The 55841-nt window shown below is 66.5% G+C and carries 52 protein-coding genes (2 of these 52 running past the window's edge); 23 read left to right on the top strand and 29 right to left on the bottom strand.

The features are described 5' to 3' along the window. The 5 genes from ACZK29_RS05740 to ACZK29_RS05760 all read right to left on the bottom strand — a co-directional run. Positions 1-1183 carry the 5' portion of a TonB-dependent siderophore receptor gene (locus tag ACZK29_RS05740; RefSeq protein WP_164147133.1) on the bottom strand. It extends 1010 nt beyond the left edge of the window, so the window shows 1183 of its 2193 coding nt (coding positions 1-1183); its start codon is at positions 1181-1183; the stop codon falls past the left edge of the window. A 325-nt stretch (positions 1184-1508) separates the two neighbouring features. Next, on the bottom strand, positions 1509-3209 hold the full coding sequence (gene mqo / locus ACZK29_RS05745) for a malate dehydrogenase (quinone) (RefSeq protein ID WP_478446786.1): 1701 nt from the start codon (positions 3207-3209) through the stop codon (positions 1509-1511). Between the two features lie 193 nt (positions 3210-3402). Next, on the bottom strand, positions 3403-3849 hold the full coding sequence (locus ACZK29_RS05750; RefSeq protein WP_478446787.1) for an N-acetyltransferase family protein: 447 nt from the start codon (positions 3847-3849) through the stop codon (positions 3403-3405). A 200-nt stretch (positions 3850-4049) separates the two neighbouring features. Further along, positions 4050-4484, bottom strand: a complete 435-nt coding sequence (locus ACZK29_RS05755) for a tetratricopeptide repeat protein (protein ID WP_012479434.1) — start codon at positions 4482-4484, stop codon at positions 4050-4052. Positions 4485-4642: 158 nt separating this feature from the next. Further along, positions 4643-5548: a LysR family transcriptional regulator ArgP gene (locus ACZK29_RS05760; protein ID WP_049416399.1), complete on the bottom strand. Its 906-nt coding sequence runs from the start codon at positions 5546-5548 to the stop codon at positions 4643-4645. A 138-nt stretch (positions 5549-5686) separates the two neighbouring features. Between ACZK29_RS05760 and ACZK29_RS05765 the strand changes: the two genes are divergently transcribed. Both ACZK29_RS05765 and ACZK29_RS05770 read left to right on the top strand, forming a co-directional pair. Continuing rightward, entirely contained in the window at positions 5687-6322 is a 636-nt protein-coding gene (locus tag ACZK29_RS05765) for a LysE/ArgO family amino acid transporter (protein ID WP_478446788.1), read from the top strand. Positions 6323-6488: 166 nt separating this feature from the next. Further along, complete coding sequence (locus tag ACZK29_RS05770) at positions 6489-8450, top strand: alpha/beta hydrolase family protein (protein ID WP_111204047.1); 1962 nt, start codon at positions 6489-6491, stop codon at positions 8448-8450. A gap of 55 nt (positions 8451-8505) precedes the next feature. Here ACZK29_RS05770 and ACZK29_RS05775 read toward each other — a convergent pair whose 3' ends face one another. Beyond that, positions 8506-10260 (bottom strand): peptide MFS transporter, encoded by a 1755-nt coding sequence (locus tag ACZK29_RS05775; protein ID WP_478446789.1) that lies wholly within the window; start codon positions 10258-10260, stop codon positions 8506-8508. A gap of 82 nt (positions 10261-10342) precedes the next feature. Continuing rightward, entirely contained in the window at positions 10343-11491 is a 1149-nt protein-coding gene (locus ACZK29_RS05780) for an acetyltransferase domain-containing protein (protein ID WP_478446790.1), read from the bottom strand. 200 nt (positions 11492-11691) lie between these two features. On the opposite strand from ACZK29_RS05780, the gene ACZK29_RS05785 reads away from it, so the two are divergent. The 3 genes from ACZK29_RS05785 (at position 11692) to ACZK29_RS05795 (ending at position 17295) form a co-directional block, all read left to right on the top strand. Beyond that, entirely contained in the window at positions 11692-13656 is a 1965-nt protein-coding gene (locus tag ACZK29_RS05785; protein WP_478446791.1) for an OPT family oligopeptide transporter, read from the top strand. A 187-nt stretch (positions 13657-13843) separates the two neighbouring features. Further along, entirely contained in the window at positions 13844-15922 is a 2079-nt protein-coding gene (locus ACZK29_RS05790) for a S9 family peptidase (RefSeq protein WP_478446792.1), read from the top strand. A 128-nt stretch (positions 15923-16050) separates the two neighbouring features. After that, the gene (locus ACZK29_RS05795) at positions 16051-17295 is read left to right on the top strand and encodes a DUF819 family protein (RefSeq protein ID WP_312570278.1); all 1245 of its coding nucleotides are present in this window, start codon (positions 16051-16053) and stop codon (positions 17293-17295) included. A gap of 139 nt (positions 17296-17434) precedes the next feature. Here ACZK29_RS05795 and ACZK29_RS05800 read toward each other — a convergent pair whose 3' ends face one another. The 5 genes from ACZK29_RS05800 to ACZK29_RS05820 are packed head-to-tail and all read right to left on the bottom strand — an operon-like array spanning position 17435 to position 20459. After that, positions 17435-17917 (bottom strand): hypothetical protein, encoded by a 483-nt coding sequence (locus ACZK29_RS05800; protein ID WP_111204053.1) that lies wholly within the window; start codon positions 17915-17917, stop codon positions 17435-17437. A gap of 46 nt (positions 17918-17963) precedes the next feature. Further along, positions 17964-18224 carry a cell division topological specificity factor MinE gene (gene minE / locus ACZK29_RS05805; RefSeq protein ID WP_005408532.1) on the bottom strand — a complete coding sequence of 87 codons (261 nt, stop codon included), beginning with the start codon at positions 18222-18224 and terminating at the stop codon, positions 17964-17966. Between the two features lie 2 nt (positions 18225-18226). Then, on the bottom strand, positions 18227-19036 hold the full coding sequence (minD, locus tag ACZK29_RS05810) for a septum site-determining protein MinD (protein ID WP_005415682.1): 810 nt from the start codon (positions 19034-19036) through the stop codon (positions 18227-18229). Positions 19037-19071: 35 nt separating this feature from the next. Beyond that, positions 19072-19917 (bottom strand): septum site-determining protein MinC, encoded by an 846-nt coding sequence (gene minC, locus ACZK29_RS05815; RefSeq protein ID WP_111204054.1) that lies wholly within the window; start codon positions 19915-19917, stop codon positions 19072-19074. Next, positions 19863-20459 carry a GNAT family N-acetyltransferase gene (locus tag ACZK29_RS05820; RefSeq protein ID WP_014036357.1) on the bottom strand — a complete coding sequence of 199 codons (597 nt, stop codon included), beginning with the start codon at positions 20457-20459 and terminating at the stop codon, positions 19863-19865. Before ACZK29_RS05820 ends, minC begins: the two co-directional genes overlap by 55 nt. 151 nt (positions 20460-20610) lie before the next feature. Between ACZK29_RS05820 and ACZK29_RS05825 the strand changes: the two genes are divergently transcribed. The 4 genes from ACZK29_RS05825 (at position 20611) to ACZK29_RS05840 (ending at position 24232) form a co-directional block, all read left to right on the top strand. Next, positions 20611-21807 carry a sensor histidine kinase gene (locus ACZK29_RS05825; RefSeq protein WP_111204055.1) on the top strand — a complete coding sequence of 399 codons (1197 nt, stop codon included), beginning with the start codon at positions 20611-20613 and terminating at the stop codon, positions 21805-21807. Beyond that, positions 21807-22448 carry a response regulator gene (locus ACZK29_RS05830; RefSeq protein ID WP_005408537.1) on the top strand — a complete coding sequence of 214 codons (642 nt, stop codon included), beginning with the start codon at positions 21807-21809 and terminating at the stop codon, positions 22446-22448. The genes ACZK29_RS05825 and ACZK29_RS05830 overlap by 1 nt, the downstream gene beginning before the upstream one ends. A 234-nt stretch (positions 22449-22682) precedes the next feature. Beyond that, positions 22683-23756 carry a polyketide cyclase gene (locus tag ACZK29_RS05835; protein WP_164147131.1) on the top strand — a complete coding sequence of 358 codons (1074 nt, stop codon included), beginning with the start codon at positions 22683-22685 and terminating at the stop codon, positions 23754-23756. A gap of 104 nt (positions 23757-23860) precedes the next feature. Next, positions 23861-24232, top strand: coding sequence for a DUF423 domain-containing protein (locus ACZK29_RS05840; protein ID WP_180881002.1), 372 nt, complete (start codon positions 23861-23863; stop codon positions 24230-24232). 511 nt (positions 24233-24743) lie between these two features. Here the strand turns inward: ACZK29_RS05840 and ACZK29_RS05845 are convergent. Genes ACZK29_RS05845 through ACZK29_RS05870 form a run of 6 tightly spaced genes read right to left on the bottom strand, consistent with a single transcriptional unit; the run spans position 24744 to position 28727 of the window. After that, positions 24744-25553: a M15 family metallopeptidase gene (locus tag ACZK29_RS05845; protein WP_111204058.1), complete on the bottom strand. Its 810-nt coding sequence runs from the start codon at positions 25551-25553 to the stop codon at positions 24744-24746. Between the two features lie 9 nt (positions 25554-25562). After that, positions 25563-26156 carry a PH domain-containing protein gene (locus tag ACZK29_RS05850; protein ID WP_111204059.1) on the bottom strand — a complete coding sequence of 198 codons (594 nt, stop codon included), beginning with the start codon at positions 26154-26156 and terminating at the stop codon, positions 25563-25565. Continuing rightward, a complete protein-coding gene (locus ACZK29_RS05855; protein ID WP_239504022.1) occupies positions 26153-27442 on the bottom strand; it encodes an alpha/beta hydrolase in 1290 nt (429 codons plus the stop codon). The genes ACZK29_RS05850 and ACZK29_RS05855 overlap by 4 nt, the downstream gene beginning before the upstream one ends. Before the next feature lie 2 nt (positions 27443-27444). Further along, a complete protein-coding gene (locus ACZK29_RS05860) occupies positions 27445-27624 on the bottom strand; it encodes a DUF4177 domain-containing protein (protein WP_049427821.1) in 180 nt (59 codons plus the stop codon). Continuing rightward, positions 27621-27800, bottom strand: coding sequence for a type II toxin-antitoxin system antitoxin (locus tag ACZK29_RS05865; protein ID WP_005408543.1), 180 nt, complete (start codon positions 27798-27800; stop codon positions 27621-27623). The genes ACZK29_RS05860 and ACZK29_RS05865 overlap by 4 nt, the downstream gene beginning before the upstream one ends. A 45-nt stretch (positions 27801-27845) precedes the next feature. Then, the gene (locus ACZK29_RS05870) at positions 27846-28727 is read right to left on the bottom strand and encodes an SPFH domain-containing protein (protein ID WP_019659308.1); all 882 of its coding nucleotides are present in this window, start codon (positions 28725-28727) and stop codon (positions 27846-27848) included. Between the two features lie 137 nt (positions 28728-28864). Between ACZK29_RS05870 and purT the strand changes: the two genes are divergently transcribed. Beyond that, a complete protein-coding gene (purT, locus tag ACZK29_RS05875) occupies positions 28865-30052 on the top strand; it encodes a formate-dependent phosphoribosylglycinamide formyltransferase (protein WP_111204061.1) in 1188 nt (395 codons plus the stop codon). 157 nt (positions 30053-30209) lie between these two features. On the opposite strand, the gene ACZK29_RS05880 is transcribed toward purT, so the two are convergent. Beyond that, positions 30210-31418, bottom strand: coding sequence for an endonuclease/exonuclease/phosphatase family protein (locus ACZK29_RS05880; RefSeq protein WP_111204062.1), 1209 nt, complete (start codon positions 31416-31418; stop codon positions 30210-30212). A gap of 37 nt (positions 31419-31455) precedes the next feature. Next, the gene (locus ACZK29_RS05885) at positions 31456-32211 is read right to left on the bottom strand and encodes an arginyltransferase (protein ID WP_111204063.1); all 756 of its coding nucleotides are present in this window, start codon (positions 32209-32211) and stop codon (positions 31456-31458) included. A 156-nt stretch (positions 32212-32367) separates the two neighbouring features. On the opposite strand from ACZK29_RS05885, the gene ACZK29_RS05890 reads away from it, so the two are divergent. After that, complete coding sequence (locus tag ACZK29_RS05890; protein WP_111204064.1) at positions 32368-32928, top strand: EF-hand domain-containing protein; 561 nt, start codon at positions 32368-32370, stop codon at positions 32926-32928. A gap of 51 nt (positions 32929-32979) precedes the next feature. On the opposite strand, the gene ACZK29_RS05895 is transcribed toward ACZK29_RS05890, so the two are convergent. The 4 genes from ACZK29_RS05895 to ACZK29_RS05910 all read right to left on the bottom strand — a co-directional run bounded on the left by ACZK29_RS05895 (position 32980) and on the right by ACZK29_RS05910 (position 36695). Next, on the bottom strand, positions 32980-34197 hold the full coding sequence (locus ACZK29_RS05895; protein ID WP_111204065.1) for an RNA polymerase sigma factor: 1218 nt from the start codon (positions 34195-34197) through the stop codon (positions 32980-32982). A gap of 155 nt (positions 34198-34352) precedes the next feature. Continuing rightward, a complete protein-coding gene (locus ACZK29_RS05900; protein WP_111204066.1) occupies positions 34353-34862 on the bottom strand; it encodes a pathogenicity-like protein in 510 nt (169 codons plus the stop codon). Positions 34863-34866: 4 nt separating this feature from the next. Further along, the gene (gene tesB / locus ACZK29_RS05905) at positions 34867-35787 is read right to left on the bottom strand and encodes an acyl-CoA thioesterase II (RefSeq protein ID WP_005408551.1); all 921 of its coding nucleotides are present in this window, start codon (positions 35785-35787) and stop codon (positions 34867-34869) included. A 131-nt stretch (positions 35788-35918) separates the two neighbouring features. Then, on the bottom strand, positions 35919-36695 hold the full coding sequence (locus tag ACZK29_RS05910; protein WP_478446793.1) for an enoyl-CoA hydratase/isomerase family protein: 777 nt from the start codon (positions 36693-36695) through the stop codon (positions 35919-35921). A gap of 34 nt (positions 36696-36729) precedes the next feature. On the opposite strand from ACZK29_RS05910, the gene ACZK29_RS05915 reads away from it, so the two are divergent. Next, positions 36730-37176 carry a copper chaperone PCu(A)C gene (locus ACZK29_RS05915; RefSeq protein ID WP_111204068.1) on the top strand — a complete coding sequence of 149 codons (447 nt, stop codon included), beginning with the start codon at positions 36730-36732 and terminating at the stop codon, positions 37174-37176. 92 nt (positions 37177-37268) lie between these two features. Here ACZK29_RS05915 and ACZK29_RS05920 read toward each other — a convergent pair whose 3' ends face one another. From ACZK29_RS05920 to uvrA, 3 genes are all read right to left on the bottom strand, one after another. Continuing rightward, positions 37269-37994, bottom strand: a complete 726-nt coding sequence (locus tag ACZK29_RS05920; protein ID WP_478446794.1) for an enolase — start codon at positions 37992-37994, stop codon at positions 37269-37271. A gap of 90 nt (positions 37995-38084) precedes the next feature. Beyond that, entirely contained in the window at positions 38085-38492 is a 408-nt protein-coding gene (locus ACZK29_RS05925; protein WP_006424673.1) for an acyl-CoA thioesterase, read from the bottom strand. Continuing rightward, positions 38492-41491: an excinuclease ABC subunit UvrA gene (gene uvrA / locus ACZK29_RS05930; protein WP_111204070.1), complete on the bottom strand. Its 3000-nt coding sequence runs from the start codon at positions 41489-41491 to the stop codon at positions 38492-38494. Before uvrA ends, ACZK29_RS05925 begins: the two co-directional genes overlap by 1 nt. Before the next feature lie 317 nt (positions 41492-41808). Between uvrA and rplU the strand changes: the two genes are divergently transcribed. The 4 genes from rplU (at position 41809) to ACZK29_RS05950 (ending at position 44904) form a co-directional block, all read left to right on the top strand. Continuing rightward, positions 41809-42117, top strand: coding sequence for a 50S ribosomal protein L21 (gene rplU / locus ACZK29_RS05935; RefSeq protein WP_005408557.1), 309 nt, complete (start codon positions 41809-41811; stop codon positions 42115-42117). Between the two features lie 18 nt (positions 42118-42135). Next, entirely contained in the window at positions 42136-42399 is a 264-nt protein-coding gene (gene rpmA / locus ACZK29_RS05940; protein WP_005415704.1) for a 50S ribosomal protein L27, read from the top strand. A gap of 177 nt (positions 42400-42576) precedes the next feature. After that, complete coding sequence (cgtA, locus tag ACZK29_RS05945) at positions 42577-43629, top strand: Obg family GTPase CgtA (protein ID WP_049404715.1); 1053 nt, start codon at positions 42577-42579, stop codon at positions 43627-43629. A 330-nt stretch (positions 43630-43959) separates the two neighbouring features. Continuing rightward, positions 43960-44904 (top strand): IS481-like element ISStma3 family transposase, encoded by a 945-nt coding sequence (locus tag ACZK29_RS05950; protein WP_111202610.1) that lies wholly within the window; start codon positions 43960-43962, stop codon positions 44902-44904. 417 nt (positions 44905-45321) lie between these two features. On the opposite strand, the gene rpsT is transcribed toward ACZK29_RS05950, so the two are convergent. After that, a complete protein-coding gene (gene rpsT, locus ACZK29_RS05955) occupies positions 45322-45591 on the bottom strand; it encodes a 30S ribosomal protein S20 (protein ID WP_005408560.1) in 270 nt (89 codons plus the stop codon). Positions 45592-45708: 117 nt separating this feature from the next. Here rpsT and murJ point away from each other — a divergent pair, with 117 nt between their 5' ends. From murJ to ACZK29_RS05990, 7 genes are all read left to right on the top strand, one after another. Beyond that, positions 45709-47313, top strand: a complete 1605-nt coding sequence (gene murJ / locus ACZK29_RS05960) for a murein biosynthesis integral membrane protein MurJ (RefSeq protein ID WP_111204854.1) — start codon at positions 45709-45711, stop codon at positions 47311-47313. Between the two features lie 75 nt (positions 47314-47388). Then, positions 47389-48336, top strand: a complete 948-nt coding sequence (locus ACZK29_RS05965; protein WP_043034124.1) for a bifunctional riboflavin kinase/FAD synthetase — start codon at positions 47389-47391, stop codon at positions 48334-48336. Continuing rightward, on the top strand, positions 48333-51164 hold the full coding sequence (gene ileS / locus ACZK29_RS05970; RefSeq protein ID WP_478446795.1) for an isoleucine--tRNA ligase: 2832 nt from the start codon (positions 48333-48335) through the stop codon (positions 51162-51164). Before ACZK29_RS05965 ends, ileS begins: the two co-directional genes overlap by 4 nt. After that, complete coding sequence (gene lspA, locus ACZK29_RS05975) at positions 51164-51688, top strand: signal peptidase II (protein WP_005408564.1); 525 nt, start codon at positions 51164-51166, stop codon at positions 51686-51688. The genes ileS and lspA overlap by 1 nt, the downstream gene beginning before the upstream one ends. A 27-nt stretch (positions 51689-51715) precedes the next feature. Next, a complete protein-coding gene (gene ispH, locus ACZK29_RS05980; protein ID WP_111204858.1) occupies positions 51716-52666 on the top strand; it encodes a 4-hydroxy-3-methylbut-2-enyl diphosphate reductase in 951 nt (316 codons plus the stop codon). A gap of 207 nt (positions 52667-52873) precedes the next feature. Beyond that, on the top strand, positions 52874-54757 hold the full coding sequence (locus ACZK29_RS05985) for a M61 family metallopeptidase (RefSeq protein WP_478446796.1): 1884 nt from the start codon (positions 52874-52876) through the stop codon (positions 54755-54757). Next, positions 54754-55419, top strand: coding sequence for a lysoplasmalogenase (locus ACZK29_RS05990; RefSeq protein ID WP_111204862.1), 666 nt, complete (start codon positions 54754-54756; stop codon positions 55417-55419). The genes ACZK29_RS05985 and ACZK29_RS05990 overlap by 4 nt, the downstream gene beginning before the upstream one ends. Positions 55420-55471: 52 nt before the next feature. Here ACZK29_RS05990 and ACZK29_RS05995 read toward each other — a convergent pair whose 3' ends face one another. Next, positions 55472-55841 carry the 3' portion of a hypothetical protein gene (locus ACZK29_RS05995; protein WP_459048436.1) on the bottom strand. Its footprint extends 362 nt past the window's final position, so 370 of the gene's 732 nt are visible here — the last part of the coding sequence; its start codon lies off the right edge, out of view; its stop codon occupies positions 55472-55474.

Raw genomic sequence — 55841 nt, forward strand, 5'->3', positions numbered from 1 at the left:
GGTAGTTCAGCGTGAGTGTATTGGTGGTGCCTTCCAGGTCCGACCACTGGGCACCGACAGTCAGGTCATGGTCGCGGCCGAACAGCGGGAACGTGCCGGTCAGATAGGCGTCGACGTTGCGGCGGGTGTCCTTGGAATCACCGGCGGCGGCGCGCAGGTAGATGCCCGAGCCGCTCACCGGGTCCGGATTGCCGGTGCCATACAGGCGCACGTTCTGCACGTTGCCACGGGTGTAGGCGGTGTTGATCTTCAGCAGCCAGTCGTCGCCGAAGCGCTGTTCCAGATTGGCGAACGCGGTGTTGCTCTCGCGCTTCCAGTAGCTCCACTTCGGCGACAGGTTGGTCGAGCGCGCCAGGTGGGCGAAGTTGCCCTGGTTGTCGAAGAACGCGACGGTGCCCCAGGTGGATCCGGTCGGGTTGTTGTCCTGGCTCTGGTAACCGAGGGTGATGGTGGTGCTGTCGGTGACGTCGCCTTCCAGCACTGCCATGCCGGCCATCTTGTTCTCGTCGTAGCGGTCGTAGTACAGGCCACGATCGGTATAGGCGGCGACCACGCGGCTGCGGAAGCGGCCGTCATCGGTCAGCGGCGCGGTCACGTCCGCCTCCATGCGCCGATAGTCCCAGCTGCCCGCGCTGACCGCGAACGAGGCATCGAACTCCTTGCCCGGGCGCTTGCGCAGCAGGTTGACCGTGGCCGACGGCACACCGGCACCACTGAGCAGGCCGTTGGCACCGCGGATCACTTCGATGCGGTCGTAGAAGGCGGTGTCGTATTCCTGGTTGGTGGAACCGCTGTAGGTCGGGATGCCGTCGACCTGGAAGTCGGTGATGGCGAAGCCGCGTGCGTAGTAGAGCGGGCGCTGGGTGTCGTAGAAGGACACGCTGACGCCGGTCACGGTGCGCATCACGTCGTTGATGCTGAACAGCGATTCGTCCTGCAGGCGCTTCAGGCTGATCGCGGTGGCGGACTGCGGAGTTTCCTGCAGCGTGATCGGCAGGCGCGTGGTGCTCGACGGCGGTGCGGACTGTTCGGCGCGAACGCTGACCCGGTCCAGGGTCTTGGCATCGGCGGCGCCATCGGCCGCAGCGAACGCACTGGGTGCGGCCAGCAGGGACAGCGACGAAAGCAGGGCAGCCGGCAGCAGCGCGCGGCGGGGCAGGCGGTTTCGCAGGGTCAGGGACATGAGGGGCTCGAGGCTTGGAAGCGGGGAAGGGCGGCAACAGTTGTCCAGCACCCGGGGCGGCGGCTTCGGGCACATCAGGTCCATCTGGGAGGGGCGCGGTCACTGCGCAGGACGCAAATGTAAATAATTCTTAACAACATTACAATTCGCGTCATTGTGCATCGACGTTCCGGCACCAGGCATCGCCTTCTATAGAGCCGAGCCCATGCTCGGCTGCTTTTGGCTGGAGCCGAGCATGGGCTCGGCTCTACAGCAGGGAGCCGCCCCAAAAACGAACGGCCACCCGAAGGTGGCCGTCCGTCTGCATCGCAAGGAAACTGCCGGCTTACAGCGCCTGCAGTTCCTCGTTGGCGTTGCGCTTTTCCTTGGCCGGCGCCGGAACATCAGCCGGAACCGCGGCGGGAGCCGGCGCTGCTGCATTGGCGTCCACCGGCACTTCCAGGTACGGCAGGTGCAGGGTCTGGCTGGTCAGCGTACGGATCTCGTTGGTCAGCGCGGCGCTGTCGTTGAGCTTGCGCCCGTACGACGGCACGATTTCGCGCAGGCGCGCTTCCCAACCGGCCTTCATCTGGTCCGGGAAGGCCTTGGCCATCAGGTCCAGCATGATCGGCGGCGAGGTCGACGCACCCGGCGAAGCGCCAAGCAGGGCCGCGAGGGTGTGGTCCTTGTCGGTCACGATCTCGGTACCGAACTGCAGCACCGGGCCTTTCAGCGGATCACGCTTGATGATCTGCACGCGCTGGCCGGCGGTGACCAGCTTCCAGTCGCCCGGCTTGGCGTTGGGGAAGTACTTGACCAGTTCGGCCTGGCGATCGGCATCATTCAGGCGCGCCTGGCCCATCAGGTACTGCACCAGGTCCAGGTTGTCCTTGCCCACTTCCAGCATCGGGCCGACGTTGTTGTGGGTGACCGAGGAATACAGGTCCCACCACGAGCCGTGCTTGAGGAACTTGGTGCTGTACAGCGCGAACGGCCCGAACAGCACCACCGGCTTGCCATCCAGCTTGCGCGCATCCAGGTGCGGCACCGACATCGGCGGCGAACCGGTTTCGGCCATGCCGTAGGCCTTCACACCGTGGCGCGAAGTCACGTCCTGGCCCTGGAAGGCGAGGAACTGGCCACCGACCGGGAAGCCGGCGTAGTCCTTCGATTCCGGAATGCCGGACATCTGCAGCAGCTTCAGTGCAGCGCCACCGGCACCGATGAACACGAAGCGGGCGTGGGTGGTGGACTCGGTGCCGGCCTTGAGGTCCTTCACCGTCACGTTCCAGCTCTTGTCGGCGTTCTGCCGCAGCGCGCTCACTTCGTGGTTGAGGTGCAGGCTGAAGTTCGGGCTGCGCTGCAGGCCGGCGGTCAGCTGGCGGGTGATCACGCCGAAGTTGACGTCGGTGCCCAGCGGCATCCAGGTCGCGGCAACCTTCTGCTTCGGGTCACGGCCTTCCATCAGCAGCGGGGCCCACTGCTTGATCTGGGCCGGATCCTCGGAGTACTGCATGCCATAGAACAGCGGATTCTTCACCAGGGCCTGCTGGCGCTTGTGCAGGTAGGCAATGTTGTCATCGCCCCAGACGAAGCTCATGTGCGGGGTCGGGTTGATGAAGTCGCTGGGCTGGCTCAGCCGGCCTTCCTTCACCTGGTGCGACCAGAACTGGCGCGAGACCTCGAACGATTCGGCGATGCCGACCGCGCGCTTGGTCTCGATGCTGCCGTCGGGCAGTTCCGGTGTGTAGTTCAGTTCGGCGAAGGCCGAGTGGCCGGTGCCGGCGTTGTTCCAGCCGTCGGAGCTTTCACCGGCGACGCCGTCGAGGCGTTCGTAGACCTGGATGTTCCAGTCCGGCTGCAGTTCCTGCAGGTAGGTGGCCAGGGTGATGCTCATGATGCCGGCGCCGACCAGCACCACATCGACGGGCTTGTCGTTGCTGGCGGCGGGCACCGAGCGCTGGGTCAGCGGCCAGTACAGGAACAGCGCGGCGGCCAGCAACAGCAGCACGAGCAGGGCGAGAAGAGCCTTGCCAAATTTCTTCATGGGGGCGGGATCGTTGGCGGAGGGGAAGGGGTCAGGATGCGCGTGGGGCAGGGAAAGGGCGTGAAGAAACAACGCCTTGCAACATCCTGGCGCGATTCTAACTGTTTCCGGTCCTTTTTTGATGCAACGCAGCATCCGGCCTTTCGCGGCACCGTCACCCATAGCGCCAGGTCATGCCTGGCGACGCCTTCAATCAGACCAGCTCCAGAATCTCGTCTCCGGCGTCGTCGATCTCGCCGGTCGGGCGCCAGCCCAGGCGGCGGTAGAAGCCGTGCGAGCGCGATCGCGGGTCGGCCGAGCAGGCCAGGAACAGCCGCCGGTGGCCGGCATCGCGGGTCAGGCTCACCACGTCCTGCAGCAGTTGGCGGCCGATGCCGCGGCCTTCGTAGTCCGGCAGCAGGGCCAGCACCAGTACTTCGCCGCTGTCGCGGTCGGCGAAGCAGTAACCGGTCATGCGCTCGCCGTCCCAGGCGACGCGGCCGATCGAATCGCCCTGGGCGATGCCGGCCGCCCAGCTGTCCTCGGTGATGCCCAGTTCCGCCAGTTGGGCGGCACTGAAGGCGTTCTCGCGGGTGCGCCCGCGCAGGTCGATGCAGGCGGCGGCATCTTCGGGGCGCGCATCGCGGACGAATACAGGCATGCAGGGCATCCTTGCAGTGATCGGCCGACCAGTATCCGCATCACGCATGGACCCGGTGTGGAGGTTTCGTGGAGATTGGATGGAGCAAAAAGGGGACGGAGGGGATTAAGTCGCTTTCGACCCCACTTCTCCATGGCCCGGGCTCGACAACTCCTGACTACCAAGCGATGCATTCCGAACGCTTGGCTGCCCTGGTGGTATCAGGTCGCAGTGAGGCCCTCCTGTCGCAGCAAGGCAAGGTACCTTCCACCTTCATCGTCAGCGTCGAATATGTCCTCGCCATCCAATGCATACGCCCTGAGCAGGTACTCAAGGGCCCGATCCCGCTGCCCCAGAAGTTCGTTGCATTGGCCAACGCGATACAGGATGAAGGGATTGGTATGCCCGTCCGGACCATTCAATGCATCCATGAAGTACTTCAGGGCGGTCACTACGTCACCAGAAAGAAAGCTCGCGTCTCCAAGTGAAGCACAGAGCCACGTGTAGGCCTCCCAATCCTTGGCAGGAGCTGGCAACGCTTCTAAAGCCTGCAGCCAACACCGAGTCGCGCCAGCATGGTCATCGGCATCCATGAGGACGTTTCCCTGCTCTGAGAGGTCAGTGACCCGCTCATAGATTTCGTCAGGAAGTTCCATTCGGTTTGACTCACAATTGGCAAGCTTTCCAGCCTACGTAAAACAAGTACATCTGTCGGCTGGCAATTGAGCTATTCGGTGTCGCAATTGCCTCGAATTTTGGCCGCGTGAGCCGAAAGCGGGTGCCGACCAAGATCTACATCCCCTGGGAGGCCAGCTCAGCGCTTGCGCCGGATCAGCGCGGAGGAAGCATCCAGCACCGCGCGGGTCAGCAGGGCCATGGTCTGCACGTCGCCCTTCCAGTGCTGCCAGTAGAGCGGCACGTCTTCCCACGCGCGCTGGCGCACGTAGACCAGGCGGCCGGCATCCAGGTGCCGCTTGACCAGCGGCAGGGGGTTCATGGTCCAGCCCATGCCGCCCAGGTTCGCCTGCACGAAGGCGCGGGTGGACGGAATCCACCAGGTCGGCGCAGTGCTGGGCAGGTCATCACCGGCCATGCGCCGGGCAAAGCGCGACTGCATTTCATCCTTGCGGTTGAACACCAGCACCGGGGCCTGCGCCAGCGCCTGCGCGGTCACGCCCTTGGCGAAGTGGCGTTCGCGGAACTCCGGCGTACAGGTCGCCGCGTAGCGGATGCTGCCCAGCGCGTGGATCTGGCAACCCTGCACCGGCTCGTCCAGGGTGGTCACCGCGCCCAGCACCGTGCCCTGGCGCAGCAGCTCCACCGTGTGGTCCTGGTCCTCCACGCGCAGGTCCAGCGTGGTGCCGGTGGTCTGTGCGAACTGGTAGGCCGCCTGCGGGAACCAGGTTTCCAGGCTGTCGTGGTTCACCGCCACCGGGATGCTGGCCTGTGGCAGATCCTCGTCGGCCAGGCCCATCCGGTGCAGCGCATCGTGTTCAAGCAGGGCCGTCTGCTCGGCCAGCTGCACCAGCAGCTGCCCCTCGGCGGTGGCGGTGGCCGGGGTGCCGCGCTTGACCAGCAGCCGGCCGATCCGGTCCTCCAGCGCTTTGACCCGCTGCGAGATGGCCGAGGGAGTGACATTCAGCGACTGCGCGGCGCGGTCGAAGCTGCCTTCGCGGATCACCGCGGCCAGGGCGCGCAGCTGGGCATGATCGATGCGCATCGAATTAAGCTCCGCTAATGTTGGTTTAGGAAGTTTAGCTCGTCTTTTCCATGTTGCGGCGCGACAATGGCGCTCGTTCCGGTGCTGTCCGCCTTCGCGAGGCACCGTCCCCCAAAGCAAGTAAAGGCAGTGAATCCCATGTTCTCGGTCATCTCCGCCAGCACCGGCCTCGGTGCCTGGTTCTCTGGTGCAGCTACCGGCATCGGCCTGTTCGCCGTGGTCGGCGCCCAGAGCGCCTTCATCCTGCGCCAGGGCATCCTGCGCAAGCACATCGTGCCGGTGGTCGCCACCTGTGCGGCCATCGATGCGATCTTCATCTTTGCCAGCGTGGCCGGCCTGCGGACGCTCACTTCGGCGCTGCCGTGGGTGACCACCGCCGTGCTGTGGACCGGTGTGGCGTTCCTGGCCTGGTACGCGATGAAGTCGGCACGCCGTGCGATCGCCGGTGGCGGCGGCATGGGCGAGGCCGACAGCGATGACGGCAGCCGCCGCGCGGTGCTGATGGCCGCGGTCGGTTTCTCGCTGATCAACCCGCACTTCTGGCTGGACATGATGGTGATCGGTTCGATCGCCGAGAACTTCGGCAACGCCCGCATGGCCTTCGCTGCCGGCGTGGTCACCGCCAGCTGCCTGTGGCTGACCGCGCAGGGCCTCGGCGCGCGCCTGTTGGCGCCGCTGTTCACCAAGCCCAGCACCTGGCGCGTGCTCGACGGCACCATCGCGGTGATCCTCAGCATCCTGGCCCTCACGTTGGCGGTGCGCGGGGTCCACTGACCCGGCGCTCGCCCCCCGAACCCACGTCCTGACTCTCTCTCCAAGGTAGTGGTAACGACGGCACCGGCAACGGTGCCGTCGTTTTTTGTGGGCCACTGGCGGGCCGGGCACTGGCCTGCCTAGAATCGGCCAGCCGGGACAAGGGGTCCAGGCAGGGGAGAGATGGATGCACAAGCGCTGGCTGGCCGCCCTCATCGTGGCGGGACTATGGGGTGGAACCGCTGCTGCGGTCGATCTGGGCGCCTATGTGCGAGCGGACAAGTTCGGCGATGTCATGCTTTCTCCCGGAGGCGACTATCTCGCCGCGACCGTGCCTGCGGACGGCTTCACCGCTGTGATCATCCTCCGTACGGACGACAACACGCCGGTGGGCAATCTGCGCCCGCCCCTCAATTCGCATGTCTTCAACATGCACTGGGTCAACAACGATCAGGTGATGTTCGGTCTGGCGCAGAAGTTCGGCACCCGCGATGCGCCCTGGGCCACCGGCGAGCTGCTGACACTGGATGCGCGCACCGGGCGACCGGAACTACTGGTGGGCTACCGCGATCTTGGCCTGCGCGTGCGGCCCAAGTACCGGACGTCGGCTGCTGCGTTCCTCAGTGACGCGCTGCCCGGCGATGATGCCCACGTGGTCATCGCGGTAGGCGGATCGCGGCTGGATGCCAACGGCTATGCGGCCCAGCTGGAACTGGCAAGCGGCAAGCAGCGGCTGCTGGCCCGCGCGCCCATGCCGGGTGCCTCCTATGTGGTGGATGCCCGAGGCGACGTGCGTTTTGTACAGGGCGCCGGAACCGACAATGTCCATCGGCTCTACCACCGCAACGGTGGTGATTGGGTGCTGGTCAATGATGAGAAACGCAGTGGCCGCAGCGAGGCGTCGCTGGGCTTTTCCGCCGACGGCCAGCTGGCCTACCTGCTCAGCGAGCAGGCCAGCGGCCCCGATGCCATCGTCAGCTGGAACCCGGCCACGCAGGAGCGCAAGGTCGTGCTGCGCGACGAGGTCGTCGATCCGGCGCGACTGATCCACCGCCCGGGCAGCACTGTGCCGGTCGGCGCGCTGTTCCTGGGAAACACACCGCATACCCGGTTCTTCGACGAGAACTCCGAGGAGGCGCGGTTGTACCGGAGCCTGGAAGCGGCCTTCCCCGGGCGTGCAGTGTTCATCACCTCCAGTACCCGCGACGGTCGCCGCCTGCTGGTGGAAACCGGGTCCGGCTCCAATCCGGGCGAGTTCTACCTGTACGACCGCGACCGCAACCAGGCGCGCTTCCTGATGGCGCGCAGCGAATGGATTGACCCGCAGACCACGGCGTCGGTGCGGCCGGTCCTGCTGAAGGCGCGCGATGGGTTGGAGCTCCATGGATTCCTGACAGTCCCACATGGCAGTACCGGCCGCGACCTGCCGATGGTGGTGGTGCCGCATGGCGGGCCGATCGGGATATTCGACAACGGTGGTTTCAATCACGAGAACCAGCTGCTGGCCGCCGCCGGCTACGCCGTGCTGCAGATCAATTTCCGCGGTTCGGGCAACTATGGCCGTGCCCACAGCCGGGCAGCACAGCAACAGTGGGGGCGCGCGATGCAGGACGACGTGACTGACGCCACGCGCTGGGCGATCAGCGAAGGCATCGCCGATCCCAAGCGCATCTGCATCTACGGCGCCAGCTACGGCGCCTATTCGGCGATGATGGGCGCCGCGCGCGAGCCGGGGCTGTACCAGTGCGCGGCCGGCTATGTGGGCGTCTACGACCTGCCGCTGATGTTTACTGACGGCGACATCCAGGACCGCGATTCCGGAATGAGCTACCTGCGCGAGTGGCTGGGTGATCCGGCCACACTGGCCGCGGTCTCGCCGGTCAACCTGGCCGAGCGGATCAAGGTGCCGGTGTTCCTGGCAGCCGGTGGTCAAGACAAGCGTGCTCCGATCCAGCACACCGAGCGCATGGAAGCGGCGCTCAAGCGTGCCGGTACACCGGTGGAAAGCCTGTACTACAAGACCGAAGGGCACGGCTTCTATACCGAGGCCCATCGCAGCGAGTACTACGGCAAGCTGCTGGCGTTCCTGTCGCGCAGCCTCGGCGGCAAGACCGCCACGGCACCGGACAGCAAGGGCAAGGCGCCGTAACGCAAAGGGCGGCCGATGATTCATCCGCCGCCCCGGTTCCTGCCTGTGCGTGGGGTTACTTCACCCCGTGCATCATCTTCTTCAGCAACGGCGCGGCGATGAAAGCCGCCAGCGCGCAGCCGAGGCCGATCCACATCAGCAGCCAGAACAGGTGCGCGTAGGCACCAGCCGCGGCCACCATGTCCAGCGATTCGCCTTCCGGCACCTCGATTGCCGCCAGCTTGCCGAACAGCGCGGCCAGCGTTTCCGAGAACGCGGTGGCCAGGAACCAGGTGCCCATCATCAGGCTCATCACCCGCGGCACGGCCAGCTGGGTCACTGCGGAAAGGCCGACCGGCGACAGGCACATCTCGCCGCTGGCCAGCAGGAAGTAGGCCAGCACCAGCCACCACACGCTGGCCATCTCGCCAGTGGCGCCAACCTGTTGCGCGGCCAGCGCCAGCGGCACGAACGAGAGCGCGCCGATCACCAGGCCCCAGGCCGACTTCACCGGCTTGCCCGGCTCCCAGCCGCGGCGGTCCATCCACGTCCACAGTGCGGCGAAGGCCGGTGCCAGCAGCACCAGGAACAGGCCGCCGAGATAGGTGAGCGAGCCGGCGGTCTGCGGAATCACCAGGCAGTCGCGCACCAGCAGCACCAGCATCAGCACGACGATGGCGGCGAAGAAGGTGCGCGGCGCCGCCGACCCCGGACGGCGCTCGGACAACCGCGCGCTCACCACGAAGCCGAGCGGTGCCAGCAGCAGCGAGAGGATCGACCACGGCAGCGGCGTGCCGCCGGTGATCACCAGCGAGGGCACGATGTCCTTGGTCAGCAGGCGGTCGGTGAAGGTCACCCACGAGCCGTACGACTGCTCGTACATCGTGAAGAACACCAGGGCCATGAAGATCAGCACCATCAGCGCGATCATCTGCTGGCGCTGTACCGGCGTGCATTTCGCGCCGGTGAACCAGGCGAACCAGACCAGCACGCCGCCCAGCACCACCAGCATCAGCATCAACGCCAGGCTGATTTCACCGCCGAGCGCGAACGCGCCATTGCCAGCCGCCCACATCAGCCATGCCACCGGCAGCACACCGAGCACCGCGCACAGATAGATGAGCCATTCGCGGGGCAGGCCCAGCACCTTCTGCTTCAGCGCGGCCGGCTGTGGCGGTTCGGCGTGGCCCTGCAGGTACTTCTGTCCCCACAGGAACATCGCCAGGCCGGCCAGCATGCCAATACCCGCGGCACCGAAGCCGTATTTCCAGCCGTAGGCTTCGCCGAGGAAACCGCACACCAGGGACGAGAACAGCGCGCCCAGGTTGATGCCGGCGTAGAACAGCGAGAAACCCGAATCGCGGCGCGGATCGTCCTTGGCGTAGAGCTTGCCGACGATGGTGGAGATGTTCGGCTTCAGGAAGCCCACGCCCATGATGATCAGTGCCAGCGACACGTAGGTCACCGCCAGCGCCGAGGTGTCGCGCACCACCTCACCGTTGACCCGGTACGCCGCGTGGCCCTCGAAGGCCATGCCGAGGTGGCCGAGCACCAGCAGGATGCCGCCGAACAGCACCGCCCGGCGCATGCCCAGCCAGCGGTCGGCCAGCATGCCGCCGAATACCGGGATGCAGTACACCAGGCCACCGTAGGCACCGAGCAGGTCCAGGCCGGCCTTGTCGCCGAACAGGTGGTATTTGGTCAGGTACAGCAGCAGCAGCGCCTTCATGCCGTAGAAGGAGAAGCGCTCCCACATTTCAGTGAAGAAGCAGACGTAGACGCCCTTGGGGTGGCCCAGGAAATCGTCGGAAGCGATAGCGGTGGAATTCATCGCGGAATTATAGGCCTGTGGCCCGATCCGCTTTCAGTGGATCCACGCCATGCATGGATGGCGCCCACCCGGCTGCCGCTGCTCACAGGTATCGCAACCACGGCAGATCGCGCCTTCGCGCTTTGAACCGCGCGAAGGCCCGCGTCGGCGGGTACAGCACCACCGCCAGCGCACAGGCCACCAGCAGCAGGCCGGCCACCGAATCCAGTGCGTACAGGTCACCGTGCGTCGGTCCCCAGATCGCCAGCGCGGCCAGGTACAGCCCCTTCAGCACATACAGGTGCAGCAGGTAGAAGAACATCGGCGCGGCGCCGATATCGGCCAGCGGGCGCAGCGCACGCGCCAGGGGTGGCCATTCGTACAGGCGCAACAGCAACAGGCCCACGCCCAGGGTCAGCAGCAGGAACTGCAATGACGGCGGATACTTGGTGATGTTGAGGATGCTCAGCCAGGTGCGCAGCGTCGCGGTCTGGTACTGCCACGGTGCATCCCCGTACTGGTTGGCGAATCGCAGCAGTGCGAACAGGGCCAGCGCGCCGATGCCTGCCCACAGCAGCCAGCGCTGGCGCTGCTCTGGCGCGCGCTCGCGACCGAACCACGGCCCCATGAGGTAGCCCAGTGCGATCACCCCGATCCAGGGCAGCAGCGGATAGGACGTGCGCAGGCGCAGCGCACCGGCCTCGATCCAGTCGCGCTGGTGCAGCACTTTCCACAGCACCGCCAGCAGGCCATTGCCTTGCACCCGTAAGCCGTCGAACAGGTTGTGCCCGGCCACCACCGCGATTGCCAGCACCAGCAGGGCCGGGCGTGGCAGCCAAAGCAGCCCGGCCAGCGCGATCATGCTCAGCCCGATGGCCCAGATCACCTGCAGGTACAGCGTGTCCGGCGGCAGCTGGAAGGTCCAGGCGAAATTCACCAGGGTCAGTTCCAGCACGACCAGGAACAGCCCGCGCTTGAGCAGGAAGGCTGCGGTGGCCCGGCGCGGATCCGCCTGGCGCTGGCCGTACAGCCAGGCCGACAGGCCGGTCAACAGGACGAACACGGGCGCACACAGGTGCGCCAGCAGACGGCAGGTGAACAGCGCAGGGGAGACCGTCGCCGCGTCCATCGGGTCGCTTACCTGGTGCTGCAGGAAGAAGGTCTCGCGCACGTGGTCGAGCAACATCAACAGCGTCACGGTGCCGCGCAGCTGGTCGATGGAGGCCAGGCGAGGGGAGGGGGAAGGGGGCATGCGATGCAGTAACAACAAGGTATCATTAAGATATAACATATCAATTGCTGTGTACCCAACCGGACTTTGCCGGGTCGGTCGATTGCCGGTCCACATACTGGCCCATTGCGCTGCAGCACACGCCCCCATCCTTTGGCACGCTGGACTTGATCTGTCCTGAACGCTAGCGTGGCAGGGATTTTTTGCCAGCAGGGGCTTCCATGAACCACGACGCTGCGCCCAAGCAGCTCACCTTCCGCGCAGTGGCCCTGGCCATCGTGCTGGCGGTGGTGCTGTCGGCCGCAAACGCCTACCTCGGTCTGTTCGCAGGCCTGACCATCGCCACCGCCATTCCCGCCGCGGTGATATCCATGGGCGTGCTGCGCCTGCTGGGTGGTGGCTCCATCCTTGAGAACAACATCGTGCAGACCGGCGCCTCGGCCGGTTCGTCCATCGCCGCCGGTGTGATCTTCACCATTCCGGCGTTGGTGATCATGGGCTACTGGCCGGACTTCAAGTACTGGTGGGTGCTGGGCATCGCCGGCCTGGGTGGCCTGCTGGGCGTGCTGTTCTCGGTGCCGCTGCGCCGTTCGATGATCGTCGAAGACCCGCTTCCGTTCCCGGAAGGCAAGGCTGCGGCCGAAGTGCTCAAGGCCGGTGAGAACCCGGGCCCGGGCCTGAAGATCCTCGGCCTGTCGGCGGTGATCGGTGCCTTCGTCAAGCTGGCCGCGGAAAGCGGGATGCGACTGATCCCGGACGCCTGGGCCACCTCGGCCTACGTCGGCAGCTCCAAGGTCACCGCCTTCATCGGTACCAACCTGTCGCCGGCACTGCTGGGCGTGGGTTACATCGTCGGCCTCAATGTCGGCATCGTGGTGGTGTCCGGCTCGATCCTGACCTGGCACATCGCCATTCCGATCTACCAGGCGTTCTTCATGAACACCGATCCGGCACTGGCCGCGTCGGTTGCCACCGCTTCGTCCACCGAAGCCGCGTTCGCCATCTGGGGCGCGAAGATGCGTTACCTGGGTGTCGGCGCAATGCTGATCGGCGGCATCTGGACCCTGATCTCGCTGCGCAAGTCGCTGCTGAACGGCGTCAAGAGTGGCTTCGCGGCAGCCCGCAAGAGCGGTGGTCTGGTGCTGGCGCACACCGAACGCGACCTGCCGATGAAGTGGATGCTGGTCGCCCTGGTGGCCTTCGTGCTGCCGCTGCTGGCCCTGTACCAGGCCATCGTCGGCCAGTGGCACGTGTCGATCCCGATGACCCTCATCATGATCGTCGCCGGCTTCCTGTTCGTGTCGGTCTCGGCCTACCTGGCCGGCCTGATCGGCTCGTCCAACAACCCGGTCTCGGGCATCACCATCTCCACCATCCTGTTCGCCTCGGCCGTGCTGGTCGTGCTGCTCGGTGCCGACGGCCTGAAGCCGGTCGGTGCCGGCGGTGCGCCGCTGGGTGCGGTGGCCGCGATCATGATCGGCGCGGTGGTGTGCTGCGCCGCCGCGGTCGGCGGTGACAACCTGCAGGACCTCAAGGCCGGCTACATCGTCGGTGCCACTCCGTGGAAGCAGCAGCTGATGCTGGGCATCGGTGCGTTCTCGTGCGCGCTGATCATGGCCCCGGTACTGAACCTGCTGGCCACTGCCTACGGCATCGGCGTGAAGTCCGAGCTGCACCCGAATGCGCTGGCTGCGCCGCAGGCCAACCTGATGGCCTCGGTGGCCAAGGGCCTGTTCGGTGGCGAACTGCCGTGGACCTTCATCGGCATCGGTGCCGTGGTCGGCGCCGCGATCATCGCTTTCGACAGCTGGCTGAAGTCGCGCAACGCTCGTTTCCGCGTGCCGGTGCTGGCCGCCGCCATCGGCATCTACCTGCCGCTGGAACTGATGGTACCGATCTTCCTCGGTGGCCTGATCGCCCACCTGGTGGAGCGCTTCCACAAGGTGCGCGCCGATGACGAAGAAGGTCGCGACCGCGTGCACAAGCCGGGCGTGCTGTTTGCCGCGGGCCTGATCACCGGCGAGGCACTGATGGGCATCGCCATCGCGATTCCGATCGTGGTCAGCAGCCGTGCGGACGTGCTGGCCGTGCCGTTCCACCTGCCGGGCGCGCAGTGGATTGGCCTGGCCGTGCTGTTCCTGGTCGGCTGGCTGATCTACCGCACCGGCAAGTACGCCAAGGCGTAAGCAATGGGGTCGGATCCCTTCCCGCAGGGAAGGGCTCTGCCCCCCCCCCCGGGGCCCACCTGCAAACCCCGCCCCGGCGGGGTTTGCTGTTTCTGGCGGCTGCCCGCCCGCAGCCATGACCGATGGCCTTGGCAGCTCCGGCCGCGCGGGCCTAACATCGGTTTTTTGCCGTCCTGCGGAGACCCCGATGAAACTGCGTCATGCCCTGCTGCCACTGAGCCTGCTGGCCGCCCTTCCCAGCGTTGCCGCTGCCCGTGGCCTGGAAGTCCGTGACATGGTGGCCATGGACCGCGTCTCCGCGCCGGTGCTGACCGCGGACGGTGGCACCGTGGTGTTCGCCAAGCGCAGCGTCGATGCCAACCTGAAGGCCTCCACCGCGCTGTTCGCGCGTAACCTTCGCACCCGCGACGCGGCGCCGCCGAAGCAGATCACCCCGGCTGGCTGGAGCGTCAATTCGGCCTCGCTGTCGGCTGATGGCCAGACGGTGTATTTCCTCAGCGCCAAGAACGGCAGCCAGCAGCTGTACGCGCAGCCGCTCAACGGCGGCACGCCACGCCAGCTGACCGATTTCGCGGTCGACGTGGACAGCTACCACGTGTCGCCGCAGGACGACCGCGTGCTGTTCAGCGCCGGCGTGTTCCAGGCCTGTGCCTCGGACCTGGCCTGCACCGAGAAGAAGCTGAAGGATGTGGCCGGTGCCAAGGCCAGCGGCAAGGTCTTCGATTCGTTGTTCGTACGCCACTGGGACACCTGGAACGACGGCCGCCGCAACACCCTGTTCGTGGCGCCGCTGCCGGCCGCCAAGGCCGGTCCGGTCAAGGGCGCTTCGGCGCTGAGCGCCACCATCGATGGTGATGCGCCGTCCAAGCCGTTCGGTGGCAATGACGATTTCGTGTGGTCGCCGGATGGCGCCAGCGTGGTGGCCAGCATCCGCGTGGCCGGCAAGCAGGAGCCGTGGTCGACCAACTTCGACCTGTACCGCTTCGACGCGGCCGGCAAGCAGGCGCCGGTCAACCTGACCGCGTCCAACCCGGCCTGGGATGCCGGTCCGGTGTTCAGCGCCGACGGCAAGACCCTGTTCTACCGTGCGATGAAGCGCCCGGGCTTCGAGGCCGACCGCTTCGGCCTGATGGCGATGGACCTGGCCAGCGGCAAGACCCGCGAGATCGCCCCGCAGTGGGACCGTTCGGCCGGTGGCATCACCCTGTCCGCCGACGGCGCCAGCATCTATACCACCGCCGATGACCTCGGCGAGCACCCGTTGTTCCAGATCGACGTGGCCAGCGGCAAGGCCACCAAGCTGATCGGCGACGGCAGCGTCACCGCAGTCGACGTGGCCGGCAACAGCGTGGCGATCACCCGCAACAGCCTGAAGAGCAACGACCAGGTGCTGGTCGGCCTGCTCCCGGCCGCGGGCCAGGCGATCGGCGAGCTGCGCGCGCTGACCCCGGCCGCTGGCGACGTGCTGAAGGACGTGTCCTTCGGCGACTACGAGCAGTTCGAGTTCAAGGGCTGGAACAACGACACCGTGCACGGCTACGTGGTCAAGCCGCACAACTACCAGGAAGGCAAGTCCTACCCGGTCGCGTTCCTGATCCACGGTGGTCCGCAAGGCAGCTTCGGCAACGGCTGGAGCTACCGCTGGAATCCGCAGACCTACGCGGGCCAGGGCTACGCCGTGGTGATGATCGACTTCCACGGTTCCACCGGCTATGGCCAGGCCTTCACCGATGCGATCAGCCAGCACTGGGGCGACCGTCCGCTGGAAGACCTGCAGAAGGGCTGGGACGCGGCGCTGAAGAAGTATTCCTTCCTCAACGGTGACAAGGCCTGTGCGCTGGGCGCCAGCTACGGCGGCTTCATGGTCAACTGGATCGCCGGCAACTGGAACGGCCCGTTCAAGTGCCTGGTCAACCACGATGGCGTGTTCGACCAGCGCATGATGGGTTACGCCACCGAAGAACTGTGGTTCACCGAGTGGGAGCAGGGCGGTACGCCGTACCAGAAGGCCGCGAACTACGAGAAGTTCAACCCGGTCAACCACGTGGCGGACTGGAAGAAGCCGATCCTGGTGATCCATGGCCAGCAGGACTTCCGCATCCCGGTCGAGCAGGGCCTGGCCGCGTTCACCGCTGCCCAGCGTCAGGGCATCGAATCGAAGTTCCTGTACTTCCCGGATGAAAACCACTGGGTGCTGAAGCCGAACAACAGCATCCTGTGGCATGACACCGTCAACGCCTGGCTGAAGCAGCACATCGGCGAATAAGCCGGTCCAGCGCCGCCCCCCCGGGGCGGCGCTCTGCTTGTTGTAGAGCCGAGCCATGCTCGGCTGCTCTGTGCCTCCTTTCCCGCCAACAGCAGCCGAGCATGGCTCGGCTCTACATGAGCGCATGCATGCCTTCGACTGCTCTGATCCAGAACGACATCGTCGTCTTCGGTTTGATCGCCGCCACCCTCGGCGCCGTGTTCTGGACCGCCTCGCGCGAGCAGGGCCTGTGGAAGCGCTTCTACACCTTCGTGCCGGCGCTGCTGCTGTGCTACCTGATTCCCGGCATCTACAACACCGTCGGCCTGATCGACGGGCAGAACACCAAGCTCTACAACCCGATCGCGCGCGACATCCTGCTGCCGGCGGCGCTGATCCTGCTGACGCTGGCGGTGGACATCAAGGGCATCCTGCGGCTCGGCCCGAAGCTGGTGCTGATGTACCTGGGCGCATCGGCCAGCATCATGCTCGGCGCGGTAGTGGCCTTCCTGCTGATGCGCGCGGTGCATCCGGAAACCGTGGCCGGCGACACCTGGGCCGGCATGGCCGCGTTGGCGGGCAGCTGGATCGGTGGCGGCGCCAACATGCTGGCGATGCGCGAAGTGTTCGACGTCAACGCCACCACGTTCGGCCAGTTCGCGGTGGTCGACGTGGGTGTCGGCTACGTGTGGATGGCCGCGCTGATCTTCCTGGCCGGGCGTGCCGCGAAGATCGATGCACGCAGTGGCGCCGATACCTCGGCCATCGATGAACTGAAGGAGCGCATCGCGCGCTTCCAGGCCGAACACGAGCGCATTCCCAGCCTCACCGACCTGATGCTGATCGTGGCGGTGGCCTTTGGTGGTGTAGGCCTGGCCCACGCCATTGGCGCGCCGCTGGCGGCGTGGTTCAAGGCCAACGTCGGCTGGGCCGCGCAGTTCAGCCTGGACGCACCGTTCGTGTGGGTGGTGGTGCTGTCGACCACGCTGGGCCTCAGCCTCAGTTTCACCCGTGCGCGCAACCTGGAAGGCGCGGGCGCCTCGCGCCTGGGCTCGCTGCTGCTGTACTTCCTGATCGCCTGCATCGGTATGCAGATGGATCTGCTGGCGCTGCTGGATCGCCCGTGGCTGTTCCTGCTGGGCATCATCTGGATCAGCGTGCACATCGTGCTGCTGTGGTGCCTGGGCAAGCTGCTGAAGGTGCCGTTCTTCTACTTCGCCATCGGTTCGCAGTCGAACATCGGTGGCCCGGCCTCGGCGCCGGTGGTGGCCGCGGCGTTCCATCCGGCATTGGCACCGGTGGGCGTGCTGCTGGGCACGATGGGCTACGCCACCGGCACCTACCTGGCCTATATCGTCGGCATCACCCTGCGCGCGCTGGCCGGGCAGGGCTGATCGCGCACGGGACGATGGGGGCAGATCCTGTAGAGCCGAGCCCATGCTCGGCTGCTCTTCGCTGTTAGCTGCACAAATACAGATGCAGCCGAGCATGGGCTCGGCTCTACAGTAGATCCACGCCATGCGTGGATGGCGGTTACGCCGCCTGCAGCAGCCCGCGTTCGATCAACCACGCTTTCGCGTCTTCGGCGTCCTGTTCGAACCACGCCTTCGTAGACCCCAGCCGATACGTATACCCCCAGGCATCCATGTCGGCCATCAGCCGCTGGCTGCCGACGCCGGGCAGCTGCCCGGCCAGCACGATCTGCAGGTAGCAGGTCGCGTCTTCCTCGGCCACCGAGTCGGTGGCATCGGTATGCACCTGCGCCCGCCGCTCCGGCGGCAGTACGATCAGGTGGCAGGCCTCATGCAGCATCGAGTGCACGGGCGTGTCATCGCGTACATAGACGTTGCTGGCGATGATGCCCGCCTCGGGTTCGCCCCAGTAGCTGCCGGGAATCGGCTCGCCCGCCGCCACGTGGTGCAGCCGAAGGCCGTGTGCGGCGAGCAGGCGCTGCGCATCGGCGAAGGCGATGTCGCCCACGCAGGTGATGTCCACGGCGGCTGTCGTATCGGTCATGCGGGTCAGGCAGCCCCGCCCATGCAGGCACGGGCGGGGCAGGGGATCAGGGTTTGTCCGGGCCTTCAGGCAGCGCCACGGAGATGTCCAGCACGTCGTGCTGGCCATCCTTCACCAGGTCGACCTTCACCGCATCGACGTCGATGTTCACGTACTTCTTGATCACTTCCAGCAGCTCGCGCTGCAGCAGCGGCAGGTAGTCCGGGCCACCGCGGTGGCTGCGTTCCTGCGCAATGATGATCTGCAGGCGGTTCTTGGCGGTTTCGGCGGTGGTCTTCTTCGCTTTGAGGAAATCAAACAGGCCCATGCTTACCCTCCGAACAGCTTGCTGAAGAAGCCCTTCTTCTCGACGTTGGTGAAGCGCATCGGGCGTTCTTCGCCGAGGATGCGCGCGACGGCGTCTTCATAGGCCTGGCCGGCAGCGGATTCGACATCCAGGATGACCGGCTCGCCCTTGTTGGAGGCGTTGAGCACGTCGCCCGATTCCGGAATCACGCCGATCGCCTTCAGGCCGAGGACTTCCTCGACGTCGGCGATGCTCAGCATCTCGCCGCTTTCCACGCGCAGCGGGGTGTAGCGGGTCAGCAGCAGGAAGGCCGGCACGTCCTGGCCGGACTCGGCCTTGTGGGTCTTCGAGTCGAGCAGGCCGATGATGCGGTCCGAGTCGCGCACCGAAGACACTTCCGGGTTCACCACCACCACCGCGCGGTCGGCGAAGTACATCGCCAGGAAGGCGCCCTTCTCGATGCCGGCCGGGGAGTCGCAGATGATGTAGTCGAAGCCGTCGGCAGCCAGGTCCTTCAGGACCTTGCCCACGCCTTCCTGGGTCAGCGCGTCCTTGTCGCGGGTCTGCGAGGCAGCCAGCACGTACAGGTTGTCGAAGCGCTTGTCCTTGATCAGGGCCTGCTTGAGGGTCGCTTCGCCGTGCACGACGTTGACGAAGTCATACACCACGCGGCGTTCGCAGCCCATGATCAGGTCGAGGTTGCGCAGGCCGACGTCGAAGTCGATCACCGCCACCTTCTTGCCGCGCCGCGCCAGGCCGCAGGCCAGGCTCGCGCTGGAAGTGGTCTTGCCGACGCCGCCCTTGCCGGAGGTGACTACGATGATTTCAGCCAAAGGACTTCTCCTGATGATTCTGTTTGGGTGCTGCGTCAGTCCAGCGCAGCGATCTTGATCTGGTCCTGTTCCAGCCACACCTGCACGGCCTTGCCGCGCAGGGTGTCCGGGACATCGTCCAGTACCTTGTAATGGCCTGCAATGGCGACCAGTTCCGCATGGAAATCACGGCAGAAAATGCGTGCCGCGGTGTTGCCCTGGGCCCCCGCCAGCGCGCGGCCGCGCAGGGTGCCGTAGATATGGATGCTGCCATCGGCGATGACCTCGGCGCCGGCGCCGACGGTGGCCATCACGGTCAGGTCGCAGTTTTCGGCGTACAGCTGCTGGCCCGAACGCACGTTGCCCAGCTGCATGCGCCCCGGCTGCGGCGCAGCGGCGTCGGCCACCTTGGCCAGCGGCGTTGCCGGGGCCGGCTTCGGTTCGGCACGGGCCGCGCGGCGCGGTTCCGGTGCGGGCGGCGGCGGGGCCGGCTCGGCCTCGGCACGCTCGTACTGCGCGCGGAACTTGGCCAACAGCGGCAGGCCGAGCTGCTGCGAGAGCAGATCGACCGCGCTGGTGCCGTAGGCCAGTGCCACCGGCAGCACGCCCGCGCTGCGCAGGCCGTCGACCAGCGCCTGCGCGGTGGCCACGTCCGGGACCTGGCTCAGGCCGCCGAAGTCGAGGATCACCGCGGCGCGGCCGAACAGCTTCGGCGCGCGGGTCACGCGCTCGCGCATTTCCTGCACGAGGCGCTCGACATCAAGGGTACGGACGCGCAGGTTGGCGATGCCCACCTGGCCGATCTTCAGTTCACCCGCCTGTTCGTAATCGAAATTCACCGCCACGCTCAGGTCCCCGTCGGCCGCTGTGCCTGCGCCGGCAGCTGCCGGGCGCGTGTCCATGCCACATCCGGCAGCTTGTCGCCGTAGGTCTCCTGGACCCAAGGGTAGCTGCACAGTTCCTTGGCCAGCATGCTGGCGCGCACATCGACCTGGGGCATCGTGTTCTGGCCCAGCTCGCGGAAGCCGAAGCTGCCGTGGAAGAGAAGGGCGGCATCGGCGCCATGGTCGAGGAAGACTTCGCAGGTCATCTGCGGGTAGCGCAGCTCGGCGAAGCTCTGCGCGTCGGCATAGAACGCACGGCCGACGCCGCCACCGCGACGGCGGCTGGCGACCACGATGCGGTCGATATAGAAGAACGGGGTGTCCAGCTGCTGCTTGAACCAGGCGAAATTGCTGCTGTCGTGCTGGCTGTCGCTGCCGAAGCCGATCAGGAAGCCGGCCAGGTTGCCGTCGCGCTCGGCGACGCGGAAATACTCAGCGGTTTCATAGAACAGGCGCAGGCGGGCCGCATCCAGGGGAAGGATGGCCAGGCCAGCGTTGTTGTTCAAAGCCAGGACGGAATCGAGCTCGTGCTCGCGCACGTCGCGGATGACAATCGACATTGTGACTCCGTGGGGTAACGCGGTTGGTCCATCAAGGGACCCTGCGCACGATTATTGCATGCCCGGGGTGAGCTGCGGCATGAACAGGCGACCGCGGAGGCATGACTTCCGTGGGAGTGCGCGATGCAGGCCGGGCCCGTAGAGTGCTGGCATGTTGGGAGTCCTCAGCCATACCCGCGTCCTCCGCCTGGCCGGCCTGTTCACCTGGGTCATGGTCGGCCTGCCCCTGGCGTACTCGCAGTTCGAGAACCTGCACAGCCGCGGTGACATGGGCGGCTGGGCGGTCCTGCTGTTCGTCGCCTACCTGTCCTTCGGCACGGCCTACTACTGGTTGACCCGCATCCTTCGCAGCGACAGCCCCACCAGCTGGCTGGACCGCGGCCTGCTGCTGTTGCTGACGGTCTCGGCGCTGGGGGTCAGCTTCCTCAGCGGTTCGGGTCTGGGCAGCATCCTGATGATGGTGGCCGCCGGGGTCATTCCGTGGATGCTGTCGGTGCGGCTGGGGGTGCTGTGGCTGCTGGTCAGCCAGCTGGCCGTGGCTCCGGTCTATTACATGCTGCTGCGCTTCCCGCTGTTCGAAGCGGTGATGCAGTCGCTGCTGTACGGCGGCTTCTCCATGTTCATCTTCGTGACCAGCTTGGTCGCGCGGCAGCAGACCGAGGCCCGCGACGAGCAGCGCCGGCTCAATTCGGAGTTGCGCGCGACCCGTGCCCTGCTGGCCGAGAGCGCGCGGGTCAACGAGCGCACCCGCATTTCGCGTGAACTGCATGATCTGCTGGGCCACCAGCTGACCGCGCTGACCCTGAACCTGGAAGTGGCCGGGCACCTGGCCGAAGGGCAGGCGCTGGAGCACGTGAAGCGCTCCCACACCTTGGCCAAACTGCTGCTGGGCAACGTGCGCGAGGTGGTCAGCCAGCTGCGCGAGACCGGCGCGATCGACCTGGCCGCGGCGCTGCGCCCGCTGACCGAGAACGTGCCCTCGCTGGACATCCAGCTGGACATCGAGGACCCGCTGAACGTGGAGGACCCCCAGCGGGCCCATGTCCTGCTGCGCTGCACGCAGGAGATCATCACCAACGCGGTGCGCCACGCCGGTGCGCGCCACCTGTGGATCAAGGTGTACCGTGAAGCCCCGGACCGTGTGGTGGTGGAGGCCCGCGACGATGGTGTCGGCGCGGACATGGTCAACGTGGGCAATGGCTTGCGCGGCATGCGCGAGCGCCTGCAACAATGTGGTGGCCAGCTGCAGATCGAAACCCGCCCCGGTGAAGGTTTCCGGCTGCGGGCGACGGTGCCGGCAACGGTGCTGGTGGCGGCCCTTACCAAGGTTCCTGAAGGAGTGCGTTGATGATTCGCGTCTGCCTGGTTGATGACCAAACCCTGGTGCGGCAGGGAATCCGCTCCCTGCTGGCACTCGACGACGGCATCGAGGTGGTGGCCGAGGCCGGCGATGGCCGGCAGGCGGTGGAGCTGATCCCGCAGGTGCGCCCCGACGTGGTCCTGATGGACATGCGCATGCCGGTGATGTCCGGGCTGGAAGCGCTGCAGGTGCTGTCGCGGCAGGAACAGCTGCCGCCGACCATCATCCTCACCACCTTCGACGACGATCAGCTGGTGCTGGCCGGCCTCAAGGCCGGTGCCAAGGGCTACCTGCTCAAGGACGTCACCCTGGCACAGCTGGTCGGTGCCATCCGCACCGTGGCCGAGGGCGGCTCGCTGGTGCAGCCGGCGGTGACCCAGCGCCTGTTGTCGGGCCTGGAGCACATGCGCAACGAGTTCGTCAGCCTGGACCGCCCGGATCCGCTGACCGACCGCGAGACCGAGATCCTTCGGCTGATGGCCAGTGGCTTCTCCAACAAGGAGATCGCCAATTCGCTGGGTGTAGCCGAGGGGACCATCAAGAACCACGTCTCCAACATCCTCTCCAAGCTGGGCGTGCGCGACCGTACGCGTGCCGTACTGAAGGCGTTCGAACTCCAGTTGGTCTGAGAAAAATCGTTTCGGTACAAAGACTTGGATGGTCGCAGGGGGTTCCGGCCAAGGTTGCCCCCTACTTGCCGGGTAGCGGTATGCGTTACCCTTCGAATTCTTTGTCCATACAAATACGCAGCCGGCAGGGAAACCGGTGCGCCAATCCCGATAAACAATGCCCGCGAAGCCTGCTAGGATTGGCGCTTCGCTTCAATCAACCCGGCCGTGGGATCGGCCCCGGAGACTCTCTGAATGACCCGTATTATCGAGTTCCTGATCGCCTTGGGGATCGTGGCTGGCCTGTTCGTCATTATTGGCGTCTGTCTGCCGGGCGAGCGTCACATCACCGAAAGCATCGAGACCAACCGCAAGATGACGATCGTGTACGACACGGTCAGCAGCCTGCGCCGCTTCAAGGACTGGAACCCGCTGGTACTGCGCGATCCCGCCGTTGAACTGAAGCTGTCCGGCCCGGCCTCCGGCAAGGGCGCCACCCTGGACTTCACCTCCAAGGACCTGGGCACCGGCTCCTGGAAGATCACCGACGCCGAAGAGAACAAGCGCGTTGCGATCGCCATCGAAGACGCCACCAAGGGTCACGACAAGGTCACCACCTTCACCCTGGAGCCGACCGGCAAGGGCGGCCGTAACGTCAAGATCACCCAGGACTACTCGGTGAAGTACGGCTTCGACCTGTTCGGCCGTTACGCAGGCCTGTATGTCAGCCGCCAGATCGGCGACGACATCAAGATGGGTCTGTCGCGCATGGCCAACATGCTGGCGACCGTGCCGAACGTCGACTACCGCACCCCGGAAGCCCCGCTGACCGATCTGGCCATCGTTGATGTGCCGGCGGAAGACCTGCTGGTCGTCAACGCCGGTAACGTGGACCGCGGTCAGGACACGATCACCAAGTCCATCAAGGACAACCAGGAGTGGATCAAGCGCGTGATGGAGGCCAATGGCCTTGAAGCCGCCGGTCCGTTCCGCATCATCACCACCGACTTCGGCCAGGAGAAGTACGCCTTCGACGTCGCCCAGCCGGTGAAGAAGAAGGGTGCCGAAGGTGCCACCGCTGAAGCCCTGACCGTCAAGATCGACGGCGGCGCTCCGGTGAAGTACCTGCATGTTGCTCCGCACCGTTCGGCACATGCGGCCTACACCGGCCACATGGCGGGTCTGGACGTGGCCCGCAACGGCCTGCGCGCCTGGGCTGTGACCTCGGGCAACGAAGTGATCGACCGTCCGTACGAATCTTGGAAGGACGGCATCGACAAGTCGTTCACCCCGGAAGGTACCTACGACATCTACTGGGCCGTCAAGTAAGCCTCGGCTGACCCATGTAATGTTGGACACGAAAACGCGCCGCTCATTGCGGCGCGTTTTTTTTCATCTGGCGCCCGGCAAAGGGCGCTGCGCAAGGAGCCCTCATGTTCAACCTGGAACGTCGCGCACGTAAGCCTTCCCTGCTGGCCTGTGTTGGCGCGCTGCTGGCGGCCGCCTCGATCGGCCTGTCCGCCTACGCCTCGCACGGTGTGGCCGACCCGCTGGCGCAGCAGCATCTGAACATGGCGGCGCTGTATGCGTTCGCGCATGGCGCGGTGCTGGTGGCACTCGGGCCACGCGCGCAGGGCGCGATCGCGCACCTGGCGCTGTACGTGCTGCTGTTGGGCGTGCTGCTGTTTTCCGGCAGCCTGGTGGGCGGCGCGTTGTGGCAGTGGCCGACGCGGATGGCACCGATTGGCGGCACCAGCATGATGGCCGGATGGGTGCTGCTGGCGATCAATGCGTTGAGGCGGTGAGGGTCGCAGGGCTGTCGCTCCGATCCATGCCGATGCGATCGTGATGGTTCATGGGCGTTACTTTTCTTTTCGCGCGAAAAGAAAAGTAACCAAAAGAAACGCGCCGCCGACCGCGAGCCGGTGCTGCGCACCGGTCCCCTGCGCTCCTCGGCCCGTCGAGGGACGGTGCGGAGAGCAGCCGAGCATGGCTCGGCTCTACAGAATCGCAGGCACCTCTTCGCCCTCGCCGGACCTGCGGTGCTCGGCTTGCTTGAAGGCGGACCCAGCAGCCGCGCGCTGATCCGTCATAGAGGCTTCGAGCGAAGCGACCCGCTTTTGTCTTTGCTCTCTTGTTCCATCCCGTGGCGGACGCACACGGAAACTGTCAGAGGCCAGGTGGGTGGCCTGGGCAGGGGTATCCGCGCCATGGATGGCGCGGCTAAGCCTCCAGGGACGGATTCACGGCGTCCCCTGTCCAGCCTGCCCGCCCGGACAGCTTCATGAATTTCGCCGTGCAGCTGCCACGAGGGGCTCAGCCGTTGGCCGGTCTCCAGCACCAGTGCCACGGTTCGTAGACGATGCCGTGCGGATTGTCGCGCGGGTAGCTCAGCTGGAAGCCGTGTTCACCGGCATGGGCCTGCAGCCAGGCGAATGCCTCGGTCGCTTCGAACGCTTCCTCGGCGGGCGCGTCCCCGGGTGTGCCGATATCCAGCGCATGGCCGCTGTGATGTTCGCTGAAGCCCGGCGCTGCATTGACCTTCAGGATCTCCGCCACGCTCAGTCCGCGTGCCAGCTTCCGCTCGAAGATTCCCAGCTGGTAGGCATGGCTGCGGAAACCGGAGATGGCGTCCAGTGCGATGCCATCCTGCGCTGCGTGCAGGCGCATGCGGCGCCAGCCCTGTGCGGCGCCGCGACGCAGCCACAGCGGTCGGGCGAAACGATCACGGCCTGCGAAGTGCAGCAGGCAGGGCTCCGGCTCGAGCGGCAGCCCGCTGTCGTCGGCGTAGCGCTGTGCATCCAGGCCAAGCTGCTGCAGGCGCTGCTGCAGTCCAGCCAGCGGCAGCCATTGTTCTTCCAGTGAGGTGGCGAGCGGCCGTGCCAGCGGCGCGTCCAGCAACGCCAGGGCCTCCTCGACGCCGGGTTCGCGCGGCAGGCGCGGCACCAGCGAATGGACGCCGCGCGCCAGCACCGCAGCCAGGTAACGGCCATCACGCTTGCGCCGCAGCACCCATTGCGCCTGCGACAGCAGGCGTGCATCCGGATTGCTGCGTGCGCGCAGCAGATCGGCGGGCCACAGCTCGATGGCTTCGGTATTGATCAGCAGGGGCGGGCGTCGTTGCATCGCCTCAGCTTACTGCTGCGGTGCCGGTGCGGCCACCTTGCGCAGTGCCTCCAGCAGCGCCTGTGGCCGGTCCAGGCTGAGCAGCAGGGTGCTGCCATCGCGTACCGGCAGCACCAGGACGCGGCTGCGGTCGGTGACCAGTGCAAAACCCTTGCCACCGCCCTGCAGGCGGAAATGGCCGGAATGGAAGCCCGGCATCGAATAGCCATTGGTCTTGAAACGGATGCCATAGCGGCGATCGTGGCCGAGGTCGACCACCTCGGCCTGGTCCAGGCGCAGCTGCGCCGCCGGCACCCGCCGCCGGTACATCGTTGAACGCACGTCCAGCATGTCGCCATCGAACTCAACCCGGCGCCTGAAGAAGGCCAGGCCCAGCCCGATGCCGAGCACGGCAATCACCACCAGGCTCCATGCCGCGCTGCCGCCCATGCGGAACCACGGCGGCGACAGGGTCACCTCCATCCACGGTGCGTCGGCCCGGGTGGTGTGCAGCTGCGCGTAGACGCTGATGGCGAAGGCCAGCAGCAGGGGCAGCACCACCCAGAGCACGCGGAACGGTGAGCTTTCCGCCACGTCGAAGCGTTTCGGATCGCTGCCGCTCATCGCTGCGCCTTGATCCAGGTGGCCACGTCATCGATCAGCGTTGTATCGACATGGCCCGGTTGTGCATATTCCTGCAGCGAGCTGGGACCGCTGCCGGCAATGCCGATGTGGTTGAGCGCCGGATACGCGCGCCATTGCACGTCGCTGCGGCCGGCCAGCGCCTTCTGCCAGAGCGCCCGGTCGGCATCGGGTACCTGGAAATCGCGGCCGCCGTGCAGCATCAGCATCGGTTTGTGCAGGGCCTGTGCATCGGCCCGTGCGTTGACCGCCTCCACGCTCTTCCAGAACGACTGCGGAACGCCCAGTGGCAGTTCGCTCGCTGGCGCCGGTGCATCACTGCGCGCCGCCGCGATCTGCGCGTCAAGACGGTCGAGGAAGGCCTGTTCCGGTGCGCTGATGCTGCCGTCCAGTGCCATCAGGTAGCGGTTCTGTTCCGGCAACAGTTCCAGCAGCGTGCGTGCGGGCGCAGCCCACAGGATCGCGCCGCGTGCCTGTGGCCAGCGAGTGGCGATGCGCGGGGCGAGCATGCCGCCCTGGCTGTGCCCCATCACGAACACGCGCTTGCGGTCGATGTTCGGGGCCGCAGCCAGGCTGGCCAGCGCGGCCTCCGCATCCAGCGTGGTTTCGTCATCGACGGTGAAGTGGTCGTTGGCGAAATCCCGTGGACGGGCGAGGGTGCGCTTGTCATAGCGCAGCACGGCGATGCCCTGGGCGGCCAGGCCGCGGGCAACATCCAGGAACGGGCGACTGCCACCGATCGTCTCATCGCGGTCCTGCGGACCCGAACCATGCACCAGTACCACCGCCGGGAAGGGGCCTTTTCCCTTCGGCAGTGCCAGGGTGCCGGGCAGGGCGCCGCGCGCCTGCGGCACGCTGAAGTCCACTTCGCTGTAGGTGGCATCGGCCGGCGGCGGTGGTGCCTTGTCGGCCGCAGCGGGCCGCAGCATCAGGCCGGCCACCTTGTCCTGTGCATCCACCGCCACCTGCGCATTGACGCGGCCGCTGGCGAACTTCAGTGGCACCACCACCAGCGTCATGTCCTGCTGTGTATTCACCTGGAGGGTGCCGCGATCCTGCAGTGCGCCCAGTGAATTCCACAAAGCCCCCAGTTTCTCGGCGGGCACGGCCTGGGCCATCTGCGGCGTGAACATCGCTTCCGCTTCGGCCACGCGCCCGGCCTGCAGGTGATCGAGCAGGCGGTTGGCGATCTGCTGCGGTTCGGCGGCGATCGCCGGGCAGCTCAGCAGGGCCAGTGACAGCATGAGCAATCTGCGATGGCGCGACATGGCTACTGTTCCTTCTTGAAGACCAGCATGGCCGGGCGCATCGGCGCCGGGATGATGACGTTGACCAGTTCCCAGCCCAGCTGTCCCTGGCGGGTCAGTTCACTCTGGATGTCTTCGGCCTTCAGGGTGCCCATCATCGTGGTCTTCACTTCGATCGTCTGGTAGCTCCAGCGCGTGCTCATTCCTTGTCCTCCGGCGATGGCGTGGGTTTTGGCAGGCGTCCTGCCTTGCGCAGTGCGTCGCGCAGCACGTATTCAATCTGCGCGTTGAGGCTGCGCAGCTCGTCGTCGGCCCAGCGCTGCGCCGCGGCCAGGACCTCGGCGTTGATGCGCAGCGGATAGGCTTTCTTCTCACTCATGAAAACTCCTGGCGGGGCGGTGGGGCGCCCCGTTGCGAGGGTGGTTCAGTACAGCGAACCGGCGTTGACGATCGGCTGGGTGCCGCGGTCCGAGCACAGCACGGTCAGCAGGTTGCTGACCATGTGCGCCTTGCGCTCCTCGTCCAGCTCAACCACGCCGTTCTTCTGCAGTTCGGCCAGGGCCATTTCGACCATGCCGACGGCACCGGCCACGATGCGCGTGCGTGCAGCGATCACCGCGTTGGCCTGCTGGCGCTGCAGCATGGCCTGGGCAATTTCAGCGGCGTAGGCGAGGTGGCTGATGCGTGCGTCGATCACCTGCACACCCGCATCTGCCAGGCGCTCGGCCAGCTCGTTCTTCAGGTGCTGGGAGATCTCGCTGGCGTGGCTGCGCAGGGCCAGCTGGCCGTCCTCGTGCTGGTCGTAGGGATAGCTGGTTGCCATCGCACGCAGCGCAGATTCGGACTGGATGTGCACGAAGCTCTCGTAGTCGTCCACGTTGTAGACCGCTTCGGAGGCGTCGACCACCTGCCAGACGATCACTGCGGCGATCTCGATCGGGCTGCCGTCCAGCTCGTTGACCTTCAGCTTGCCGCTTTCGAAGTTGCGCACGCGCTGGCTGACCCGGCGCTTGGCGTAGAAGGGGTTGTTCCAGCGCAGGCCGTTGTCCTTGACGGTGCCGACGTACTTGCCGAACAGGCTCAGCACCGCCGCCTGGTTGGGCTGGATGGTGTACAGGCCGGCCAGGATGAAGACCGCGGCAGCGACCACCAGCACGCCGGCCAGCATCAGAAGCAGGTTGGGCGAGCCGGTGCTGGCCTTGGCCGCCACCCCCAGCACGAACAGTGCGCCGCCGGCCAGCGCGGCCAGCAGGGATCCGGCCAGGGTGCCGAGGCCGTTGAGGGAGGCAAGCGACTTCTCTTTCATGGCGGTACGTCCTTGAGGGTTCGGGATGAAGATATCAAAGTGATATCACTTGTCGACTACCGTTCGTCGGATGCCGTGGCCGGGGCGGTCGGCCAGCTAGAATGCCCACCCGCCTTCACATCGCTGCTGGAACCGCCATGGCCAAGCTTGGAACTCCGTTGTCCCCCTCCGCCACCCGCGTGCTGCTGCTGGGCTCGGGCGAGCTTGGCAAGGAGGTGGCCATCGAGCTGCAGCGGTTGGGCGTGGAAGTGATCGCCGCCGACCGCTATGCCGATGCGCCGGCGATGCAGGTCGCACACCGCTCGCACGTGATCGACATGCTGGACGCGATGGCCCTGCGCGCGCTGATCGCCCAGGAACAGCCGCACCTGGTGGTGCCGGAGATCGAGGCCATCCACACCGAGACCCTGGTGCAGCTGGAACAGGAGCAGGGCCTGCGGGTGATCCCGACCGCGCGTGCCGCGCGCCTGACGATGGACCGCGAGGGCATCCGCCGCCTGGCCGCCGAGACCCTGGGCCTGCCGACCTCGCCGTACCGCTTCGTCGATACCGAGGCCGAGTACCGCGCTGCGGTGGCCGCCATCGGCCTGCCGTGCGTGGTCAAGCCGGTGATGTCGTCCTCGGGCAAGGGCCAGAGCACGCTGCGCAGCGAGGCGGACATCGCTCCGGCCTGGGACTACGCGCAGACCGGTGGCCGTGCCGGTGCCGGCCGCTGCATCGTCGAAGGTTTCATCGATTTCGACTACGAGATCACCCTGTTGACCGTGCGCCATGCCGGCGGCACCTCGTTCTGCGCACCGATCGGCCACCTGCAGAAGGATGGTGACTACCGCGAAAGCTGGCAGCCGCAGCCGATGTCGGACAAGGCGCTGGCGCGTGCCGAAGAGATCTCGCGTGCGATTACCGACGACCTCGGTGGCTGGGGCCTGTTCGGCGTCGAGCTGTTCGTGAAGGGCGATGAAGTGTGGTTCAGCGAAGTGTCGCCGCGCCCGCACGACACCGGCCTGGTGACCCTGGTATCGCAGGAGCTGAGTGAGTTCGCGCTGCATGCGCGCGCCATCCTCGGCCTGCCGATCCCGCTGATCCGCCAGAGCGGTCCGTCGGCCTCGTGCGCACTGCTGGCGCACGGCGAGGGCGTGCCGTACTTCAACAACGTCGCCGCCGCGCTGCAGGTGCCGGACACCGCCGTGCGCCTGTTCGGCAAGCCGAGCGTGCATGGTCATCGCCGCGTGGGCGTGACCCTGGCGCGCGCTGAAACCATCGACGAAGCGCGAGCCATCGCGCGTGATGCCGCCGACGCCATCGGTGTCGAACTGCGTCCATAAAGCGGTAGCGCCGGGCCACGCCCGGCGGCTTTCCCTGCGCTGCGCGATTTTTCTGTAGAGCCGATTTTCTGTAGAGCCGAGCCCACGCTCGGCTGCTTTTCAATCCGCGCCGCGCGCGAGAGCCGAGCGTGGGCTCGGCTCTACAGAGCAATCTGCCTTACGGCGTCACGTCCACCCACACCAGGTGGTGGTCGCTGCCGTCGGCGATCTTCGCTTCCGGGCTTTCATTGGCCGGCCAGAAGATGCCGCTGCCCACGTAGTCGAAACCGGTGGAGGGCAGCACGTAGTCCAGGCGCATGGTGCCGGACTTCGGGCCGAAATCGCCGGTGGCGTGGAACGGCGCGCCCTTGCGCTCGATGCCCTTGGCCGCATAGGCCAGGCTGGTCTGCTCGCCGCCGATGCTGCGCGGGGTGGGGTAGCGCAGCACGCGGGCATTCTCGATCAGCTCGACGATCGCCTCATGGCGCCCATCGCCATCGACCGGGTCGTTGTTGAGGTCGCCCAGGATCACGAAGCGCGCGTCCTGCGCCAGGCCACCGCACTGGCCCTTGTCGTCGCACAACCACGGCTTGTCACCCTTGGACAGGTATTCCTGCCACAGGCGAAGTTCGTCGTGGTTGCGCGCGGCATTGCGCTTCTCCGGGCCGTCGAACACCGGCGGGGTCGGGTGCGAAACCAGCGCGTGCACCACGCCGGCCGGGGTCTTCACCGGCACGTCCCAATGCGACTTCGAGGACAGGCGCAGCTGCGACCATACATGGTCGTTGTAGAAGCTCTGGCCGGTACGTGGATCGACCGGGCGGATCGCGCCGGGCATCGCGCTCCACTTCAGCAGCTGGAAGCTGCGCACCTTGGCTTCATCGATCGGGTAGCGCGACAGCACCAGCATGCCGTACTGGCCCGGGTGCAGGCCGTAGCCCCACGCGTCATTGCCACGGCTGCGGCCTTCGCCGCCGACCACGCCGTTGTTGTCCAGGTCCAGGCCGCTGGGCACGCCGGTGTTGACCGGGGCCAGGTAGCGGTAGGCGAAGTGCAGCGGCTTGCCGCCGCCGGGCTGGGCCACTTCCAGGTAGCGCTTCTGGAACAGCTCGGCGGCGCGGTGGGCATCGTCGAAGTCGAACTCGTTCAGCAGCACCAGGTCCGGGCGCACCTGCTGCAGCACGGCGGCAATCTTGCGTGCGTGCTCGCTGTCGCCTTCCAGCTCCTTGATCAGGCCGCCGGCGTCGTCGGAGTACAGCGAAGTGTTGTAGGTGGCCAGGCGCAGCGCAGTGGACGGCTTTTCGGTCATCGCGGGGGACGTGGCGAAGGCGGGGGCGGTGGCGCCGCAGAGCAGGGCCAGGGCGAGGATCAAGGGTTTGGCGTTCATCCCCCTATTCTGCACCCGGCCCGGTGTCAGCGGTTTGTCAGCGCCCGTCCAGTTCGTTGTCGAAATCGTGCCAGCGGCGGCCGTCGTAGGCCTCCAGCGGATGGAAGCGGCGCTTGTAGTCCATCTTCTGGTGGCCGCGGATCCAGTAGCCCAGGTATACGTGTGGCAGGCCCTCGCGACGCGCCCATTCAATCTGCTGCAGGATCGCGAAGGTGCCCAGCCCGCGCGCGGCGTGGTCCGGGTCGAAGAACGTGTAGACCGCCGACAGGCCGTGCTCGGTGACGTCGGTCACCGCCACCCCCAGCAGTTGGCTGGGCTGGCCGTCGTGGCCGGGCAGGCGCATTTCCATGAAACGGGTGTGCGACCAGCTGCCGATCAGGAACTGCTCGAACTCGTGCGGGCCATGGTCGTCCATGCCGCCGTTGGCGTGGCGGTGGGTGAGATAACGGTGGTACAGCGCGAACAGGTCGTCGCGGGCGGTGGCGGCGGTGATCCGCACCTCCAGGTCGTCATTGCGGGCGGCACAACGGCGCTGGCTGCGGTCCGGGGCGAAACGTGCCACCGGGATGCGTACCGCCACGCAGGCCTGGCAGTGCGCGCAGTGCGGCCGGTAGACCAGATCACCGCTGCGGCGGAAGCCCCAGCTCAGTGCCAGCGGGTACAGGCCGCCCAGGCGGCGGTCGTGCGGGTCCAGCACCAGGTCGCGTGCGACCCGGTCCGACCAGTAGCCGCAGGGGTGCTCGCCGGTCTGGAAAAGCCGCAGTTCGTCGTCTCTGTCGCCATGCATCGCCATGGGCACAGCATAGCCCCAGCCCGTCGCAGTGGCGGCGACTGTCCGCCGGATGAATGGAACCGGCCACGGCGTCAACCGATGTCGCGCCCGGGCGTTGTTGTCTCCCGAGGGTGAAGTGATCACCCCGACGCAATTCCCATTCCCAGGAGTGACCCCATGATCCGTACCCCCCTGTTGCTGGCCCTGCTGCTCGCCACCTCCGCCTCCGGCATCGCGCTGGCTGCCGACACCCCGGCCGCGCCCGCACAGCGCCCGGCCAAGCTGGACACCAACGGCGACGGCGTCATCGATCGCAGCGAGGCAGCCGCCAACCCGCGCCTGGCCGCGAAGTTCGACGAACTGGACAAGAACAAGGACGGCAGGCTTTCGCGCGATGAACTGCCGCGCTGGCAGCATGGTCGCCGTGGCCACGGCGGCGAGCGCTGGGCCAAGCTGGACGTCAACAAGGACGGGCGCATCAGCCGCGAGGAAGCCAAGGCCGATCCGCGCCTGGCCGCGCGTTTCGACCAGCTCGACCTCAACAAGGACGGCTATCTGGACAAGGCCGATCGCGAGCTGCGCATGAAGCAGCGCCGTGATGCCTGGTTCGCTGCCGCCGACACCAACAAGGATGGCCAGCTGAGCAAGGCCGAGTTCGACGCAGCCAAGGGTCCGATGCACGGCGGCCCGCGTCATGGCGGTCCGCGCGACGGCGCTGCGCCGAAGCCGCAGCGCTGAGGTTCAACGCAGGGATTGACGACAACGCCGGCGCATTGCCGGCGTTGTCCGTTACACGTTTCCGTTGCGCATCAGCGCATATACCACCAGACCGATCACGAATACGTTCGCCCCGATGATGCCGGTGCGCCCGTACACGGATTCGTATTTCCAGTTGGTTCCGCTGCGGCCGCGCCGCGCCGAATCACGCGCGATCATGGGGGCCATCACGCGCTGCAGCGGCACCAGGCACTGGTAGTTCACCGTACCCAGGCCGATGACGAGAATGGCAAGTTGCAGCCACAGCGGCACCTGCAGCATCAGCGAAACCAACAGGCTGGTGCAGACCACCATCGCAGTGAACGTATTGAGGTGCACGAACCGTCGCACGGCCGCCCGTTCCTGCGGGGTGTCTGCGAAGCGCAGCAGGAAGCGGCCCCCCAGATAGCTGCCGATGATGCCACCGACGACGCCCCCGGCAACGGCGGCCCAGTTGCTGGCGGGTATCAGGTGCAGCTGGCTGGCGGCGGCCGTCAGTGAACCCATGGCTGCGCCGCCTGCGGCACTGACGCCGCCCAGGCCCAGCTTGCTGCCGCCCACGCCGACGCCGGTGCTGAGCAGGATCGCGGCACTGGCGGTGCCGGGCGCGGCCACCAGCACCATCGACACCACCGCGGTGGCAAACGCGGCGCTCGGTGCGCTGCTGCGGGCGAACTCACCGAAGCGCTGCAGCAGGCCGTCGCGCACCAGGGCGCGGGCGCGCGACAGGCGCTTGCGCACCGCCGCGTCGCTGAGACCGAGCAGGTCGGCCACCTGCTGCGAGCGCTGGCCTTCGCGGTAGTACAGCAACAGCACTTCGCGGCTGTCGGCGGGTAGGGTGGAGATGATGTCCTCGGCGGCGATTTCTTCCTCCACCCGCTGCAGGCGATCGGCTGCGCCCGGCGACGGATCTGCGGCCATCCCCATCGCCACCTCGGCCGCCTCGCCGGTCAGTGGACGGCCACGCTGGGCGCGCAGCCAGTCGCGGGCCAGGTTGCGGGTGATCTGCCGCAGCCACGGCAGGAAGCTGGTCGCGCTGCGCAGCTGGTGCAGCTGCTGCCAGCCCTTCACGAAGGCTTCCTGGGCGATGTCCTCGCTGGCCTGGCGATCGCGGGTGATGGCCAGGGCGATGGCGGTGACCGTGTTCTGGCAGGCCAGCACGATGCGGCCATAGGCGTGCTGGCAACCGCCGGCGGCGGCGGGCAGTTCGCGTTCCAGGGTCTGGTCGATCGATGCGGCGAACGTCGTCATGGCGGCGGCTCTCCTGCTGGGATTGTGTCCCATGACGGAGCCGCGCGCCCAATGTGACCGACCTTCTGTGCGGTAGTGCCGGCCGCTGGCCGGCAACCGCAGCCCGCTGGACGGGTTCATGAGGTTGCCGGCCAGCGGCCGGCACTACCCGAGCGTTACTTGGAGGGCTGGATGCGGACCCGGACTTCTTCCTCTTCCGGCGCGGCCTGCGGGGCCGGTTGTGCCTGCTGTGGCTGGGCCTGCGGGGCAGGGGCCGGTGCCGCAGGCGCCGGGGCGCCGCGGTGGCGCAGGCCGATCACCAGTGCCACGCCGGCGATCACCAGCAGCAGCGCGATGCGGATGCGCCAGGCCCAGCTACGGCCGCCGCTGCCCGCTTCCGGCGCGTCGCGGAAGGCGAATTCGGCGGTGGGGTGGTCGCGGCGGGTGGTGTCGAGCAGGCGCGCCTCACGCAGAATCTCGCGTGCGCGCGGCTGGTCGTCGGCGCGCACGATCCACACCGCCGGGTAGGCGTTGGCGTTGCCGAGGTCGGTATAGCTGAACTGACCGCGGCGGCGGGTCTTGTACGAGCGCCCATTGGTGACCTTGACGTCGATGCCATGCTCGCGCAGGAGCTCGGCCACGCCTTCGACGGTTTCCACACGCTGGCTGCTGAAGATCTGGCGCATGGGTTTACTCCTTGGCCGGCACGGCGGCGGCCGCAGCCTGGTCGGGAACGACGCGGATCAGGCCTTCCTGCGCGGTGCTGGCCACCAGCACGCCATTTCGGGTGAAGAACTGGCCGCGGGCCAGGCCGCGCGAATCCTGCGCGCTTGGGCTGTCCAGCGAATACAGCAGCCAGTCGTCCGCACGGAACGGGCGGTGGAACCAGATCGCGTGGTCAAGCGAGGCCATCTGCACGTGCGGGTGGTAGTAGCTGATGCCGTGCGGGAACGTCGCCGTGCCCAGCAGGTGGAAGTCGGATGCGTAGGCCAGCAGCGCCTGGTGCAGCTCCGGCGCATCGCCAACCGGTTCGCTCAGGCGTAGCCACACCTGGTGATAGGGCGGGCGCTTGGGCGGGTTCAGTTCGTCGCGCGGGTAGACGTGGCGGAACTCGAACGGGCCGCCACGCGACAGCCAGCGCTGCACCTTGATCGGCAGCCGCTCCAGCACTTCAGCCGGCAGCGGCCGGTTCGGTTCGATGTCTTCCGGCTGCGGCACTTCGGGCATCTTGTGCTGGTGCTCGGCGCCGGTCTCGGCCTGCTGGAACGAGGCTGCGCAGAAGAAGATCACCTTGCCGTGCTGGATCGCGGTGACCCGGCGCACCGAGAAGCTGCCGCCATCGCGGGTGCGGTCCACGTCGTAGACGATCGGGTGGTCGATGTTGCCGGCGCGCAGGAAATAGGCGTGCAGCGAGTGCACGTGGCGGCCGTTGTCGACCGTGGCCTGCGCCGCGGCCAGCGCCTGGCCCAGCACCTGCCCGCCGAACACGTACTTGGTGCCGATGTCGCGGCTCTGCCCGCGGAACAGGTTGTCCTCCAGCCGCTCCAGCGTGAGCAGGTCGATCAGCTCGGAGACGACGGGTTCGGGCGTGTCGTTCAAGGGGGCGGCCACAGCAGTGAAAGAGGGCCTGATTATACCGGTGCAGGCCGGCTGCCCGATCTTCGGTAGTGCCGGCCGCTGGCCGGCAACCTCATGATCCTCTTGGGCTGCCTGTGGCTGCCGGCCAGCGGCCGGCACTACCGTTATTTGCCGAGGCGGGCCACCAGCGCCTGCAGCGCGTTCTGTGCATCCAGGGCGAACCAGGCCTCGACGAAGCGGTCCAGCTGGATCAGGTCCGGGTGCAGCGCTTCGTGCAGGTCGGCGCGGGCGATGGCGCGGGTCAGCAGCATCGGCTGGCGCGGCTGCTTGAGCAGGTTCTGCAGCCAGGCAATGGCGCGCGCCACCACCAGGTCGCCTTCGGCCAGTTCATCGACCAGGCCGATCTGCAGCGCCTGTTCGGCCGGCACCAGCGAGCCGGTGGTCAGCAGCACGCCGGCGCGGTGCACGCCCACCGCACGGCGCAGCAGGCGCTGGATGCCCTCAGGTGCGATCAGGCCCACCTGCACTTCGTTCAGCCCGATGGCATACGGCCGCGACGGATCGGCGCTGCGCGCCATCACCCGGTAATCGCAGCACAGGGCCAGCACGCAGCCACCCGCCGGGGCGTGGCCGGTGATCGCCGCGACCACTGGAATGCGGCTCTCGGCCAGCGTGCGCACGGCGCCAAAGAAGGCGTTCCAGGTGTCCAACAACTTGTGCTTGTCATCGCCGTGCGAGAGCAGGTGCGGCACGTCCATGCCGCCGGTGAAGATACGCTCGCTGCCCGACAGCACGATGCCGTGCGCGTCTTCGGCCATGGCCAGCTCGATGGCATGGATCAACTGCCGGCACAGTTCGGTGTCCAGTGCGTTGACCGGCGGCCGCGCCAGGCGCAGTTCGCGGATGGGGCCATGGTTGATCACCTCGATGAGCGTCGTCATGCTGCGGTCTCGTTGCGAAGAAGGAACCTGGGCGATGATAACCAAACCATTCGTTGGCGTACTGTTGGTTCTGTGTGCGGCCGCAGCATCGGCCTCGGCTGCGGAATCGGGCTGCGTCACGGTGGAGCAGGGCTGGGCGCGGTTGCCACCGAATCCGGCGATGCCGATGACCGCTGGCTACGGCGTCATCCACAACGGCTGCGGCAAGGCGGTGGCGATCACCGGTGCGACCAGCAGCAGCTTCGATGATGTGTCGCTGCATGAGACCACGATTGTCGATGGCGTCAGCCGCATGCGCGCGATCGAACGCCTGCCGCTGGCACCCGGCGCGCGTGCCGAGCTCAAGCCCGGTGGCCTGCACCTGATGCTGATGCAGGGCAAGGGGGTGTTGAAGGAAGGCCAGGCGCTGCCGCTGCGGCTGCAACTGGAAGGCGGTGGTGAAGCGAGTGCGACGTTGACCGTGCGCAAGGCTGCGCCGTAACGCGTCGCCCGTTCCGCCGGGCATGGCCCGGCGCTACCGCTGATGATCCGGCGGTCTTGCCTGGGTAGCGCCGGGCCATGCCCGGCGGGATGCTACGTCCAATCGTACGAGAACAGCACCGTGCGGCTTACCGGTTCGTACAGCATCACGATCGCATCGGCACCGGTGGCGCACCAGTTGTAGCCGGCGACGTCTGCCACGGCGAAGAACTTGTTGCCATTGCGGGTGATGATCACCGTTTCGGCATCGTCCGGCGCGTCGGGGTCATCGGCAGCCTCGGTGAAGCCAAGCTCGAATGCCGCGGGAATCTCTGCGGTCTCGGTCCAGTTGCCGAAACCGATCGGTCCCCCCAGCGTATCCAGGTAATCGCGCTCGCTGGCCTCACCCTTGCCATAGCGGGAGTAGCAGGCGAGGCGACCGTGCGCGGCATGATAGTCGCGGGCCTTTGCGTAGCTCTCGCGCATCTGCGCGATGTGTTCCTGCGCGTGCTTGTCCTGCACCGCGTCGCCGATGAAATAGCCCTCGTTGCCGAGGAAGCGCATCTCGTTGCCGGCGGTCAGTTCGAAGGCGATCCAGTTGGTGCCGGTGAAATCGTTGCGGTGTTCTTCGGTGGTCTCGCCGATGCAGCCGTCATACGGCTCGATCGGACACAGCATTGTGGCCACCTGGCCAGCCAGTTCCGGGCGCAGTACGCCCAGGTCGATCTTCAGCAGCGGCAGCAGGTGCTGCGCGAGCCACGCCTGGTCGGCAGGGAAGACATCGGCGGGGAAGGGGACCATGCCGGGCAGCAGGTCGCGCAGTTCAGTCTGGTGGATCATGTCAGTCCTTTGAACGGTGTCGGTAGTGCCGGCCGCTGGCCGGCATGCGCGAAGCATCTGGAGGTTGCCGGCCAGCGGCCGGCACTACCTTCAGGTGGAAGCGCTGCGGATCGCCTCCGGCAGCGGTGCGCTCTTGCCGGTCTGGGTATCCATCCACACCACCACCACGTTGCCGTCCGAATACAGCTTCGACTCGTCCTGCTGGTCGACGATGCGGTGGCCGATGGTCACGCTGCTGTTGCCCAGGCGCTCGACGAACAGTTCGACCAGGATGTCGTTGGGCCACACGATCGGCAGCCGGTAATTGACGTTGGTCGCGGCCACCACCGGTGCGATGCGGTCGGTCATCGATACGCCGTCCACGCCCAGCATCCAGCGCACGCGCGCTTCTTCCAGGTAGGAGATGTACTTGGCGTTGTTAACGTGGCCCATGCTGTCCATGTCACGCCAGCGCACGCTGATCGGGATGCGGGCCAGGATCTTGTGTTCGCTGCTCATCAGGCGTCCTTCTTCTTGCTGGCAGTAGTGGTCTTGCTTGCCTTGCCGGTGCTCTTGGCGGCCACTGCCTTCTTCGCCGGCTTGGCGGTCTTCTCAGGCTTCACCTTGCGCGGCGGGCGGGCGTCGGGCTTGTTGGCCACGGCGGCCGGCTGCTCGGGACGCGCGCTGGTGGAGGGCAGCATGCGGGCCAGGAACTGGCCGGTGTACGACTGCGGGCAGGCCGCCACGTCCTCCGGCGTGCCGGTCACCAGGATGGTGCCACCACGATGCCCGCCTTCCGGGCCCAGGTCGACGATCCAGTCGGCGGTCTTGATCACGTCGAGGTTGTGCTCGATCACCACCACCGTGTTGCCCTCGTCGCGCAGCTTGTGCAGCACGCCCAGCAGCGCTTCGATGTCGTGGAAGTGCAGGCCGGTGGTCGGCTCGTCGAGGATGTACAGGGTACGGCCGGTATCGCGGCGCGACAGCTCCTTGGACAGTTTCACGCGCTGCGCTTCACCACCGGACAGCGTGGTCGCGCTCTGGCCCAGCTTGATGTAGCTCAGGCCCACGTCCACCAGCGTTTCCAGCTTGCGGGCGATTGACGGCACCGGCTCGAACAGCTTCAGCGCATCCTCGACGGTCATTTCCAGCACGTCGTTGATGTTGAAGCCCTTGTACAGGATCTCCAGCGTCTCGCGGTTGTAGCGCTTGCCGTGGCAGACATCGCACGGCACGTACACGTCCGGCAGGAAGTGCATCTCGACCTTGATCAGGCCATCGCCCTGGCAGGCCTCGCAGCGGCCACCACGCACGTTGAAGCTGAAACGGCCCGGCGAATAACCACGCGCACGCGCTTCGGGCACCTGCGCGAACAGCTCGCGCAGCGGGGTGAACAGGCCGGTGTAGGTGGCCGGGTTCGAACGCGGGGTGCGGCCGATCGGCGACTGGTCGATGTCCACCACCTTGTCGAACAGGTCCAGGCCATCGATCTCCTTGTACGGGGCGATCGGGTGCGAGGAACCATTGATCTCGTTGGCGGCCAGCGAGAACAGGGTGTCGTTGATCAGGGTCGACTTGCCCGAGCCGGACACGCCGGTCACGCAGGTCAGCAGGCCCGACGGAATCGCCAGGTCCACGCCCTTCAGGTTGTTGCCGCTGGCCCCGCGCAGGTGCAGGGTCATCTTCGGGTTCGGCTTGTGCCGGCGCGCCGGAATCTCGATCGCGCGCTTGCCCGACAGGTACTGGCCGGTCAGTGAACGTGGTGCCTCCAGGATGTCCTGCAGGGTGCCCTGGCCGACGATCTCGCCGCCATGCACGCCCGCGCCCGGGCCGATGTCCAGCACATAGTCGGCCAGCCGGATCGCATCCTCGTCATGCTCGACCACGATCACCGTGTTGCCCAGGTCACGCAGGCGGGTGAGGGTGCCGAGCAGTCGTTCGTTGTCGCGCTGGTGCAGGCCGATGGACGGCTCGTCGAGCACGTACATCACGCCCACCAGACCGGCGCCGATCTGGCTGGCCAGGCGGATGCGCTGTGCCTCGCCACCGGACAGGGTGTCGGCCTTGCGCTCCAGGGTCAGGTAATCCAGGCCCACATCGACCAGGAAGCCGAGGCGTTCGCCGATTTCCTTGACGATCTTCGAGGCGATTTCGCCACGCCAGCCCGGCAGGCTCAGTTCGCTGAAGAACTTCAGCGCCTCGTCGATCGGCAGCACCACCAGGTCCGGCAGCGGGCGGTCGGCCACGAACACGTTGCGTGCCGCCTTGTTGAGGCGGGCGCCATGGCATTCCGGGCACGGCTGTTCGCTGATGTACTTGGACAGTTCCTCGCGCACCGCCGGCGATTCGGTTTCCTTGTAGCGGCGTTCGAGGTTGGGAATGATGCCCTCGAAGCGGTGCTTGCGCTGGGTGCGGCCACCGGCTTCGGTGAAGTAGGTGAAGGTGATCGCTTCATCGCCACTGCCATACAGCACCGCCTGCTGCACGTTCTCCGGCAGCGAGTTCCACGCCGCGTCGACGTCGAACTTGTAGTGCTTGGCCAGCGAGGCGATCAGCTGGAAGTAGTAGGCATTGCGGCGGTCCCAGCCGCGCACCGCACCGGCGGCCAGCGACAGCTCGGGGTGCACCACCACGCGCGAAGGATCGAAGAATTCGGCCATGCCCAGGCCATCGCAGCCGGGGCAGGCGCCCATCGGTGCGTTGAACGAGAAAAGGCGCGGTTCCAGCTCCGGCAGCGAGTAATCGCAGACCGGGCAGGAATACTTGGAGGAGAACAGCGTCGGCGCGGTTTCGGTATTGTCCAGGCTCTGCACCGAGGCCATGCCGTCGCCCAGCTTCAGCGCGGTCTCGAAGCTCTCGGCCAGGCGCTGCTTGATGTCCTCGCGCGGGCGGAAGCGGTCGATCACCGCCTCGATGGTGTGCTTCTGGCGCAGCGCCAGCGGCGGCACCGCGTCGATTTCATGCAGCTCGCCGTCCACGCGCACGCGCACGAAACCCTGCGCACGCAGCTGGTCGAATACCTGCGCGTGCTCGCCCTTGCGGTCGCGGATGACCGGCGCCAACAGCATGTAACGCTGTTCCGGGTCCAGCGTCAGCACCTGGTCGACCATCTGGCTGACCGTCTGCGCTTCCAGTGGGTAGCCGTGGTCCGGGCAGCGCGGGGTGCCGACGCGGGCGTACAGCAGACGCAGGTAGTCGTAGATCTCGGTGATCGTGCCGACCGTCGAACGCGGGTTGTGCGAGGTCGACTTCTGCTCGATCGAGATCGCCGGGGACAGGCCCTCGATGTGGTCCAGGTCCGGCTTTTCCATCACGCTCAGGAACTGGCGTGCATAGGCCGACAGCGACTCGACGTAGCGGCGCTGGCCTTCTGCGTAGATGGTGTCGAACGCCAGCGAGGACTTGCCCGAACCGGACAGGCCGGTGATCACGATCAGCTTGTCGCGGGGCAGGTCGAGGTCGAGGTTCTTCAGGTTGTGCGTCCGCGCGCCGCGGATGCGGATGAAATCCATCGCCATGGGGGATCCGGTTGTGGGGGCGTTGGCTGGGTGCCGGGCCAGCAGGGAACGGCAATCGGTCAGCCTACCGAGGTGACCAGATGGGGGCAATGGGCGACAATGCCAGCCCGGTGTCTCACCTTGTGAGACAGGCCGACAGGCAGGGGTCAGATCCCTTTTCACGGCGTGAAAAGGGATCTGACCCCGTTACGGCCCGGTCACCGGGACCGTTCAGGGGTTGACTTGACCCGCGCCCGCTGATCTGCGTACAATTCCGCTCCTGTCCGCCCTCGATGGCGGCAGCTCAGACCACAATAACTACAGAGGAAGGCCTGGTCATGTACGCAGTACTGGTCACCGGCGGTAAGCAATACCGCGTGGCGCAGGGCGAAAAGCTCCGCATTGAAAAGCTCGAAGTCGAAGTCGGCAGCGAGATCAAGTTTGACAACATCCTGATGCTGGGTGACAGCGACGGCGTGAAGCTGGGCGATGCGCTGAAGGGCGCTGCCGTCACCGCCAAGGTCCTGTCCCAGGGTCGTGCTGACAAGGTCCGGATCATCAAGTTCCGTCGCCGCAAGCACCACATGAAGCGTCAGGGTCACCGTCAGTACTACACCGAAATCGAGATCACCGGCATCGCCGGCTAAGCATCAGGAGAAGCAGTCATGGCACATAAAAAGGGCGTAGGCTCCTCGCGCAACGGTCGCGACTCCAACCCGAAGTACCTGGGCGTCAAGATCTTCGGCGGCCAGGCCATCGAAGCCGGCAACATCATCGTGCGTCAGCGCGGCACCCAGTTCCACCCGGGTTCGGGCGTTGGCCTGGGCCGTGACCACACCCTGTTCGCCCTCGTGGACGGCAAGGTGGAGTTCTCGGTCAAGGGCGCCAAGAAGCGTCGCACCGTCAGCATCGTCTCGGCCGACGCCTGATTCAAGCATCGCCGGCACCCGTGCCCCGGCATGGGAGTGCTGCATGAAGAGCCCCGCTTCGGCGGGGCTTTTCGTTAGAGTGGAAGCAAGACCGGCCAGGCCGGGCTGCCGGCCATCGGCAGGCATAACATTCAAGGCGGCGGCCGGCAGGCCGCGCCCATCGCAGGCATCGAAACAATGAAACTGGTAGACGAAGCAGAAATCGAAGTGTTCGCCGGCAACGGCGGCAACGGCTGCATTGGCTTCCGTCGCGAGAAGTTCATTCCGCTCGGCGGCCCGGACGGCGGCGACGGCGGTGCGGGCGGCAGCGTGTACATTCGTGCCGACGAAAACCTGAACACCCTGGTCGACTTCCGCCATGACCGCATCTTCAAGGCGCAGCGTGGCGAGAACGGCATGGGCCGCCAGGCCTACGGCAAGGGCGGCGAGGACCTGACCATCACCGTGCCGGTCGGCACCGTGGTGATCAACGTTGCCACCGATGAAGTCATCGGCGACCTGACCCAGCACGGCGACCGCCTGCTGGTGGCCAAGGGCGGCCGCGGTGGCTTGGGCAACATGCACTTCAAGAGCTCGACCAACCGCTCGCCGCGCCAGGCGCTGCCGGGCGAGCCGGGCGAAGAGCGCACGCTGAAGCTGGAGCTGAAGCTGCTGGCCGATGTCGGCCTGCTGGGCTTCCCCAACGCCGGCAAGAGCACCCTGATCCGCGCCGTTTCGGCGGCGACGCCGAAGGTGGCCGATTACCCGTTCACCACGCTGTACCCGAACCTGGGTGTGGTGAAGGTGGAGAACTACCGCAGCTTCGTGATCGCCGATATTCCGGGCCTGATCGAAGGCGCGGCGGATGGCGCCGGCCTGGGTGCGCAGTTCCTGCGCCACCTGCAGCGTACCCGCCTGCTGCTGCACCTGGTGGACATCTCGCCGATGGAAGGTGGCGTGGAAGGGATTTCTCCGGTCGAGCAGGTGCGCGCCATCGAGCGCGAGCTGGAAAAGCACGATCCGGAACTGCTGCAGAAGCCGCGCTGGCTGGTGCTGAACAAGGCTGACCTGATGTTCGAAGACGAAGCGAAGGCTGCGGCCGAGCAGATCGTCGCCGAGCTGGGCTGGAAGGAGCCGTGGTTCCTGGTCTCCGCGCTGGGTCGCGAAGGTACTTTCCCGATCATGAGTCGGATCATGGCCTTCTTCGATCGTCAGAAGGAAGAAGAGCAGGAAGCCCGCGACGCGCAGTAGACTCGACTGCTGGTCGACTGGCGTTGAAAGAAACCCGGCTTCGGCCGGGTTTTTTGTGGCCTGCGCGATGGGGTTGGCTGGGGCGACGGGCTCCGGCCTGGGCGACGGGTTTCGGTTGGGGTAATGGGTCCCGCTGGGGCGACTGGCTCCGGCTGGGGCGACGGGTTTCGGTTGGGGCAATGGGTCCCGCTGGGGCAATGGCTCCGGCTGGGGCAATGGCTCCGGCTGGGTAGAGTCGACTGTTAGTTGTGATCTCTCTGTACGTTGTTCATCCGGGGCATCTTTGGAAAATGGTGGTTACCACACCGTTCCAGCCCCCAAAGAGCCCGGATGAACAATCATAAAAATGCCCGTTTGACGACGTTTAGTCGAGCGCTTCTGGTCCACCGTATCCTCCACGAGGGCTTACGCCCGGAAGAAGCAGCTCAAGCGTGTGGCGTAAGTGTGCGTACGGCCTACAAGTGGCTGGCCCGATTCCGCCAGTTCGGGGCACCGGGGCTGGAAAACCGCAGCTCACGGCCTCACCAGACGCCGCATGCCACACCTGCTCCGGTAGTCGAGCAGATCAAGGAGCATCGCCGTAAGCGGCAGACCTACCTGACCATCTCCAAGGCGCTGGGGGTCGGCCACAGTACGATTTCAAGGCTGATGCGCGCCCACGGCCTCAATCGGCTGTGTCGGCTTGATCCGCCCAAGGAGGTCATCCGATACGAATACGATCAGCCCGGAGGGCTGCTGCACCTGGACATCAAGAAGCTGGGCAACTTCCAGCGGCCAGGGCACAGAACCGATGCCAAACGCCGGGGAAATACCGCTGGCGGTGGCTGGGGCTACGTCCACGTGGCCATTGACGATCACTCCCGGGTCGCCTTCAGCAGCGTCCACCCCAACGAACAGGGCGAAACCGCCTGCCAGGCGTTGCTGGGCGCTCTGGAGTACTACGCCAGCCTGGGAATCACCTTCAAGCGGATCCTGACCGACAACGGTGCCTGCTATCGCTCCACCGCCTTTGCCAAGCTGCTCAAATCCCTTGGGATCAAGCACATCAGAACCAAGCCCTACACGCCGCGGACCAATGGCAAAGCCGAGCGCTTCATCCAGACCAGCCTGCGCGAGTGGGCTTACGCCTGCGAGTACGCATCCTCGGACCAGCGCAATTCCGTGTTGAGCCAATGGCTGCACCACTACAACTGGCACCGTCCCCATATGGCGATCGGCGGCCAGCCACCTATCTCCAGAGTGCCGCTGAACAACGTAGTGGGTTTACACAGTTAGTCGACTGCTCTTCGCGCTACCCGTAAAGCCCGCGCTGCGCGCGTTAGTCGACTAACAGTCGACTCTACCCCGTCGAAGCAGCCAGCCGACGCAGCCAGCCGACGCAGCCAGCCGACGCAGCCAGCCGACGCAGCCAGCCGACGCAGCCAGCCGACGCAGCCAGCCGACGCAGCCAGCCGACGCAGCCAGCCGACGCAGCCAGCCGACGCAGCCAGCCGACGCAGCCAGCCGACGCAGCCAGCCGACGCAGCCAGCCGACGCAGCCAATCGACGCAGCCAATCGACGCAGCCAATCGACGCAGCCGGCCGATGCCGCCGGACCTGCGGCAATCCCCGGATCGAAGGCAACAAAAAACCCGGCCGAGGCCGGGCTTTTGTCTGCAGCCCGACCCCGAAGGGCAGGGCGGCAACGCCGGATCAGGCGGCCTTGAGGGCCTTGATGCGGTCGTTCAGGCGGCTCTTATGGCGAGCAGCCTTGTTCTTGTGGATCAGGCCACGCGCGCTGAAGCGATCCAGGATCGGCTGGGCAACGGCGAAGGCGGCTTCGGCGCCGGCGGCATCGTTGGCGTCCAGCGCCTTGATCACTTTCTTGACAGCGGTGCGCAGCATCGAGCGCTGAGCCACGTTGCGCGCGTTGCGCACGACGGTCTGCTTGGCGCGCTTCTTGGCGGACTTGATATTGGCCACGGTGGTGGTTTCCTGAAAAAATCGGTGTTATGGGAACAGCAAGCTAGCTAGTATGATGGCGTAAGAAATGCACGTCAAGTCGATTGTCAAGAGGGACGCTGAGTGAGTTCACCCAAGTTGTTGCGGGGCCTGCTGTCGTTCAGCAGCATGACCATGGTCTCGCGCGTTCTCGGACTTGTCCGGGACTTCGTGGTGACCACCACGTTCGGCACCAACGCCATCACTGATGCTTTCTGGGTCGCCTTCAGGGTACCCAATTTCCTGCGGCGTTTGTTCGCCGAAGGCTCTTTCGCCACTGCTTTCGTGCCCGTGTTCACGGAAGTGAAGGAAACCCGCAGCCACGCCGAGCTGCGTGAACTGATGGCCCGCACCGCCGGCACCCTGGGTGGGGTGCTGATGCTGGTCACCGCGCTGGCGCTGATCTTCGCGCCGCAGCTGGCCTCGGTCTTTTCCAGCGGTGTTGATACCGACCCGGTGAAGCAGGGCCTGCTGGTCGATCTGTTCCGCCTCACCTTCCCGTTCCTCCTTTTCGTCTCGCTCACCGCGCTGGCCGGTGGCGCGCTGAACAGCTTCCAGCGCTTTGCCATGCCGGCGCTGACCCCGGTCATCCTCAACCTGTGCATGATCGCCGGCGCACTGTGGCTGGCACCGCGGCTGGGCGGCACCCCGGAAAAGCAGATCCTGGCGCTGGGCTGGGCGGTGCTGGCTGCCGGCATTCTGCAGTTGCTGTTCCAGCTGCCCTCGCTGAAGGGCATCAACCTGCTGACCCTGCCGCGCTGGGGCTGGAGCCATCCGGGCGTGCGCAAGGTGATGACGCTGATGGTGCCGACCCTGTTCGGTTCCTCGGTGGCGCAGATCAACCTGCTGCTGGATACGGTGATCGCGGCCAAGCTGACCGACGGCTCGCAGTCCTGGCTGTCGCTGGCCGACCGCTTCCTGGAACTGCCACTGGGCGTGTTCGGTGTGGCGCTGGGCACGGTGATCCTGCCGGCGCTGGCCCGTCACCACGTCAGCACCGACCGCGAGGGATTCTCGCGCTCGCTGGACTGGGGCCTGCGGATGACCCTGCTGATCTCGGTGCCGGCCATGCTCGGCCTGCTGCTGTTGGCCGAACCGCTGATCGCGACCATCTTCCAGCACGGCCAGTTCAGTGCCTTCGATACCCGCATGACCGCGCTGTCGGTGTACGGCCTGAGCTTCGGCCTGCCGGCGTTCGCCCTGCTGAAGGTGGTGTTGCCGGCGTTCTACGCGCGCCAGGACACCAAGACCCCGGTGCGCGCGGGTGTGGCCGCGCTGGTGGCCAACATGGTGTTCAACTTCGCCCTGCTGGCGGTGCTGTACCAGGTGATGGTGCCGGACGAGCTGAAAGCGCAGGGCGTGATGGCGGCCATCGGCAAGCAGCCGGGCCTGCACCTGGCACTGGGCATCGCCAGCGCGCTGTCCAGTTACCTGAACCTGGGCCTGCTCTGGTACTGGCTGGGCAAGACCGATGTCTACCAGCGCCGGCCGGGCTGGGGCGGCTATCTGCTGCGCCTGCTGTTGGCCTGCCTGGCCATGGTCGCCGCGCTGCTGGCCTTGCTGCACTGGCTGCCAGCGTTCTCGGCGATGGGTGTATGGGAGCGGATCGGCAGCCTGTCACTGCTGGTCGGCGGCGGCGGCACCACCTACGCGGTGGCCATGGTGGCGATGGGCTTCCGTCCGCGCGACCTGCGCGGGCATTGATCACCGCTTGTGGCGGCTATACTTCAGGGTTACACCATTGAAGCGGCGGCCCCGGTCGGGCCGGAACGAGAGTTGATGAGCAGGCTGTTCAGAAGCGTCGAGGGCGGGGAGTTGTTCCCCAACGGAAGCGTGGTCTGTATCGGTGCATTCGACGGCCTCCACCTGGGCCATCGTGCGCTGGTCCGCCACGCGGTTGCCCGTGCGCGCGCCTTGGGCGTGGCCGCGGTGGCGGTGGCCTTCGAGCCGCTGCCGCGTGAGTTCTTCGCCCAAGGCACACCGCCGCCGCGGCTGACCCTGGCGCGCAGCAAGGTCGAGATCCTGCGCGAACTCGGCGTCGATGCGGTCGGCCTGCTGCGCTTCGACGCGGCGATGGCAGCGATGCCGGCCGAGACCTTCGTGCGCCAGCTGCTGGTGCAGCGCCTGAACGCCCGCGAAGTCTGGATCGGCCCGGAGTTCTGCTTCGGCAACCGCCGCCGTGGCGACCTGGCCCTGCTGCAGGAGATGGGCGCCGAGCTCGGCTTCAGCGCCGGCGAGATCGAAGCGGTCGACCTGCATGGCGAACGTATTTCCAGCACCCGCATCCGCCAGCTGCTGCAGGAGGGCGACTTCGCCCGTGCCAACGACCTGCTGGGTCGTCCGTACGCGATCAGCGGCCGGGTGGTGCGCGGGCGCCAGCTCGGCCGTACGCTGGGCTTTCCCACCGCCAACCTGCGGTTCCCGAAGACCCCGGCGCTGTCGGGCATCTACGCGACCTGGGTGCACGGCGTGTTCGACCAGCCGTGGCCATCGGTCTCCAGCTTCGGCACGCGGCCGACGGTGGAGGGCGTGGAGCCGCTGCTGGAAGCCCACCTGTTCGATTTCCAGGGCGACCTGTACGGGCGCCACATCGACGTGGAATTCGTCGCCAAGCTGCGCGACGAAGAGAAATTCAATGATCTGGCGGCACTGACCGACCAGATGCACCGCGACGCCGAACAGGCGCGCGCCATCCTTTCCGAACATAGATTGCGAGCCACTGCGTGAGCCAGGACTACAAGACCACCCTGAACCTGCCAGCCACCGAATTCCCGATGCGCGGCGACCTGCCCAAGCGCGAGCCGGGCATTCTGGCGCAGTGGGAAGCGCAGGGGCTCTACCAGCAGCTGCGCGACAACGCCGCCGGCCGCCCGCTGTTCGTGCTGCATGACGGCCCGCCGTACGCCAACGGCCGCATCCACCTGGGCCACGCGGTCAACAAGATCCTGAAGGACATCATCGTCAAGTCGCGCTACCTGGCCGGCTTCGATGCGCCCTACGTGCCGGGCTGGGACTGCCATGGCCTGCCGATCGAGATCGCGGTCGAGAAGAAGTGGGGCAAGGTCGGCACCAAGCTCGACGCCGTTGAATTCCGCCAGAAGTGCCGTGAGTTCGCCGAAGAGCAGATCAACATCCAGCGCGTGGACTTCAAGCGCCTGGGCGTGACCGGTGACTGGGACAACCCGTACAAGACCCTGAGCTTCGACTTCGAAGCCAACGAAATCCGTGCGCTGGCCAAGGTCGTCGCCAATGGTCACCTGGTGCGCGGCGCCAAGCCGGTGTACTGGTGCTTCGACTGCGGTTCGGCGCTGGCCGAGGCGGAAATCGAGTACCAGGAAAAGGAATCGCCGGCGATCGACGTGGCCTACGCCGCGCGCGATGCGCAGGCCATCGGTCAGGCGTTCGGCGTGAGCGTGCCGGCCGACGTCGAAGTGGCCGTGCCGATCTGGACCACCACCCCGTGGACGCTGCCGGCCTCGCTGGCGGTGTCGCTGGGCGCGGAGATCAACTATGTGCTGGCCGAAGGCCCGGCGCACAACGGCAAGCGCCGTTGGCTGGTGCTGGCCGCCGCGCTGGCCGAGCGCGCACTGCAGCGCTACGGTGTCGAGAATGTGGTGCTGCACGGTGAAACCACCGGTGCGGCGCTGGAAAACCAGCTGCTGGCGCACCCGTTCTATCCGGGACGCGACATCCCGCTGCTCAATGGCGACCACGTCTCCGACGAGGACGGTACCGGTGCGGTGCACACCGCCCCCGGCCATGGCCAGGAAGACTTCGTGGTCAGCCAGAAGTACGGCCTGCTGGACAAGTACAACGCCGGCCAGGTGACCCCGATCGACGGCCGTGGCGTGTACCTGGAATCGACCCCGCCGGCCGGTGACGTGGTGCTGGCCGGCCAGCATCTGTGGAAGGCGCAGGAGGCCATCGTCGGCGTGCTGCGCGACAACGGTGCGCTGCTGGCCTTCCACCCGATCCGCCACAGCTACCCGCATTGCTGGCGCCACAAGACGCCGGTGGTGTTCCGCGCCACTCCGCAGTGGTTCATCTCGATGGACAAGGCCAACCTGCGCAGCGATGCGCTGGCCGCCATCGATACCGTGGGCTGGTTCCCGACCTGGGGCAAGGCGCGCATCCAGAGCATGGTTGACGGTCGCCCGGACTGGACCATCTCGCGCCAGCGCACCTGGGGCGTGCCGATCGCGCTGTTCACCCATCGCCAGACCGGCGAGATCCATCCGCGCTCGGTGGAGCTGATGCAGCAGGTCGCCGACCGCGTCGAAGCCGAGGGCATCGATGTCTGGTACTCGCTGGACGCCGCCGAACTGCTGGGCGCTGAAGCGGCCGACTACGAGAAGGTCACCGACATCCTCGACGTCTGGTTCGATTCGGGCGTGACCCATGAAGGCGTGCTCGCCGCGCGTGGCTTCGGCAAGCCGGCCGACCTGTACCTGGAAGGTTCGGACCAGCATCGCGGCTGGTTCCAGTCCTCGCTGCTGACCGGCGTGGCGATCGACAAGCGCGCGCCGTACAAGCAGTGCCTGACCCACGGCTTCACCGTGGACGAGCACGGCCGCAAGATGTCCAAGTCGCTGGGCAATGGCATCGAGCCGCAGGACATCATGAACAAGCTGGGCGCGGACATCCTGCGCCTGTGGATCGCCTCGGCCGACTACAGCAACGAGATGTCGCTGTCGCAGGAGATCCTGAAGCGCAACGCCGACGCCTACCGTCGCCTGCGCAACACCGCACGCTTCCTGCTCGGCAACCTGGACGGCTTCGATCCGGCCCAGCACCTGCAACCGCTCGACCAGATGGTCGCGCTGGACCGCTGGATCGTGCATCGCGCATGGGAGCTGCAGGAGAAGATCAAGGCAGCCTACGACGGCTACAACATGGCCGAGATCGTGCAGCTGCTGCTGAATTTCTGCAGCGTGGACCTGGGTTCGCTGTACCTGGACGTGACCAAGGACCGCCTGTACACGATGCCGACCGATTCGCACGGTCGCCGTTCGGCACAGAGTGCGATGTACCACATCGCCGAAGCGTTCACCCGCTGGGTGGCGCCGATCCTGACCTTCACCGCCGACGAGCTGTGGGGCTACCTGCCGGGCGAGCATGCCGGCCACGTGCTGTTCACCACCTGGTACGACGGCCTGGCGCCGCTGCCGGCGGATGCCCAGCTCAACGCCGCCGATTTCGACCAGCTGCTGGCCGTGCGCGAGCAGGTGGCCAAGGTGCTGGAGCCGATGCGTGCCAACGGTGCGATCGGTGCCGCGCTGGAAGCGGAAATCACCATCGCCGCCAGCGAAGAGCAGGCTGCGCGCTGGCAGCCGCTGGCCGATGAACTGCGCTTCCTGTTCATCAGCGGCGACGTGCAGGTGCGCCCCGCGACCACCGACGAGGTGTTCGTCAGCGCCCAGCCGACCACCAAGGCCAAGTGCGTGCGCTGCTGGCACCACCGTGCCGATGTCGGCAGCAACGCCGATCACCCGGAACTGTGCGGCCGCTGCGTGAGCAACATCACCGGCGCCGGTGAAGTGCGGAGCTGGTTCTGATGGCCGCGCCCCGTCCGCACCCGAACGCCCTGGTCTGGCTGCTGCTGTCGGCCGCCATCATCGGCCTGGACCAGTGGTCCAAGGCCTGGGTGCTGTCCAGCCTGCCGGAGTTCCAGCCGGTGGTGGTCATCGACGGCTTCTGGAACTGGTACCGCACTTACAACACCGGCGCGGCATTCAGTTTCCTGAGCGACGCCGGTGGCTGGCAGAAGTACTTCTTCACCGCGCTGGCCATCGCCATCAGCGGGCTGATGGCCTGGTGGCTGCGCGGCACTGCCCGTGGCAACTGGAAGGCCGCGGTGCCGTATGCGCTCATCATCGGCGGCGCCATCGGCAACGTGATCGACCGCCAGGTGCATGGTCACGTGGTCGATTTCATCCAGTGGTACGTGGGCAGCTACACCTGGCCCTCGTTCAACATCGCCGATTCGGCCATCGTGGTGGGTGCCATCGGCATCGCCCTGTTTGGCCTGTTCGACGGCAAGTCCGCCAAAAAGGCGGATAATGCCAATCCGAAACCGTAAGCCGGCCGCTGCCGGGAGATTGAACTGATGGATGTGCTGCTCGCCAACCCGCGTGGTTTCTGTGCCGGTGTCGATCGTGCGATCGAGATCGTCAAGCGCGCGATCGAAACGCTGGGCGCGCCCATCTATGTCCGCCATGAAGTGGTGCACAACCGCTTCGTGGTGGACGACCTGAAGCAGCGCGGCGCGATCTTCGTCGAGGAACTGGACGAAGTGCCGGACAACAACACGGTCATTTTCAGTGCGCATGGCGTGTCCCAGGCGGTGCGTCAGGAAGCCGAGCGCCGTGGTTTGAAGGTGTTCGACGCCACCTGCCCGCTGGTGACCAAGGTCCACTTCGAAGTCGCCCGCCACTGTCGTGCCGGCCGTGACGTGGTGCTGATCGGCCACGCCGGTCATCCGGAAGTGGAAGGCACCATGGGCCAGTGGAACCGCGAGGCCGGCACCGGCCAGATCTATCTGGTCGAGGATGTCGAGCAGGTTGCCACGCTGCACATCAACCAGCCGGAAAACTTCGCCTACACCACCCAGACCACGCTGTCGGTGGATGACACGCGCGGCATCATCGATGCGCTGCGTGAGCGTTTCCCGGCGATGCAGGGCCCGAAGAACGACGACATCTGCTACGCCACGCAGAACCGCCAGGACGCCGTGCGCGACCTGGCCAAGCGCTGCGACCTGGTCCTGGTGGTCGGTTCGCCGAACAGCTCCAACTCCAACCGATTGAGTGAGCTGGCCCGCCGCGAAGGCGTGGAGTCGTACCTGATCGACGGCGCGCATGAAATCGACCCGGCGTGGGTGGTGGGCAAGCAGCACATCGGCGTGACTGCCGGTGCCTCGGCGCCGCAGGTGCTGGTCGATGGCGTGCTGGCACGCCTGGCCGAGCTGGGCGCCACCGGCGTGGGCGAGCTGGACGGCGAACCGGAATCGATGGTGTTCGCGCTGCCGAAGGAACTGCGCCTGCGTCTGGTCGACTGACCGGGCCTGACTCTGGTGGGTGCGAACCTTGGTTCGCACTGCTTCTGGATGCATCCCATCCACGCATGGCGTGGATCTACCGCTCACGGCCTTGTTACCGGGTTTGCCGCTTCTGGTGGGGTTCGCGCGCCCCATGACCTTTGGCCATGGGGCAGGGCACGTTACAGGCCTAGCATCGGAAGATTCTCCGTTGTTGGAACCTGCCCGATGAAGACCCGAGCCTTGGCGATGTCGTTGCTGTTCGCGCTGGCGGCCACGCCTGCACTGGCGCAGACCTCGCCACCGGCGAACGCGGTGGCCCCCGGCCTGCTGCGCATCGATGTCGACGCGCGCGATCTGGCCCGGCGCATCTTCAAGGTGACCGCTACGGTGCCGGCCAAGCCCGGCCCGATGACCCTGCTGTACCCGCAGTGGATTCCTGGCAACCATTCACCCACCGGCCCGATCGACAAGCTGGCCGGCCTGCGCGTGACCGCCAACGGCAAGCCGCTGGCCTGGCAGCGTGACCAGTTCAACGTCTATGCGTTCAAGGTGGACGTGCCCGAGGGCGTGAGCGAGATCGTCGCCCACTTCGACTTCCTGTCCTCGCAGGGCGGCAGCCAGGGCCGGGTGGTGATGACCCCGGAAATGCTCAACCTGCAGTGGAACGCCAATTCGCTGTATCCGGCCGGCGTCGATGCGCGCAACCTGCAGGCGCAGGCCAGCGTGACCCTGCCCAAGGGCTGGTCGTTCGCAACCGCGCTGGAAACCGCGCGGCGCGACGGTGACACCGTGGTGTTCAAGCCGATCTCGTATGACCATCTGGTCGATTCGCCGTTGTTCGCCGGCGAGCACTACCAGCGCATCGATCTCGATCCGGGCGCGAAGGTGTCGGTGCACCTCAACGTGTTCGCCGACGAGGCCAAGTCGTTGAAGCCGACCGACGCGCAGATCACCCTGCACCGCGCGCTGGTGCAGCAGGCCGACAAGCTCTACGGTGCGCGCCACTACAACCACTATGAGTTCCTGCTGGCGTTGACCGACCGTCTCGGCGGCATCGGCCTGGAGCATCACCGCTCCAGCGAGAACAGTGCCGACCCGGGTTACTTCACCGAGTGGGACAGCAACGCGTGGATGCGCGATCTGCTGCCGCACGAGTACACCCATTCCTGGAACGGCAAGTACCGCCGCGGCGCCGACCTGGCCACGGCCAATTTCAACGTGCCGATGGGCGACAGCCTGCTGTGGGTGTACGAGGGCCAGACCCAGTTCTGGGGCCAGGTACTGGCGGCGCGCTCCGGACTGTGGTCGGTCGCGCAGGCGCGTGACATGCTGGCCAATGTGGCCGCGACCTATGATCGCGGCCGCCCGGGCCTCGCCTGGCGCCCGCTGCAGGACACCACCAACGACCCGACCATCGCCCAGCGCCGCACCCTGCCGTACCGCAACTACCAGATGAGCGAAGACTACTACTCCGGCGGCCAGATGCTGTGGCTGGAGGTGGAAGGCAAGCTGCGCGAGCTGAGCGGCAACCGCCGCAGCCTGGATGACTTCGCGCGTGCATTCTTCGGCGTCGGCAATGGCGACTGGGACGTCAATCCGTACACCTTCGACGATGTGGTCGCGACCTTGAACGGCATCGCGCCGTACGACTGGGCGAGCTTCCTGCGCGGCCGCCTGGATGGCCACGGTCCGTTGACCGGAGGCCTGGAGCTGGCCGGCTGGAAGCTGGTCTACCGCGATACCCCGAACGATGCCTACAAGGCGCAGGAAAAGCGCGCCAAGGGTGCGCTGCTGGCCTATTCGCTGGGCGCGACCGTGCTCGACAGCGGCACGGTCGGTGATGTGATCTGGGACAGCCCGGCGTTCAACGCTGGGCTCGCGCCGGGCATGAAGGTGATCGCGGTGGGCGGCCGCGAATACAGCAGCCAGCGGCTGAAGGACGCGGTGGCCGGCGCGGCGAAGGACAAGGCGCCGATCGTGCTGCTGGTGAAGCAGTTCGACCGCATTGAAACGATGAACATCGACTACCACGGTGGCCTGCAGTACCCGGTGCTGGAGCGTATCGCCGGCAAGCCTGACCGCCTCGCAGAATTGTGGAAGGCCCGATGAAGCCGCGCGCCCGCGATGGCGTGATCCTGCTGATGGCGATCCTGGCCATCGTCGGCGCGTTCCTGCACGGTGACGGGCGCTGGCTGCATTGGCTGGCCAAGCCGACCACCACGCTGCTGATCGCTGCCATCGTCTGGCGCGTGCATGATCCCGCGCAGCCGTTCTATCGACGCGCGGTGCTGGCCGGCATGCTGCTGTCGTGCGTGGGTGACATCGCTTTGATGCTGCCGATGGATGCGTTCGTGCCGGGCCTGGTCGCGTTCCTGTTGGCCCACGTCTGCTACATCGTCGCCTTCCGCGAGGGCCTGCGCGCCGGTCGTGGCCTGGTTGGCGCCGGCGTGCTGCTGGGTGCCTTCGCCGTGCTCAACGTGCTTGGCCTGTGGCCGCACCTGCCGGCGCCAATGCGCATTCCGGTGCTGGCCTACGTGGTGGTGCTGGCGTCGATGGCGGTGCTGGCACTTGCACGCGCATGGGCGCGTCCTCAGGCGGCCGCGCCGGAACCGTGCAGTGCACGCTGGGCGGCAACCGGTGCCGTGCTGTTCGTGGCCAGCGATTCATTGCTGGCCTGGGACCGCTTTGCTGGCGGCCTGCCGCTGGCCAGCCTGCTGGTGTTGTCCACCTACTACGCCGCGCAGTACGCCATCGCCCGCTCCGTAAAATAGAAAAAGGGGACGGAGGTAATTAAGTCGCCATCGGCATCAAGGCACATACGACTTAATCCCCTCCGTCCGTTTTCCTGACGCTGCGCGCGACGCCCTGTGCATCGAACTGCAGGCGCGCCGATTCGCGGTCGCCGTCAACCTCGTCCGGCAGCCATGCCAGCTTGCCGGCCTTGCGCACGATCACGTAGACGTGGCCGACCTCTGAAGCAGGATTCTGAAGTGCGTTGCGCTGCTCCTGCAGTGCCCGCGCCACACGTGGCACGGCATCGAAATCGATGTTGGCCAGCAGCGTGCTGCTGCGTTGCAGGCTGATGGTGGGTGCGAACTGCTGCGGGTTCACCGGATTGCCCTTGCGCCACTGGCCACGTTCGAAGTGGTAGCTGTCGACGTGGCCCGGCTGTTGCGGGTCGACCAGATCGAGG

Source organism: Stenotrophomonas sp. 89682_Sma, assembly GCF_056481405.1.

Excerpts from the sequence above, each read along its gene's own strand:
- mqo (WP_478446786.1), bottom strand. The coding sequence starts at position 3,209 with ATGAAGAAATTTGGCAAGGCTCTTCTCGCCCTGCTCGTGCTGCTGTTG.
- ACZK29_RS05750 (WP_478446787.1), bottom strand. The coding sequence starts at position 3,849 with ATGCCTGTATTCGTCCGCGATGCGCGCCCCGAAGATGCCGCCGCCTGC.
- ACZK29_RS05755 (WP_012479434.1), bottom strand. The coding sequence starts at position 4,484 with ATGGAACTTCCTGACGAAATCTATGAGCGGGTCACTGACCTCTCAGAG.
- ACZK29_RS05760 (WP_049416399.1), bottom strand. The coding sequence starts at position 5,548 with ATGCGCATCGATCATGCCCAGCTGCGCGCCCTGGCCGCGGTGATCCGC.
- ACZK29_RS05765 (WP_478446788.1), top strand. The coding sequence starts at position 5,687 with ATGTTCTCGGTCATCTCCGCCAGCACCGGCCTCGGTGCCTGGTTCTCT.
- ACZK29_RS05770 (WP_111204047.1), top strand. The coding sequence starts at position 6,489 with ATGCACAAGCGCTGGCTGGCCGCCCTCATCGTGGCGGGACTATGGGGT.
- ACZK29_RS05775 (WP_478446789.1), bottom strand. The coding sequence starts at position 10,260 with ATGAATTCCACCGCTATCGCTTCCGACGATTTCCTGGGCCACCCCAAG.
- ACZK29_RS05780 (WP_478446790.1), bottom strand. The coding sequence starts at position 11,491 with ATGCCCCCTTCCCCCTCCCCTCGCCTGGCCTCCATCGACCAGCTGCGC.
- ACZK29_RS05785 (WP_478446791.1), top strand. The coding sequence starts at position 11,692 with ATGAACCACGACGCTGCGCCCAAGCAGCTCACCTTCCGCGCAGTGGCC.
- ACZK29_RS05790 (WP_478446792.1), top strand. The coding sequence starts at position 13,844 with ATGAAACTGCGTCATGCCCTGCTGCCACTGAGCCTGCTGGCCGCCCTT.
- ACZK29_RS05795 (WP_312570278.1), top strand. The coding sequence starts at position 16,051 with ATGCCTTCGACTGCTCTGATCCAGAACGACATCGTCGTCTTCGGTTTG.
- ACZK29_RS05800 (WP_111204053.1), bottom strand. The coding sequence starts at position 17,917 with ATGACCGATACGACAGCCGCCGTGGACATCACCTGCGTGGGCGACATC.
- minE (WP_005408532.1), bottom strand. The coding sequence starts at position 18,224 with ATGGGCCTGTTTGATTTCCTCAAAGCGAAGAAGACCACCGCCGAAACC.
- minC (WP_111204054.1), bottom strand. The coding sequence starts at position 19,917 with ATGGACACGCGCCCGGCAGCTGCCGGCGCAGGCACAGCGGCCGACGGG.
- ACZK29_RS05820 (WP_014036357.1), bottom strand. The coding sequence starts at position 20,459 with ATGTCGATTGTCATCCGCGACGTGCGCGAGCACGAGCTCGATTCCGTC.
- ACZK29_RS05825 (WP_111204055.1), top strand. The coding sequence starts at position 20,611 with ATGTTGGGAGTCCTCAGCCATACCCGCGTCCTCCGCCTGGCCGGCCTG.
- ACZK29_RS05830 (WP_005408537.1), top strand. The coding sequence starts at position 21,807 with ATGATTCGCGTCTGCCTGGTTGATGACCAAACCCTGGTGCGGCAGGGA.
- ACZK29_RS05835 (WP_164147131.1), top strand. The coding sequence starts at position 22,683 with ATGACCCGTATTATCGAGTTCCTGATCGCCTTGGGGATCGTGGCTGGC.
- ACZK29_RS05840 (WP_180881002.1), top strand. The coding sequence starts at position 23,861 with ATGTTCAACCTGGAACGTCGCGCACGTAAGCCTTCCCTGCTGGCCTGT.
- ACZK29_RS05845 (WP_111204058.1), bottom strand. The coding sequence starts at position 25,553 with ATGCAACGACGCCCGCCCCTGCTGATCAATACCGAAGCCATCGAGCTG.
- ACZK29_RS05850 (WP_111204059.1), bottom strand. The coding sequence starts at position 26,156 with ATGAGCGGCAGCGATCCGAAACGCTTCGACGTGGCGGAAAGCTCACCG.
- ACZK29_RS05855 (WP_239504022.1), bottom strand. The coding sequence starts at position 27,442 with ATGTCGCGCCATCGCAGATTGCTCATGCTGTCACTGGCCCTGCTGAGC.
- ACZK29_RS05860 (WP_049427821.1), bottom strand. The coding sequence starts at position 27,624 with ATGAGCACGCGCTGGAGCTACCAGACGATCGAAGTGAAGACCACGATG.
- ACZK29_RS05865 (WP_005408543.1), bottom strand. The coding sequence starts at position 27,800 with ATGAGTGAGAAGAAAGCCTATCCGCTGCGCATCAACGCCGAGGTCCTG.
- ACZK29_RS05870 (WP_019659308.1), bottom strand. The coding sequence starts at position 28,727 with ATGAAAGAGAAGTCGCTTGCCTCCCTCAACGGCCTCGGCACCCTGGCC.
- purT (WP_111204061.1), top strand. The coding sequence starts at position 28,865 with ATGGCCAAGCTTGGAACTCCGTTGTCCCCCTCCGCCACCCGCGTGCTG.
- ACZK29_RS05880 (WP_111204062.1), bottom strand. The coding sequence starts at position 31,418 with ATGAACGCCAAACCCTTGATCCTCGCCCTGGCCCTGCTCTGCGGCGCC.
- ACZK29_RS05885 (WP_111204063.1), bottom strand. The coding sequence starts at position 32,211 with ATGGCGATGCATGGCGACAGAGACGACGAACTGCGGCTTTTCCAGACC.
- ACZK29_RS05890 (WP_111204064.1), top strand. The coding sequence starts at position 32,368 with ATGATCCGTACCCCCCTGTTGCTGGCCCTGCTGCTCGCCACCTCCGCC.
- ACZK29_RS05895 (WP_111204065.1), bottom strand. The coding sequence starts at position 34,197 with ATGACGACGTTCGCCGCATCGATCGACCAGACCCTGGAACGCGAACTG.
- ACZK29_RS05900 (WP_111204066.1), bottom strand. The coding sequence starts at position 34,862 with ATGCGCCAGATCTTCAGCAGCCAGCGTGTGGAAACCGTCGAAGGCGTG.
- ACZK29_RS05910 (WP_478446793.1), bottom strand. The coding sequence starts at position 36,695 with ATGACGACGCTCATCGAGGTGATCAACCATGGCCCCATCCGCGAACTG.
- ACZK29_RS05915 (WP_111204068.1), top strand. The coding sequence starts at position 36,730 with ATGATAACCAAACCATTCGTTGGCGTACTGTTGGTTCTGTGTGCGGCC.
- ACZK29_RS05920 (WP_478446794.1), bottom strand. The coding sequence starts at position 37,994 with ATGATCCACCAGACTGAACTGCGCGACCTGCTGCCCGGCATGGTCCCC.
- ACZK29_RS05925 (WP_006424673.1), bottom strand. The coding sequence starts at position 38,492 with ATGAGCAGCGAACACAAGATCCTGGCCCGCATCCCGATCAGCGTGCGC.
- uvrA (WP_111204070.1), bottom strand. The coding sequence starts at position 41,491 with ATGGCGATGGATTTCATCCGCATCCGCGGCGCGCGGACGCACAACCTG.
- rplU (WP_005408557.1), top strand. The coding sequence starts at position 41,809 with ATGTACGCAGTACTGGTCACCGGCGGTAAGCAATACCGCGTGGCGCAG.
- rpmA (WP_005415704.1), top strand. The coding sequence starts at position 42,136 with ATGGCACATAAAAAGGGCGTAGGCTCCTCGCGCAACGGTCGCGACTCC.
- cgtA (WP_049404715.1), top strand. The coding sequence starts at position 42,577 with ATGAAACTGGTAGACGAAGCAGAAATCGAAGTGTTCGCCGGCAACGGC.
- ACZK29_RS05950 (WP_111202610.1), top strand. The coding sequence starts at position 43,960 with ATGAACAATCATAAAAATGCCCGTTTGACGACGTTTAGTCGAGCGCTT.
- ACZK29_RS05965 (WP_043034124.1), top strand. The coding sequence starts at position 47,389 with ATGAGCAGGCTGTTCAGAAGCGTCGAGGGCGGGGAGTTGTTCCCCAAC.
- lspA (WP_005408564.1), top strand. The coding sequence starts at position 51,164 with ATGGCCGCGCCCCGTCCGCACCCGAACGCCCTGGTCTGGCTGCTGCTG.
- ispH (WP_111204858.1), top strand. The coding sequence starts at position 51,716 with ATGGATGTGCTGCTCGCCAACCCGCGTGGTTTCTGTGCCGGTGTCGAT.
- ACZK29_RS05985 (WP_478446796.1), top strand. The coding sequence starts at position 52,874 with ATGAAGACCCGAGCCTTGGCGATGTCGTTGCTGTTCGCGCTGGCGGCC.
- ACZK29_RS05990 (WP_111204862.1), top strand. The coding sequence starts at position 54,754 with ATGAAGCCGCGCGCCCGCGATGGCGTGATCCTGCTGATGGCGATCCTG.